The sequence below is a fragment of the Halomonas sp. KM007 genome (genome assembly GCF_050709225.1).
Taxonomy (GTDB): Bacteria; Pseudomonadota; Gammaproteobacteria; order Pseudomonadales; family Halomonadaceae; genus Vreelandella; species Vreelandella hamiltonii.
This window is the reverse complement of sequence record NZ_CP136131.1, coordinates 857,418-913,311: the sequence shown is the minus strand read 5'-3', so window position 1 is coordinate 913,311 and position 55,894 is coordinate 857,418. Positions and strand designations below refer to the sequence as shown.

At 58.7% G+C, this 55,894-nt stretch carries 54 protein-coding genes, 1 pseudogene and 1 riboswitch (1 of these 56 running past the window's edge); of the genes and pseudogenes, 30 read left to right on the top strand and 25 right to left on the bottom strand.

The window, feature by feature from the left end; all coding sequences use genetic code 11:
• Positions 1 to 40 precede the first annotated feature (40 nt).
• Entirely contained in the window at positions 41 to 1,342 is a 1,302-nt protein-coding gene (locus RVM27_RS04275) for a glycosyltransferase family protein (RefSeq protein WP_498957435.1), read from the bottom strand.
• A gap of 21 nt (positions 1,343 to 1,363) precedes the next feature.
• On the opposite strand from RVM27_RS04275, the gene RVM27_RS04270 reads away from it, so the two are divergent.
• Both RVM27_RS04270 and RVM27_RS04265 read left to right on the top strand, forming a co-directional pair.
• Positions 1,364 to 1,591: a hypothetical protein gene (locus RVM27_RS04270; protein WP_039175766.1), complete on the top strand. Its 228-nt coding sequence runs from the start codon at positions 1,364 to 1,366 to the stop codon at positions 1,589 to 1,591.
• Entirely contained in the window at positions 1,584 to 3,065 is a 1,482-nt protein-coding gene (locus tag RVM27_RS04265; RefSeq protein ID WP_498957434.1) for a sodium:solute symporter family protein, read from the top strand. The genes RVM27_RS04270 and RVM27_RS04265 overlap by 8 nt, the downstream gene beginning before the upstream one ends.
• Before the next feature lie 60 nt (positions 3,066 to 3,125).
• Here the strand turns inward: RVM27_RS04265 and RVM27_RS04260 are convergent, their stop codons facing one another.
• Positions 3,126 to 4,181, bottom strand: coding sequence for an SPFH domain-containing protein (locus RVM27_RS04260; protein WP_089675134.1), 1,056 nt, complete (start codon positions 4,179 to 4,181; stop codon positions 3,126 to 3,128).
• 2 nt (positions 4,182 to 4,183) lie between these two features.
• Positions 4,184 to 4,678: an NfeD family protein gene (locus tag RVM27_RS04255; RefSeq protein WP_039175771.1), complete on the bottom strand. Its 495-nt coding sequence runs from the start codon at positions 4,676 to 4,678 to the stop codon at positions 4,184 to 4,186.
• A 190-nt stretch (positions 4,679 to 4,868) separates the two neighbouring features.
• Between RVM27_RS04255 and RVM27_RS04250 the strand changes: the two genes are divergently transcribed.
• From RVM27_RS04250 to RVM27_RS04225, 6 genes and pseudogenes are all read left to right on the top strand, one after another.
• A complete protein-coding gene (locus RVM27_RS04250) occupies positions 4,869 to 5,927 on the top strand; it encodes a transposase (RefSeq protein WP_016916420.1) in 1,059 nt (352 codons plus the stop codon).
• Positions 5,928 to 6,047: 120 nt separating this feature from the next.
• Positions 6,048 to 6,728, top strand: a complete 681-nt coding sequence (locus tag RVM27_RS04245; protein ID WP_022521280.1) for a heteromeric transposase endonuclease subunit TnsA — start codon at positions 6,048 to 6,050, stop codon at positions 6,726 to 6,728.
• Positions 6,721 to 8,649: a TnsB C-terminal domain-containing protein gene (locus RVM27_RS04240; RefSeq protein WP_016916422.1), complete on the top strand. Its 1,929-nt coding sequence runs from the start codon at positions 6,721 to 6,723 to the stop codon at positions 8,647 to 8,649. Before RVM27_RS04245 ends, RVM27_RS04240 begins: the two co-directional genes overlap by 8 nt.
• Positions 8,646 to 9,517: pseudogene (locus tag RVM27_RS04235) on the top strand (TniB family NTP-binding protein). The gene RVM27_RS04240 and the pseudogene RVM27_RS04235 overlap by 4 nt, the downstream one beginning before the upstream one ends.
• The gene (locus tag RVM27_RS04230; protein ID WP_081139052.1) at positions 9,517 to 10,605 is read left to right on the top strand and encodes a TniQ family protein; all 1,089 of its coding nucleotides are present in this window, start codon (positions 9,517 to 9,519) and stop codon (positions 10,603 to 10,605) included. Before RVM27_RS04235 ends, RVM27_RS04230 begins: the two are co-directional and overlap by 1 nt.
• A gap of 518 nt (positions 10,606 to 11,123) precedes the next feature.
• Complete coding sequence (locus tag RVM27_RS04225; protein ID WP_016916423.1) at positions 11,124 to 12,029, top strand: hypothetical protein; 906 nt, start codon at positions 11,124 to 11,126, stop codon at positions 12,027 to 12,029.
• Positions 12,030 to 12,155: 126 nt separating this feature from the next.
• On the opposite strand, the gene RVM27_RS04220 is transcribed toward RVM27_RS04225, so the two are convergent.
• The 4 genes from RVM27_RS04220 to RVM27_RS04205 are packed head-to-tail and all read right to left on the bottom strand — an operon-like array spanning position 12,156 to position 17,476.
• Positions 12,156 to 13,199, bottom strand: a complete 1,044-nt coding sequence (locus tag RVM27_RS04220) for a L,D-transpeptidase family protein (protein WP_016916424.1) — start codon at positions 13,197 to 13,199, stop codon at positions 12,156 to 12,158.
• Positions 13,200 to 13,252: 53 nt separating this feature from the next.
• On the bottom strand, positions 13,253 to 14,785 hold the full coding sequence (lnt, locus tag RVM27_RS04215) for an apolipoprotein N-acyltransferase (RefSeq protein WP_016916425.1): 1,533 nt from the start codon (positions 14,783 to 14,785) through the stop codon (positions 13,253 to 13,255).
• Between the two features lie 4 nt (positions 14,786 to 14,789).
• Positions 14,790 to 15,293, bottom strand: a complete 504-nt coding sequence (lspA, locus tag RVM27_RS04210; RefSeq protein ID WP_081139054.1) for a signal peptidase II — start codon at positions 15,291 to 15,293, stop codon at positions 14,790 to 14,792.
• A complete protein-coding gene (locus RVM27_RS04205; RefSeq protein ID WP_498957433.1) occupies positions 15,290 to 17,476 on the bottom strand; it encodes a heavy metal translocating P-type ATPase in 2,187 nt (728 codons plus the stop codon). The genes lspA and RVM27_RS04205 overlap by 4 nt, the downstream gene beginning before the upstream one ends.
• Before the next feature lie 86 nt (positions 17,477 to 17,562).
• Here RVM27_RS04205 and RVM27_RS04200 point away from each other — a divergent pair, with 86 nt between their 5' ends.
• Positions 17,563 to 18,021, top strand: a complete 459-nt coding sequence (locus tag RVM27_RS04200; RefSeq protein ID WP_022521290.1) for a MerR family transcriptional regulator — start codon at positions 17,563 to 17,565, stop codon at positions 18,019 to 18,021.
• A 28-nt stretch (positions 18,022 to 18,049) separates the two neighbouring features.
• Here the strand turns inward: RVM27_RS04200 and RVM27_RS04195 are convergent, their stop codons facing one another.
• The 4 genes from RVM27_RS04195 to RVM27_RS04180 form a co-directional block, all read right to left on the bottom strand.
• Positions 18,050 to 18,832, bottom strand: coding sequence for a ZIP family metal transporter (locus tag RVM27_RS04195; RefSeq protein ID WP_089691195.1), 783 nt, complete (start codon positions 18,830 to 18,832; stop codon positions 18,050 to 18,052).
• 111 nt (positions 18,833 to 18,943) lie between these two features.
• A complete protein-coding gene (locus RVM27_RS04190; protein ID WP_051233885.1) occupies positions 18,944 to 19,933 on the bottom strand; it encodes a M23 family metallopeptidase in 990 nt (329 codons plus the stop codon).
• Complete coding sequence (locus tag RVM27_RS04185) at positions 19,933 to 20,610, bottom strand: DsbA family protein (protein WP_022521292.1); 678 nt, start codon at positions 20,608 to 20,610, stop codon at positions 19,933 to 19,935. Before RVM27_RS04185 ends, RVM27_RS04190 begins: the two co-directional genes overlap by 1 nt.
• Before the next feature lie 113 nt (positions 20,611 to 20,723).
• Positions 20,724 to 21,638: a cation diffusion facilitator family transporter gene (locus RVM27_RS04180; RefSeq protein ID WP_498957432.1), complete on the bottom strand. Its 915-nt coding sequence runs from the start codon at positions 21,636 to 21,638 to the stop codon at positions 20,724 to 20,726.
• A 205-nt stretch (positions 21,639 to 21,843) separates the two neighbouring features.
• Between RVM27_RS04180 and RVM27_RS04175 the strand changes: the two genes are divergently transcribed.
• Complete coding sequence (locus tag RVM27_RS04175; protein WP_039175778.1) at positions 21,844 to 22,764, top strand: bile acid:sodium symporter family protein; 921 nt, start codon at positions 21,844 to 21,846, stop codon at positions 22,762 to 22,764.
• A gap of 110 nt (positions 22,765 to 22,874) precedes the next feature.
• On the opposite strand, the gene RVM27_RS04170 is transcribed toward RVM27_RS04175, so the two are convergent.
• From RVM27_RS04170 to RVM27_RS04160, 3 genes are read right to left on the bottom strand one after another with little or no spacing between them, the layout of a single operon-like run.
• A complete protein-coding gene (locus RVM27_RS04170; RefSeq protein ID WP_498957431.1) occupies positions 22,875 to 23,564 on the bottom strand; it encodes a hypothetical protein in 690 nt (229 codons plus the stop codon).
• 54 nt (positions 23,565 to 23,618) lie between these two features.
• The gene (tnpC, locus tag RVM27_RS04165; RefSeq protein WP_154487592.1) at positions 23,619 to 25,067 is read right to left on the bottom strand and encodes an IS66 family transposase; all 1,449 of its coding nucleotides are present in this window, start codon (positions 25,065 to 25,067) and stop codon (positions 23,619 to 23,621) included.
• 48 nt (positions 25,068 to 25,115) lie between these two features.
• Positions 25,116 to 26,198 (bottom strand): hypothetical protein, encoded by a 1,083-nt coding sequence (locus tag RVM27_RS04160; protein ID WP_498957430.1) that lies wholly within the window; start codon positions 26,196 to 26,198, stop codon positions 25,116 to 25,118.
• A 446-nt stretch (positions 26,199 to 26,644) separates the two neighbouring features.
• Here RVM27_RS04160 and copM point away from each other — a divergent pair, with 446 nt between their 5' ends.
• Together copM and RVM27_RS04150 are read left to right on the top strand one after the other, a co-directional pair.
• Complete coding sequence (gene copM, locus RVM27_RS04155) at positions 26,645 to 27,067, top strand: CopM family metallochaperone (protein ID WP_084123732.1); 423 nt, start codon at positions 26,645 to 26,647, stop codon at positions 27,065 to 27,067.
• A gap of 88 nt (positions 27,068 to 27,155) precedes the next feature.
• Complete coding sequence (locus RVM27_RS04150) at positions 27,156 to 27,890, top strand: trimeric intracellular cation channel family protein (protein ID WP_498957429.1); 735 nt, start codon at positions 27,156 to 27,158, stop codon at positions 27,888 to 27,890.
• A 14-nt stretch (positions 27,891 to 27,904) separates the two neighbouring features.
• Here the strand turns inward: RVM27_RS04150 and RVM27_RS04145 are convergent, their stop codons facing one another.
• Positions 27,905 to 30,862 (bottom strand): translocation/assembly module TamB domain-containing protein, encoded by a 2,958-nt coding sequence (locus RVM27_RS04145; RefSeq protein WP_498957428.1) that lies wholly within the window; start codon positions 30,860 to 30,862, stop codon positions 27,905 to 27,907.
• Between the two features lie 107 nt (positions 30,863 to 30,969).
• On the opposite strand from RVM27_RS04145, the gene RVM27_RS04140 reads away from it, so the two are divergent.
• The gene (locus tag RVM27_RS04140; protein ID WP_039175785.1) at positions 30,970 to 31,677 is read left to right on the top strand and encodes a DUF3581 family protein; all 708 of its coding nucleotides are present in this window, start codon (positions 30,970 to 30,972) and stop codon (positions 31,675 to 31,677) included.
• 51 nt (positions 31,678 to 31,728) lie between these two features.
• On the opposite strand, the gene RVM27_RS04135 is transcribed toward RVM27_RS04140, so the two are convergent.
• Together RVM27_RS04135 and RVM27_RS04130 are read right to left on the bottom strand one after the other, a co-directional pair.
• The gene (locus tag RVM27_RS04135; protein ID WP_498957427.1) at positions 31,729 to 33,453 is read right to left on the bottom strand and encodes a potassium/proton antiporter; all 1,725 of its coding nucleotides are present in this window, start codon (positions 33,451 to 33,453) and stop codon (positions 31,729 to 31,731) included.
• 88 nt (positions 33,454 to 33,541) lie between these two features.
• Positions 33,542 to 33,964, bottom strand: a complete 423-nt coding sequence (locus RVM27_RS04130; RefSeq protein WP_498957426.1) for a hypothetical protein — start codon at positions 33,962 to 33,964, stop codon at positions 33,542 to 33,544.
• A gap of 167 nt (positions 33,965 to 34,131) precedes the next feature.
• Here RVM27_RS04130 and RVM27_RS04125 point away from each other — a divergent pair, with 167 nt between their 5' ends.
• From RVM27_RS04125 to RVM27_RS04110, 4 genes are all read left to right on the top strand, one after another.
• A complete protein-coding gene (locus tag RVM27_RS04125) occupies positions 34,132 to 35,118 on the top strand; it encodes a TRAP transporter substrate-binding protein (protein ID WP_016916443.1) in 987 nt (328 codons plus the stop codon).
• A gap of 20 nt (positions 35,119 to 35,138) precedes the next feature.
• On the top strand, positions 35,139 to 35,681 hold the full coding sequence (locus RVM27_RS04120) for a TRAP transporter small permease (protein ID WP_016916444.1): 543 nt from the start codon (positions 35,139 to 35,141) through the stop codon (positions 35,679 to 35,681).
• The gene (locus tag RVM27_RS04115; protein WP_498957425.1) at positions 35,678 to 36,943 is read left to right on the top strand and encodes a TRAP transporter large permease; all 1,266 of its coding nucleotides are present in this window, start codon (positions 35,678 to 35,680) and stop codon (positions 36,941 to 36,943) included. Before RVM27_RS04120 ends, RVM27_RS04115 begins: the two co-directional genes overlap by 4 nt.
• A gap of 328 nt (positions 36,944 to 37,271) precedes the next feature.
• A complete protein-coding gene (locus tag RVM27_RS04110; RefSeq protein WP_287804411.1) occupies positions 37,272 to 38,768 on the top strand; it encodes a CoA-acylating methylmalonate-semialdehyde dehydrogenase in 1,497 nt (498 codons plus the stop codon).
• A 66-nt stretch (positions 38,769 to 38,834) separates the two neighbouring features.
• Here the strand turns inward: RVM27_RS04110 and RVM27_RS04105 are convergent, their stop codons facing one another.
• On the bottom strand, positions 38,835 to 39,524 hold the full coding sequence (locus tag RVM27_RS04105) for a hypothetical protein (RefSeq protein WP_498957424.1): 690 nt from the start codon (positions 39,522 to 39,524) through the stop codon (positions 38,835 to 38,837).
• A 176-nt stretch (positions 39,525 to 39,700) separates the two neighbouring features.
• Here RVM27_RS04105 and RVM27_RS04100 point away from each other — a divergent pair, with 176 nt between their 5' ends.
• From RVM27_RS04100 to RVM27_RS04080, 5 genes are all read left to right on the top strand, one after another.
• Positions 39,701 to 40,288 (top strand): carboxymuconolactone decarboxylase family protein, encoded by a 588-nt coding sequence (locus RVM27_RS04100; protein ID WP_498940547.1) that lies wholly within the window; start codon positions 39,701 to 39,703, stop codon positions 40,286 to 40,288.
• A gap of 72 nt (positions 40,289 to 40,360) precedes the next feature.
• Positions 40,361 to 40,464: riboswitch (TPP riboswitch) on the top strand.
• Positions 40,454 to 41,827, top strand: a complete 1,374-nt coding sequence (locus RVM27_RS04095; RefSeq protein WP_498957423.1) for an SLC5/6 family protein — start codon at positions 40,454 to 40,456, stop codon at positions 41,825 to 41,827. Its footprint overlaps the riboswitch before it by 11 nt.
• Before the next feature lie 84 nt (positions 41,828 to 41,911).
• Complete coding sequence (locus RVM27_RS04090; protein WP_498957422.1) at positions 41,912 to 43,012, top strand: GAF domain-containing protein; 1,101 nt, start codon at positions 41,912 to 41,914, stop codon at positions 43,010 to 43,012.
• Positions 42,946 to 43,257 carry a GGDEF domain-containing protein gene (locus RVM27_RS04085; RefSeq protein WP_498957421.1) on the top strand — a complete coding sequence of 104 codons (312 nt, stop codon included), beginning with the start codon at positions 42,946 to 42,948 and terminating at the stop codon, positions 43,255 to 43,257. Before RVM27_RS04090 ends, RVM27_RS04085 begins: the two co-directional genes overlap by 67 nt.
• A gap of 14 nt (positions 43,258 to 43,271) precedes the next feature.
• Entirely contained in the window at positions 43,272 to 43,481 is a 210-nt protein-coding gene (locus tag RVM27_RS04080) for a hypothetical protein (protein ID WP_498940553.1), read from the top strand.
• Between the two features lie 33 nt (positions 43,482 to 43,514).
• Here the strand turns inward: RVM27_RS04080 and RVM27_RS04075 are convergent, their stop codons facing one another.
• Genes RVM27_RS04075 through arfB form a run of 3 tightly spaced genes read right to left on the bottom strand, consistent with a single transcriptional unit; the run spans position 43,515 to position 44,344 of the window.
• Positions 43,515 to 43,697: a hypothetical protein gene (locus tag RVM27_RS04075; RefSeq protein WP_498957420.1), complete on the bottom strand. Its 183-nt coding sequence runs from the start codon at positions 43,695 to 43,697 to the stop codon at positions 43,515 to 43,517.
• The gene (locus RVM27_RS04070; protein ID WP_287804424.1) at positions 43,681 to 43,881 is read right to left on the bottom strand and encodes a DUF1289 domain-containing protein; all 201 of its coding nucleotides are present in this window, start codon (positions 43,879 to 43,881) and stop codon (positions 43,681 to 43,683) included. The genes RVM27_RS04075 and RVM27_RS04070 overlap by 17 nt, the downstream gene beginning before the upstream one ends.
• Positions 43,882 to 43,927: 46 nt before the next feature.
• Positions 43,928 to 44,344, bottom strand: coding sequence for an aminoacyl-tRNA hydrolase (gene arfB / locus RVM27_RS04065; RefSeq protein ID WP_498957418.1), 417 nt, complete (start codon positions 44,342 to 44,344; stop codon positions 43,928 to 43,930).
• A 186-nt stretch (positions 44,345 to 44,530) separates the two neighbouring features.
• On the opposite strand from arfB, the gene RVM27_RS04060 reads away from it, so the two are divergent.
• From RVM27_RS04060 to RVM27_RS04050, 3 genes are all read left to right on the top strand, one after another.
• Positions 44,531 to 45,142 carry a flavin reductase family protein gene (locus RVM27_RS04060; RefSeq protein WP_498957417.1) on the top strand — a complete coding sequence of 204 codons (612 nt, stop codon included), beginning with the start codon at positions 44,531 to 44,533 and terminating at the stop codon, positions 45,140 to 45,142.
• Between the two features lie 82 nt (positions 45,143 to 45,224).
• Positions 45,225 to 46,391 (top strand): ABC transporter substrate-binding protein, encoded by a 1,167-nt coding sequence (locus tag RVM27_RS04055; protein ID WP_498957416.1) that lies wholly within the window; start codon positions 45,225 to 45,227, stop codon positions 46,389 to 46,391.
• 56 nt (positions 46,392 to 46,447) lie between these two features.
• Positions 46,448 to 48,577 carry a methyl-accepting chemotaxis protein gene (locus RVM27_RS04050; protein ID WP_498957415.1) on the top strand — a complete coding sequence of 710 codons (2,130 nt, stop codon included), beginning with the start codon at positions 46,448 to 46,450 and terminating at the stop codon, positions 48,575 to 48,577.
• Positions 48,578 to 48,766: 189 nt separating this feature from the next.
• Here RVM27_RS04050 and RVM27_RS04045 read toward each other — a convergent pair whose 3' ends face one another.
• A complete protein-coding gene (locus RVM27_RS04045; RefSeq protein WP_498957414.1) occupies positions 48,767 to 48,910 on the bottom strand; it encodes a hypothetical protein in 144 nt (47 codons plus the stop codon).
• 106 nt (positions 48,911 to 49,016) lie between these two features.
• Here RVM27_RS04045 and RVM27_RS04040 point away from each other — a divergent pair, with 106 nt between their 5' ends.
• On the top strand, positions 49,017 to 49,397 hold the full coding sequence (locus tag RVM27_RS04040; RefSeq protein ID WP_498957413.1) for a hypothetical protein: 381 nt from the start codon (positions 49,017 to 49,019) through the stop codon (positions 49,395 to 49,397).
• Between the two features lies 1 nt (position 49,398).
• On the opposite strand, the gene RVM27_RS04035 is transcribed toward RVM27_RS04040, so the two are convergent.
• Positions 49,399 to 49,611, bottom strand: coding sequence for a DUF3820 family protein (locus RVM27_RS04035; RefSeq protein ID WP_287804433.1), 213 nt, complete (start codon positions 49,609 to 49,611; stop codon positions 49,399 to 49,401).
• 146 nt (positions 49,612 to 49,757) lie between these two features.
• Here RVM27_RS04035 and mqo point away from each other — a divergent pair, with 146 nt between their 5' ends.
• A complete protein-coding gene (mqo, locus tag RVM27_RS04030; protein ID WP_498957412.1) occupies positions 49,758 to 51,446 on the top strand; it encodes a malate:quinone oxidoreductase in 1,689 nt (562 codons plus the stop codon).
• A gap of 68 nt (positions 51,447 to 51,514) precedes the next feature.
• Here the strand turns inward: mqo and RVM27_RS04025 are convergent, their stop codons facing one another.
• On the bottom strand, positions 51,515 to 52,381 hold the full coding sequence (locus RVM27_RS04025) for a LysR family transcriptional regulator (protein WP_498957411.1): 867 nt from the start codon (positions 52,379 to 52,381) through the stop codon (positions 51,515 to 51,517).
• A 136-nt stretch (positions 52,382 to 52,517) separates the two neighbouring features.
• On the opposite strand from RVM27_RS04025, the gene RVM27_RS04020 reads away from it, so the two are divergent.
• Complete coding sequence (locus RVM27_RS04020; RefSeq protein ID WP_081135203.1) at positions 52,518 to 52,943, top strand: VOC family protein; 426 nt, start codon at positions 52,518 to 52,520, stop codon at positions 52,941 to 52,943.
• 29 nt (positions 52,944 to 52,972) lie between these two features.
• On the opposite strand, the gene RVM27_RS04015 is transcribed toward RVM27_RS04020, so the two are convergent.
• Positions 52,973 to 53,866 (bottom strand): AraC family transcriptional regulator, encoded by an 894-nt coding sequence (locus RVM27_RS04015; RefSeq protein WP_016916473.1) that lies wholly within the window; start codon positions 53,864 to 53,866, stop codon positions 52,973 to 52,975.
• A gap of 197 nt (positions 53,867 to 54,063) precedes the next feature.
• Between RVM27_RS04015 and RVM27_RS04010 the strand changes: the two genes are divergently transcribed.
• Together RVM27_RS04010 and RVM27_RS04005 are read left to right on the top strand one after the other, a co-directional pair.
• Positions 54,064 to 55,125 (top strand): NAD(P)-dependent alcohol dehydrogenase, encoded by a 1,062-nt coding sequence (locus RVM27_RS04010; protein ID WP_498957410.1) that lies wholly within the window; start codon positions 54,064 to 54,066, stop codon positions 55,123 to 55,125.
• A gap of 167 nt (positions 55,126 to 55,292) precedes the next feature.
• Positions 55,293 to 55,894, top strand: the 5' portion of a protein-coding gene (locus RVM27_RS04005) for a methyl-accepting chemotaxis protein (protein WP_498957409.1). The gene runs 1,060 nt beyond the window's last position; only the first 602 of its 1,662 coding nucleotides appear in the window; it begins with the start codon at positions 55,293 to 55,295; its stop codon lies off the right edge, out of view.

Here is a 55,894-nt window from a genome sequence, read left to right as displayed (position 1 = left end):
GCAAGTCATCGGCCCTCTCGCGCCTCGCCGACGAGGCGCATCAAGCCGCCGTGGTGGCCAGCACGCTGGGGCACAGCTGTTCATAGAGGGCTGCCAGTGTTTCTGCTTTGCTCTCTTCGCTCCAGCGCTGGGCATAGGCCTGGCCGCGTTGGCCTAGGTAGCGGCGCAGGATGTCATTGGTGAGCAGGCAATTGACGTGCTCTGCGAAGCGAGCAGGGTGTGCTTCCGCGATCAGGCAGCCTTCGCCTTGTTGCAATACGTCCAGCGTGCCCATGGCCGCAGTAGAAACCACAGGCGTTCCCAAGGCCATGGCTTCCAGCAGTACCAACCCTTGTGTTTCGGTGGGGGAGGCAAACACGAAGGCGTCGGCGGCTCGATATGCATCCTGCAAGGCGCCATCGCGGGACAGGTAGCCCACGAAAAACACCGCCTCTGCCAATCCTGCTTGCGTTGCTTGGCGTTTCAACGATGCCAAGGCAGGCCCTTCTCCTACGATTACCAGGCAGGTATCCGGGTGCCGTTGGCGTACCTTGGGTAGCATGTCGATCAGAAAGCCGATGTTCTTTTCATAGGCGGCACGGCCCACGAACAGCAGCAAGTGTCCTTGGGTGGGGAGGCCGTGGCGCTCCCGAAAGTGCCCACCTGCCGTACTGGTGACGAAGCGGTCAAGTGACAAACCGGTAGCAATCGTCGCGATAGGTGACTGAACGCCGTAGGTTTTCAGCGTGTTGGCCATGGCCGACGATGGTGCGATCACGGCAGCGAGCTGGTGGCATTGGTGCACCGAAAAGCGTCGAGCGGCAAACCGCAGGCTGCGGCGCGGCAGTCCTGGCACGTAATGATGAAGATACTCTTCGAAAAGCGTGTGGTAGGTGCCCACCACCGGAACGTTCAGCCGTTTACCCAAGGCAATGCCTGCATAATGCGCCACGAAAGGCGTATGCACATGAATCAGGTCGAACTTCAGGCAGGCCAGGGAACTGGCCATCGCCATGATGCGCTGGTACCGCATCATGCGGTCTTCAGGATCGCCGATGACCCCGCGTGAGTCGATGCGCCAGGTGCGCGGCTCCTGAGCTGTGTGAGCAGGGTAGTCGGGGCAGATCAGGTGCACTTCGTGGCCCTGGCGCTCCAGGGCGTTGCGGAAGCTCTCGATCGAAGTGGAAACGCCGTTAACGCGCGGGAAGTACACGTCGGAAAGCATTAGAATCTTCATGTTAGGCGACTTGGCGGCTGGCAGGGTAAGGTCAATCTGCCATAGTGCCGTGACGCCGCCGTGACAATGGCCCTGCGCCTGGGGTGGCGTTCGACGCCGAGAGGCTGCCTGGTTGGGCAGCGGCATGTTCACTCAAATGGAATCGTGATGCGACGTTTATGGGTATTGCCTACCTCCCGTGCGGGCTGGTGGTTGTTGGTAGCGTTTGTGGGGCTGGTCGGTGCTGGAATCTGGCCGGTCATTGGCTGGGTCAACCGAGCGACGCTGGTCATGGGGTTGCCGCTGCTGGTGGTGTGGAGCTACGTGATCATATTGGCCTGCGTGGTCGTCATGCTGGTGGGCAATCGCATCGTGGAGCGTGACGACCATGAGTAGCCTCTGGCCGCTGACCATCACGCTGCTGTATGTGGCCGCTGCCATGCTGCTTGGCCTGCGCGCCCGAGCGGGCCGTTCCATGAATAGCCTGGAGGAGTGGGGGGTGGCAGGGCGCAGCATGGGGCCTGTCACGCTGTACCTGCTGATAGCGGCCGGCAGCGTCAGTGCCTACACCTTCATGGGCGCGCCCGGCTGGGCCTACTCCAAAGGCGTGGCAGTGTTCTACGTGGCCGTTTACCTGGCCTATCTGGCGCTGGTGGCCTGGTATTTCGGGCCCAAGGTATGGCAGTTCGGCAAGCAGTTTGGCCATGTCACCCAGGCCAGTGCCATTGCCGACCGCTACCAGAGTGTGGCGCTGGGCGCGCTGGCGGCCAGCGTCATGGCGGTAGGCTCGATTGCCTATGCGGTGCTGCAAACGGTGGGGTCGGCATACATTCTCTTCGTGATGAGCGGCGGGGCCATTCCGGTGTGGCTGGGGGTGGTGCTGGTGCTGGCGTGTATCGCCGTGTATCTGTGCGCCAGCGGTCAGCGCGCGATTGGGCGCACCAACGCGTTTCAAGGGGCGCTGATGCTGGTCGTGGCCTGGGCCGTCGGGCTTTGGGCGATGCAGAGTGCGACGGGCAGCGTGAGTTTTGCGGCTGTGTTCGAGCGTATTCAGACTGACCACGGGGAGTTTCTGACGCTGCCTGGAGCGGCGGGCGACATGAGCTTCAGTTTCTGGACCACTTCGATCATCGTTTCGATGTTGTCATTCATGCCGCCCGTATGGACCCAGTGGATGAGTGCTTCCTCGGCACGCACGATACGCCGTAGTGCGACCTGGCTGCCGACCTACTACATCGTGATTTTGCCCATGGTCACCGTGGGTTTCATCGGTATCTTTTCATTGCCGGAGCTGGCACGGGCAGACTCCGTCGTGCTGGAGTATGCCATGCAGCACTTGCCGGTGGTGCTGGTCGGACTGTTGGGGGCAGGCACGCTGGCAGCCGCCATGTCGTCGAGTGAGCCGTTCATACATTCGGTCTCCCTCTCCATGAGCAAGGATGTCCTGCAGCCTTTGCTGGGGTTGTCCGATGGTACGACGGCCAAAGTGGCACGCTGGTTGATCCTGCCCATCATGGCGCTGGTGATTGCGCCGCTGGCGATTGCCGAGCCGGGAAGCCTGGTGATGATTCTGCTGGTGGGGCTGGGGTTTGCTTCTCAAGTGCTGCCTGCGTTCATCGGCATGTTCTTTTGGCCCAGAGCGTCGAAGCTGGGTGTCATGGCGGGCATCGTGGCGGGCTTCATGGTAACGGTGGCATTCACCGCCGTGTGGCCACACCCGTTGGGGATTCATGCCGGATTCTGGGGGCTGATGGTCAATCTGCCGCTCTTTTTTGCCGTGTCGCTGGTCACTCCAGCGGGGGACAGTGAGGTGGTCGAGCGGTTCTTTCGCATTTCGGCGCCACGAGGGCTGACCCGGCTGGGGCGTTAGAGGAGAAGAGAGAAGAGAGAACAGACGAGGCCAGCGCTGACGCTGGCCTCGCGGGTATGGCTACGATTGGCCGCCAGCAGCGCCCCCCACGATGCCACTGCGGAAGCCGCCCTGACGAGAATTGGCGTGATCCAGATGGTTGGCCACGGTGTCTTCCGGGGAGCCTGCCATTTCACGGAACATCCCCATGGAACCCAGCAGCGCCGAGGATTCGTAGGGCACGAAGACGCGCTCGCCGTCCTTGGCCATGGTGGGCAGCACCTTGATGTAGCTCTGGCCAAGCAGATAGCCCACTACCGTACGCTTGTGCTCGTCGCTGTCGCCAATGGCGCTGAGCACCAGCTTGATCGACTCCTGCTCACCCTGGGCGCGCAGAATGGCCGACTCTTTATCGCCCTGGGCGTTGAGGATGGCTGACTCACGCTGGCCCTGGGCCATGGCAATGGCGGCTGATTTTTCGCCCTCGGCTTCGGTGACCGTTGCACGACGTTTACGCTCGGCAGCCATTTGCAGACGCATGGCCGACTCCACCTCTTCCGGCATGGCGATGTCCTGAACTTCGACCCGGGAGATCTTGACCCCCCACTTGGAAGCAGGCTCTTCCATGGCAGCCTGAATCTCGTTGTTCACCTCGGCCCGGGATTCGAACAGCTTATCCAGCTCCATCTTGCCGACCACCGAACGCAGCGTGGTCTTGGCCAGTACCTCCACGGCCTGGCTCATGTTCTCGACTTCATAGACTGCTCGCTTGGGGTCGATGATCTGATAGTAGAGCGCGCCGTTGATCCGCACCGTGACGTTGTCGGTGGTCACGACCGGCTGGCCCGGAAAGTCCATGACGGTTTCCCGACGGTCGATACGAATTTCATCGCTGGTGATGGGGTGATACTCCTCGCCCATCTTCTTGTAGCGAATCATGGTGATGGCGCGGGGCTGCTCGATAAAGGGAATGATGATGTTGATGCCGCTCTCCAGCACCCGGTGAAACGAGCCTAGTCGCTCGATCACCATGACTTCCGATTGGCGAACGATCACCAAGCCCTTGGAAATGATCAGAATACCGATGACCACGATGATCAGGCTGATCAACAGGCCTGGGCTGATGGGTAGATCCATGGTTAAAGCTCCTTGTGTTGCGAATGGTCGTCCTGGGGAACCGGGTTGCTGGCAGGGGCCAGCATGACCAGGGCGGTGGTGCCCTCGAAACGTTTGAACACCACCGGAGTGCCGGAGGGCAGCTCGGTGGCTCCGCTCTCCAGCACGCGTAGTCGATAGAAGTCGCCATTGACCTTGATGCCGGTGGCATTATCGAAGTCGCGGGTCAGGGTGACATAGTGTTGGTTCTTTTCCACACCGGTACCGGTGGTGCCGTAGGCGACCCCCTTGGGCGAAAAGCGCGGGCGAATCACCATCACGCCCACGGGCACCAGAATACCCGCGAAGATGCCCATGCTGAGCAGTTGCCAGGGCAGTGTCAGCCCCAGCGCGGTGACGGCGGCGGTCAAGGCGGCGGCGATGCCCAGCGCCAGGAGGACCATGGCGCCAGAGGTCAGCTCGCCGAGACTGAGCAGCAGCGCGATGACTAGCCAGGTGTAGGCCGGATTCCAATCCATGAGCACTCCTTATCAAGTGGACTCCCCCAAGGGTAACGTACCTTAGGCCTAGCGTCTCCCCACTTTTCCACAGGTGGTGCTGTAACTGCCTGAATAGCGTTGAAAATTTCAGTGCTATCAACGAGATCGGGGCTTTCCCGCCGGTATCATGTTGTTACCCCTAACACCATGAACCAAAAGGAAAGCCCCGATGCTTCAAGATGCCAAAGACCGCGCCAAATGGAAAGCTCGCCTGATCGACTGGTGTGACGACCTGTCGGATCACCTCGCTCGACCCGTCGTGAAGCTGGCGGCAGAAACGCTCTTTGGCATCCTGGCCAGCGGTAGTTTGCGCCAGGCCGAGATCGCCCGCGCCTTGAAGGAACCCTGTCGGCTACACCACACGCAGAAGCGGTTGTCGCGCATGCTGTCCCGGCACAGCGAGCTTGCCTGGGCCGCGGAGCAACTGCAGCTCCAGCGGATCACGCCCTATATCACCGATGACATGGTGCTGGCCATCGATCCGGGCGACCTGAACCGGGATGGCGCCCCGACCAGTGAATACCGAACCCGCGTTCGCGACGGTGATACCGGCGAGATCGTCGGCGGTTATCCGCTGATCAGCGTGGTGGCACGCGACCTGAAGCGGGGCACCACCTGGCCACTGCTCACGCGGCTGCTATCGCCGGCTCGCGGCGGCTACCGCAGTGAAAACACCGATATCCTGAGCGTGATGGATACCGTGCAGCGCCATGTGGAGGGCCGGCCACTGTGGGTCATCGATCGTGGCGGCGATCGAGGGCGGCTGTGGGATGCCTGGCTGCGCGCCGAGCGTCATGTGCTGGTCCGGGCCGCCAATCAGCGCTTCTGGCAGTGGCGAGATACCGCCAAGACGTCGCAGCAGATTGCCCGAGATCTGCCACTGAAGCACCGCGGCCACTTGCGCCGTGGGCAGCATATCCCGGTGCGGTTCGGCATCACCAAGGTCACACTGCGGGAGCATCCGGAGACGCCGCTGTGGATGATCGTTGTCGATCATGAGAAGTCGGAGCGCCTGGTGCTGGTGACGACGCGCCCGGTGCGTGGTCGCCGCCAAGGCGAGCGGATGATTCAGGCTTACCTGGATCGCTGGGCCTGCGAGGAGGGGTACCGGTTCACCAAGCAGGGGTTCGACCTAGAGGGTGTCCAGGCACGCCGTTTCACGACGCTGCAGAACCTGGTGGCGCTGGCCAGCCTGGCCTGGGCACTGCTTGTCATTTTCAGCAATTAGTGCGACCCTCAGGGCGTAATATCGGGCTATTATGGTAGTCTGTACAGGATTGAGTGCGACAGAATTAATAGCAATTGATGCGACAGGTCTTGTTTTATTCAACATTTGGTGCGACTGCCCATGCCACTGCCTACATCCGTTCGTAAAATCGGCCCTACCCGACGAAGTGTGTCTGGCTACTATGCCTTTCGCGGGGAGGAGTCTATTGCGTTCGAGTCGACGCTCGAACGTGATTTCCTCATCAAGGCTGACTTTGATGTGAGCGTCCTTGGTGTGATATCCCAGCCGTGCGAGATCCCGTTTCATCATCCCGTGACCGGTAGGCGCTACACCTACACACCTGACTATTTGGTTTATTACCGTCTCGGTAACCGTCATTACAGGGATTACCCAAAACCTCTCCTGGTGGAGGTCAAACCACGGGAAAAGTGGCAAGCACATTGGCGTGAATGGTCGCCTAAATGGAAGGCGGCGATACGGCATGCCAACAATGAGGGCTGGGCGTTTCGCATTCATGATGAAAGCCGCATTCGTGATAAGACCTTGGACAACATTACCTTCCTAGCGCGCTACAAGCGGATGGTGTTTCCCTCTGTCGAAAGCCAGGCAGTCCTCAACACGGTGAGGGAAATGGGGGTGGCGACCTTGGATTACCTGCTTTCTCGGCACTTTATGGGCGATATTTACCGGGCAGAGGGGATTGCGCATTTATGGCATCTACTGGCGACTCGGCAGTTAGATTGCGATATGGCCCAATCCTTCAGTCCTCTATCGGAGGTATGGGTACCCGATTATGAATAACCATCGTGGCAGCGCAACTGAACCCAATAACGGCGTCGCCCAAACACGCCAACACTTGCAGATTATGGTGGGTGAGCAGGTTCAGAAAGATGGCACCGTTTACCGAATTTCCCAGGTGCTCGATTTTGAGACAGTCATTGGCATTGCCGTTGAGTCCGGGCGTAGTTGCCCGCTTCGCATCAAAGAACTAGCGCCTCTCAATAGCGGGTCCGTATCCCCTGAGCAGGATATGTCCGAGATTGGGGATGCCGATTGGCGGGAGGCCGAGCATCGCTTTTCCATCATTAAGCCCTTGGTGGATCGCCATACGGTGGGGCGGGATGCAGCGGAGGAGCGTGCGAAACAAACGGGGGTTGATACGGCTACGATCTACCGTTGGTTGAAGCGGTATAAAGCGACGGGCTCGGTGCTCGCATTGATTCCTCAAAAGCCAGGGTGGAAGAAGGGAAAGTCGCGTATTCCCGCGCATGCCGAGGCAGTGATTCAGGAAGTCATCAAAGAGGTGTATTTGACGCTGCAGCGTCCGTCCGCACAAAAAGCGGTACAGGAAGTCATGCGGCGCTGCCATGAACGGCGCATCGACCCGCCGAGCCCTGGTACCGTTCGTGCTCGTCTGCGTGATATCCCAGAGCGTGACCGGTTGCGTGGCCATGGTTTTAGAGACAAAGCCATTAACAAGTTCCAGCCGGCTGCCGGAAAATTTCCCAATGCGGACTATCCGTTAGCCGTTATGCAGATTGACCACACGCCTGCCGATATTATTTTGGTCGATGACGTGTATCGCAAGCCGATTGGTCGCCCATGGATTACGTTGGCCATGGACGTGTTTACTCGCATGGTCACGGGGTATTACTTGTCGTTTGACCCGCCCTCTGAAACATCTGTCGGCATGTGTGTGGCGCACTCCATGCTTCCTAAAGATGAGTGGTTGCTACTGCATAATGTGGAGGCTGAGTGGCCGGTATGGGGCACACCCGCCACGATTCATGTCGATAACGGCCCAGATTTTCGCTCTGAGACGTTTCGGCGCTCATGCCTAGCCTATGGGGTCAACCTTGAGTTTCGGCCTGTTAAGCAGCCTCGTTATGGTGGCCACATTGAGCGGGTACTGGGCTCTCTTCTAAAGGAAATCCATAACCTGCCTGGGACGACCTTCTCCTCCATTAAAGAGAAAGAGGGATACGATCCAGAGAAGCACGCGGCCATGACGAAAAGCGAGTTTGAAGAGTGGCTGGTGACGTTGATTTGCAAGGTTTACCACCAGCGCCTTCATTCTGGGATTGGTATGTCGCCGATGAAAAAGTGGGAAATTGGTGTGTTTGGCAATGCGGATGTGCAGGGAGTGGGATTAGCGCCGAGGCCTGCTGACAGGCTCTCTGTATTGCTCGATTTTTTGCCCAGCTTTCAGCGTACGATCCAGACCTTTGGTGTGACCATCGATGGCATAAACTATTACGATGAAGCGCTAAGACCTTGGATCAATGCCAAAGATCCAGACATGCCAGACAAGAAACGCACCTTTGTTTTCCGGCGCGACCCTCGCGACATTAGTGTCATTTGGTTCAAAGACCCGGAGCTCGGGCACTATTTTCGCGTGCCCTTTGCCAATCTTGCCCTCCCCTCGATGAGTGTTTGGGAGTATGCCCAAGCTAAAGCGCGCCTTCGGCAGGAAGGAAGAAACTCGGTCAATGAGACTGAAATTCTACGCGCTATTAGTGAGCTGCGAACCCATGTGGAGGAGTCGCAAGCACGTACTAAGCGAAGTCGCCGTCAGGCACAACGACGTAAAGAGCATGAGAAGAAGGTGACGCCTGCAGATCCCCTTTTACATGCGCCCTCAACTGCGGCCCCTAAAGAGACACCCGCTCAAGGGGACGGTCTTTTAACGGGTGATATCGATGTGAACTGGGACATAGCATGAGCACACACCTTCATCCTGATCTTCGTCACGTCTTGGGGCTGTCCGCTAAAGAGCGAATGGAGTTTATGGATCAACCGCGCTGGTTGGGCTATCCATTGGCCAATCGTGTCATTGAGGTCATGCGTGGGTTGATGGAGAAGCCCAGTCGTCCTCGTATGCCTAACCTCTTGCTCGTGGGTGACTCCAACAACGGAAAGACAAGTTTCGTAAGCAGTACGGTGAAGGCTACGTGAATGAAGACGTAGAGCCCGTGAAGCCTGTTGTTGTCACTCAGGCTCCCCCGAGTGCCGATGAGAAAAGTCTGTATATCGCAGTGCTAGAGAGTTTCTGGGCTCCCTACCGGCCTACAGATCCTGTTCCCAAGCTGCGCTACCAGGTGATTCATCAACTGCGTGCTTGCCATACGCGCTTACTGATCATCGATGAGTTTCACTCTCTGTTAACCGGTGGTGCTGTTAAGCAGCGCGAAACGATGAATGCCATTAAGCTTTTATGCAATGAGCTAATGATTCCCATCGTTGGTGTGGGGACGCAAGATGCTGTGCGTGTGCTGCATTCAGACCCACAGCATGCGAGTCGCTTTGATGTGGTCGCGTTACCAAAGTGGGAGCTCAATCAGGAGTTTCAGAAGCTGCTCGCTGGCTTTGAGAAGATATTACCTCTCAAACATCCTTCCCAACTGCATGAGCCCCAATTGGCGACCCAGCTCCACGCGATTTCTGGCGGTAATTTGGGTGACCTGCACCGGCTGCTGATTGAGTGTGCAAATGCCGCTATTTTGTCTGGAGCTGAGTGCATCGATGAGAAAATTATTCAGAGTAAATCATGGGTGCGGCCCACCCGTGGCATTAGGGAAGTGATGCTGTAATGACCTGGGCGCTGAGTGTGCCCCTGCTGCCTGAGGAGTCCCTTTCATCATGGCTCGTTCGGGCGGCGTTGCGACAGGGGTGTGATCCTTTGTCGCTCACCGGGGCTATTTGGCCAACATGGCGTATATGGACGAGGGACATTGATAGGGAAATACCCCTCGCAAGAATGCGCCCATTAGTGAATGCCTCGGGGATATCTTCCGCTAAGTTTCAGAAAGCGGGGATGCGGGACGATTGTGAGAAAGTGGTCGGTTACTCGTTACCGGAAACCCGGACTTGGCCCTGGTTGTTGGCACTCGGCAGCCGAAATCGAACCCGCCATGGAGGACAACAGGTATGCACGTTGTGCTTGGCAGAGGACTCAACCCCCTACTTGCGCCGGCACTGGCGATTCGCTTGGCACACTGGGTGCCGCTTTCATGGGGTGCAGCTGGTAGATGAGTGCCCAGCATGCAAGGCCCCTATAGAGCCCCATCGCCTGACAGCGGAAGATCAACATTTAGCTCAATGCAGCCGGTGTCATAACGATTTTAGAAAGGCGGTATGCACGTCGCCTTTACCTGAAGCGTTCAGTGTTCAAGTGATGGCTGATCGTGTGTTAGAACAGGATAAGGTGACGTTTAGGCAGGCCTCTATCGCACCCGCCGATTGGTTTTCTATGGTGGCCTTTTTTATTGGCGTTATACGGCGTGCAAGTCGGCGGCCTGTGTCACCCCTGGCCGATGCGCTTCTTTCATTGGGCATTTCGGTTACGGATTGCCGAATGCCTGTGTCTGGCCTGGCGTTTGAGCTGCTGGCTGTCAGCGAGCGTAGTGCCTTATTGGTAGCGTTGGAACGCTTGCTCAGTATGGGCCTTGAAGAAACGTTCAGCGTTCTGGTCGCGTGCAATGTCAAAACGAGCGCGCTTCATGATCCCCGAAGGTCGCCCCCCGTTGTGTTGTTGCCGCTGCTATCACGGTTATCTCACCACCCTCATGGGCCGCATCGCCGCCGTGTTCCCCCGGCTTGTCGCCCCATGTCGGAACGCGCTGTTAGAGCCTCATGGGCGCGTTTAAAACGCAGAATGAAAGCGGAGCCAACCTCTTGAATCAACACCAAACGGTCGACTGCGATGAGTGTGGCCGAGAAGTCTCCAAATTGTGGCGACGCCATAAAGGGCACGGCTACTGTTCAACTTGCTATGCTCGTGTGTTTAAGCGGCGGATGTGCCCACGATGTGGTGAGTTAGCCCGTCTGCCTAAGAATGACCCAGACGCCGTCTGTCGTCAGTGCAACGTTGACAAACCGTGTGCACGATGTGGAAAAGCCAGTTCAGACTACAACATCGGCAAGGTCACTCCCTACGGCCCTGTCTGTATCGCCTGCGCTCCCTATTTCAAAGAACCAGAGCCCTGCGAGGCGTGTGGGAAAGCATCTCAACGTCTTACCCGAGTGGCGCGTATGGGGCATGATCATCGCTTATGTCCACGCTGTTCGACAGCAGACCACGGTACCTGTTCTGCATGTCGTCGACATCGTTTATTGGTGGTGGCACCCAACGGGGATGCGTTGTGCAAAGCCTGTAATGAGCAAGGGGAAATTGCCTGCCCATCGTGTGGTAATCCCATGCCAGCGGGTCGAGGTGATGCCTGTGAGCCCTGCTATTGGACGCGAACATGCCGTAAACGCATCACCATTGGCCAAGCCGGTATCACTACCAAAGCGTTAAGTGAGGCCTTTGGGGAATTTGGTGAATGGCTGATTCGTATCACTGGGCCGCATAAGGCTGCCCTCAAGATCAATCATTTCTTCTCGTTCTTCCTTGAGCTCGACCAGGCATGGTCACGGATACCGAGCTATTCGGAGCTACTTCATCACTTCGGGGCGGAGGGCTTGCGGCGTGTGAGGCTTCCCATGCGATGGTTGCATGAAGAGCAAGGGGTAGAGCCGGATCACCAAGCAAAGCGGATCGACTCAGAGAAAAGACGTATTCAAGCGTGTCTCAGTTCTATGCCGTTCGCTTCGCTATCAGACCAAGTGCTGCAAGCCTATTGGCTGCAATTGGAAACCCGTATAGAGGCGGGCAAAACGTCCCACACCTCCGCACGACTTGCACTAAGAGCGGCAGCCGCATTGCTACTCGCTACTGACCGGGAGGGGCAGCGACTGCCTCAACAGGGCGATGTGGACAACTATTTGCATGCGGTGCCCGGACAAGCAGCCTCGGTCACGGGGTTTACTAATTTCTTAAATCGCCAACATGCCACCACGTTGGCTCCTCGGGTGGATGTAAAACGGGCAAGAAAGCGGCGAAAAGAAACACTAGCCCGCACCCTGATGACGATGGCCCGGTGTGCTGATCAAGGAGAGGCCTGGAGGGAGGCATGGATCGTTGCTGCCATGGAGTATTTCCATGACACAAAATTAACGCAGAAAATGCTTCGACAACAGACCGTAGAGCGGACGACAGACGGGATACAGGTGGTAGTGGGTGGCGTTACCTACTGGCTGCCTCTGGATATTGAGTGCTAAGACACTGATAGCGCGCAGTCACTTGGAGGGCCCCGCGACTCTGTAGGCGAATGTCGCCCCGCCGTTTGGACGGGGCTATGGCTCTCTACCTATATGCCAGGGCTCAACGGGGTGCCAAAAGGCGTGTCATGACCGTTGAGATGACGTCAAAACCAGGTCTTCATAAATGCCCTTGATAGCCTTCTCTTCTGGGCTGTGGCGCTGTGGCTCCTGTTCCTGCTTTGGATGTAGTGGGGTTATAAGCCCGTTAGAGAGTGACAGGACATCGCTGAGCTGCTCGTAATCGAGGTTTACGTTATCGACATTGTATTGGTTAAGGCGTGTCATGGTCTCTGTGAGTGCGGTCATACTGTGCTCTTCTTCTCCAAGCGGCGGAAAGGCTTGAATCAGCGGCTGACCGCCTTCCCAACCTATCTTGATCGGCTGATTGATGATGTTGACTTGGGTGCCGGGTGGAATGCGGTCAAATATAGATTCGATGTCTTTGGGTAACATGCGGATACAACCTCGGCTTGCGCGCATGCCAATGCCATCGGGCTGGTTGGTGCCGTGAATCAAATAGCCATCGAAGCCTAGGATGATGGCATGGTCTCCTAGCGGGTTATCGGGGCCGGGCGGTACAACGCTTGGTGCGGTTTCGCCGCGTGCTTCCGCTTCACGTTTTACCGACTCAGGCGGGTACCATGCGGGGTTTTTAATGTTCATGGTGGTCTCGGTCACACCAAGGGGTGTATCAAACCCTTCGCGACCGATGCCGATAGGATAGGTCTCAACGCGCGGTGTCTCACCGGTTTTGACATCTGGGTAGTAGTAAAGCCGCAGCTCGGCGATATTGATGACGACCCCAGTACGCTCGACATTCGGCAGGATGAAGCGTCCTGGAATGGTTACTTCAGTACCCACTCCGGGCACCCAAATACTGACCTCTGGGTTAGCACGTACAATCTCCTGGTAGCCAAGGTTGTGACGTCTGGCAATATCAATCAGAGTATCCTCGTAATTCTTCACGATGAAGGTGTCAGCCTCTCCGATAATATTGCCTTCCTCAGGTAGCGGGTAATGCCCCTTGGGCCATTCCGTCTCCTGGGCAGTGGAAGGTTGTGCCGCCATGGCGACAGGGAGCCATGCCAGAAACGAAACCATCACACTCACGATGAAGCCGATCTGCATTGGCCATGGGAGGAATCTCTTAAGTATTGCTGCGTTCTTTGCCAAGAGCATCGCTAGGTTCCTTTTTCATCTAATGCGTCGTTTTTTGATCGAGATAAGTTCAGTTGTAACCCGAGCAGTGTCAGCACCGCAGCGAGTATCCAAGCGGGGCCACTACCGGTGCGTGTGAAAGGAGTTAGGCCCTGCATCGGGGTCACCTCGCCCGTTAAACTGGCCTGTTCAAACTGTGGGGCACGGGCTGTGACGTGACCTTGTGAATCGATGATGGCCGTCACGCCATTACTGGTAGCTCGAAGTAGGTGACGACCATTTTCTAAGGCACGTAGACGCGCCATTTGAAGATGTTGGTGTGGGCCAATGGAGCGCCCAAACCACGTATCGTTGGAAACCGTTAATAGCAGCTCGGCATTACGCGCCTGTTGGGCGACATGGTCGGCAAAAATGATTTCGTAACAAATGGCATTGCCAATGGTGGCTCCAGCCACGTGTAACGGAGCCTGTTCGCCTGACCCTGGGGTCAGGCGAGGTACTGGCAAGTCGAAAAAAGCAAGGGTGCCAGCGAGGAGACTTTGGAATGGCAAATACTCGCCAAAGGGCACCAAGTGCGCCTTCTGGTATTCGCCCTGCACATCATTTAGCCCTATGACGCTGTTATAAGAGCGCCCTTCACTGTCGCGTTGCAAAATGCCGGTCAACAAGGCGGTGTCAGGCCCCAGGTCGGACGCTACTTGCTCAAGTATTTGCTGTGCTTCCTGCTCAAGCATGGGAAGGGCTGCCTCAGGCCAAACGATGAGATCGATATCCCTTGCTTGCTCCCGTGTCATCGTCGTGTAGATACTGATCGCTTCGCGCTGCCCTTGGGCAGTCCACTTAATGCGCTGGTCAAGATTCCCTTGCAGCAATGCCACCCGGATGGGCTTGCCAGCCGGGGTTGTCCATTGGGCGGGCAATAGGAATGGAACGATCCACAAGGCGGCCATTGGGACAAGGAAACTCCAGCGGCGACGCAGTACCTCTACCCCTAACGTACCTGTCAGCGCGGTCATGAGTGACAGCAAGTACACACCACCAACGGGCGCCCATGGGGCTAGTGGAGAATCAATCTGAGAGGTGCCCAGCAATAACCAGGGAAAGCCGGTGAGCATCCAAGTGCGTAGCCATTCGCTCACCACCCACATACCGGCAAAGCTAAGAAAGGCGAACCGTGGCCCCGTGATGCGTCGATAGAGCCCAAAGGGGACTGCAAAGAAGAGCGCCAGGACGCTGACAAAAAGAGTGGTGAGGAGCATCGCCACCAAGGCCCCGGTGCCACTGAAATCGTGAATAGCAACGAAGACCCACGACGTGCCTGAACCGAACAGGCCTACCCCATAGCACCACCCACGCAGGGTGGCCATGGCGGGCGTTAGCGACGCTATTCTCCAATAGACCAGTGCCACGCTCACTGGGCCAAGCCACCATAGGGAAAAGGGGGCGGCACTCAAGGTGGTCAGCACCCCAGCGGCGAGCGCTACAACGCAATCGACTATTGGTGAGGAGCGCCCAGCAAAAAGCGTATATTCTTTATCTTTATCGACCACATCCATAGCGTTACTCAGAGCGCTTAAAAGCAGGACTTTCACGCCATAACGCCACCGCGAACATCAATACACCGGCAAATAGCGCGATATCGGCCATGTTAAAGGCGGGCCAATGCCATTCGCCCCAGTAAATGTCCAGATAGTCGACGACGTACCCTCGCGCTAAGCGATCAATAGTATTACCGAGCGCGCCGCCAAGAATCAGGCTGTACGCACAGGCCTCCAAGCGCGACAGGGGTTTGCATAGCTGCACAACCAATACGACGACCACCACCAACGCTAAACCAAGAAAGAGGTAGCGCTGCCAACCCCCTGCTTCTGCGAGAAAGCTGAAAGCGGCTCCTGTGTTCCCGGTATAAACCCAGTTAAAAAACGGCGTTAGCGGAATGACTTGGCCAAACGACATCTGGGCATGCACAATTTCCTTGACCAGTTGATCGGCTAGAGCCATCACGCAAGCTAATGTGAACCATGGCCAGCGACGTGAAGGGCTATCGTTTGGCGCTGTTCTCATGACGTTGTTTTTCCTTGTGACAGGCCTGTCATTGCGGTACTGGGCGAAAAGCGGTAACCCAGCAGTCGCATGGCGTTCAACGTCACCAGGACGGTAGCACCGGTATCGGCCATCACCGCAATCCACATGCCGGTAATACCCAGCGCCGTTGTAACTAGGAAAATGGCTTTTAAGCCAAGGGCGAGAACAACGTTGGTTTTCACATTGCGCAGCGTGGCACGAGAGAGGTCTATCAGCTCAGCGATGCCGGTAACGCGGTTCTTGAGCAAGGCTGCATCGGCGGTTTCCAACGCCACATCCGTGCCACCCCCCATCGCGATACCCACATCTGCTGCCGCGAGTGCCGGTGCATCGTTGATGCCATCACCTACTTTACCGATGGGGCCACGGCCTGCCGCTTGCCAGTCTCGAACATACGCTGCCTTGTCTTCAGGCATTAGTTCGCCGTACGCTTCAATGCCTAAGCGACCCCCCGTGGCAGCGACGGTGCGGGCATTATCACCGCTGAGCATGACCGCCTGTACGCCTAAACGGGATAGCGCCGCTAGGCCTTCAATGGCATCTTCGCGTGGCTCATCGCGAACCGCGATCAAGCCCAGTAAACGCTCGCCTTCGACGAGGAGAGCGAGGCTCTTACCGGCTTCTTCTAACGCGACAATTCGAGCACTGAGACTTTCCTCAAGGATGACTTTCTCGTGAAGGTGACGAGGCGTCATTAAGCTCAGCTCGCGACCCTCCACCTGGCCGGAAACACCGCGCCCCGCCAGAGCGCGGCTGCCAGTGACGGTGGGGAGGTTGATGCCCGACTGTCTGGCATGCTCAACGATAGCCGTGGCGATAGGGTGACTGGAATCCCGCTCTATTGCGGCGGCGAGCCGCAATACGCTGTTATCGTCTTCCTCAGCAATCCAAGACTCCACATCTGTGACTCTTGGGGTACCCGCAGTGAGGGTGCCCGTTTTATCTAATGCCACCAAGCGAAGCTTACCTAACTGTTCAAGAACGGCTCCCCCTTTGATCAGTAGTCCGCGCCGAGCGCCCGCCGAGAGACCTGCGGCGATGGCGGCTGGGGTAGAAATGACCAACGCGCAGGGGCATGCGATTAACAGCAATGCTAACGCACGGTAAATCGACTCCGACCATGCCATGGTCGATACCAGCGGTGGCACTATCGCCATCAGTAGGGCGAGTAAGACGACGGCGGGCATATAGTAATACGCAAAACGATCAATAAAGCGTGCTATCGGTGCCTTGGCGGCCTGTGCTTCTTCAACCAGACGAATAACGCGTGCGATCGTATTGTCATCAGCGCCTCGTGTTACCTCCACCTCCAGGGCGGCATCAAGATTCACTGTGCCAGCAAAAATGTCATCACCAGGCGCTCGCGAACGGGGTATGGACTCGCCGTTTACCGGCGACTCGTCAATGTCGGAGGTGCCCACCAGGATGCGTCCATCGCAGGGTACGCGATCACCGGGCCGCACCAGCACACGCTGCCCGGGTTTAAGTGACTCCGCCGAGACGTCACGCAGATGGCCGTTGTCCATCAGCCTCGCCGTTGAGGGTGTTAAATTTGCCAAGGCTGAGATACTGCGGCGCGCTCGTGAAGCAGCTACCCCTTCGAGTAGCTCACCTACGGCGAACAAGAACACGACCATCGCAGCTTCAGCGGCAGCATTGATGGCCAATGCGCCAAGCGCAGCGATGCACATCAGCATCTCTATGGTAAAGGGATTGCGCATTTTGAGGGCGCCCCAGGCACTCTGCGCAATGGGTATTAAGCCGACTAGCGTGGCCAAAATGAAAGGCATATTACCCAGCGCAGGCCATGCTAAACGAAGCGCGAAGGCCACTATCAGCAGATTTCCTGTGATAATGACCAAGCGCCCTTTAGCGGTTTGCCACCAAGAGGATGAAGCACCAGATGCGCGTGTTTGGCCATCATGGGAAGCCACTTGATAGCCTAGTTCGTTCAGGATGCCCTCAATGGTCTTTCGCGAGGGGGCCCCGTGATCGTGGTGGTGAATCTTCACTGATCCCGTGACCGAGCTTGCCGTGACTTCCTCAATGCCTTCCAGTCGCTCTAGCGCCGATACAACCTTGCGCTCACAACCGCCGCAGTCCATGCCTTCAACACGCAGCGTCAAGGTGGTAGGCGCTGTTGTCGGCGTTGATGTTTTCATGGTGCCTCTCCTGCCAATGGGCTATGGTTTTTAAGTGTAAACCTTGTAGCAACTACAGCTTCAAGCCCTGCCTAAGGAGTTTTACCATGTCGATGATCGGCCAAAGTATCAGCATTGGTGAGTTAGCACGACGAGCCGATTGCAAACCTGAAACGGTTCGCTATTACGAGCGTATTGGGCTGTTGCGCGATGCGACACGAACCGGTGGGGGGCAGCGCCGCTATGGAGACGACGCTGTGCGGCGCTTGACCTTTATTCGTCATGCCCGAGACTTTGGCTTTTCGGTGGAGTCAGTGCGAGAGCTTTTGGCCATGTCAGATCAACCTGATATGCCTTGCCAAGAAGTCGATGCCATCGCCACGCATCACCTAAAGAAAGTGGAGTCCCGCCTTCAACGACTGTCCATACTGCGTGAGGAGCTTCAACGGATGGTCACGCAGTGTGCCGGTGGTAAAGTGGAAAGCTGCCGAATCATTGAGGTCATCAGTGATCATCAGCTCTGTATCACTGAAAAATCGCACGGAGGGGCTCACGACTTAGGTTAGCACTAACGCTACGCCCCACGCCCAATGGTTAGCCCAGCGAAACATCCAAAAACAGCATGAGTACCAATCCGATAGAGAGGCCCAGCGTGGCCTTTTTTTGGTGCCCGCTTCGATGAGTTTCGGGAATAATCTCATGACTGATCACATACAACATCGCCCCCGCTGCAAAGGCCAACCCCCAGGGCAGTAGCGCTTGTGACATGCTGATGACTCCAGCGCCTAATAAGCCACCCAACGGCTCAACAAGCCCCGTAAGGGCGGCAATCGTCCATGACCGCCAACGTGAATAGCCCACGCCTAGCAGTGATACTGCTACGGCCAGTCCTTCTGGGGCATTCTGAAGTCCAATGCCAATCGCTAGTGGAATGCCTCCTTCGCTTCCCCCTGCGCCGAAGGCCACGCCAACGGCCAGCCCTTCTGGCAGGTTGTGTATCGTAATGGCAATAATAAACAACCAGATACGACGTAGTGAGGCAGCCTCTGGCCCTTCTCGCCCCTGTTCGAAGTGCTCATGAGGTAAGAGTTCGTTCAGTAGTGCGACCATTCCAATCCCTAGCAAGATGGCCGCACAGGCAATGGCAGCAGGTACCACGCTACCTCCGTAACGCAGCTCCGAGGCTTCTAAGGAGGGTATGATCAGTGAGAAGAAAGAGGCCGCTAGCATGACGCCAGCGGCGAACCCCAACGCTAAATCGCGAACACCACGATTCGGTGTTTTGGTAAACAAGACAGGAAGCGCCCCTACAGCCGTCATCAAGCCCGCCGCAAGGCTTGCCAATACCCCCATGGTGACGGGAGAAACCTCTTCCATACCGATTACCTGTGTTGTGATAGATGAGTGATTACACGGCTTGGGTTCCATAACGAGACAAGCGCACGTTCACGTTACTAACCCCCATGCAACGTTGTTAAGCACGAGTGGTTACGGCTCGTTAAACGAGATCAAGTCATAAAGTGACGCCGTACCGATAGCTTGTTCTAAGCGATCTCTTGCCTCGTAAAGTGACGCTTGATATTCACTTTGAGTCGGCTGTTCGCCTAGCATGATGCGTTGACCTTGACCAAGGGGGTCAACAGGCTGGTTATTGACTCTCACTTCGTAATGTAGGTTGGGCCCCGTGGCGACCCCAGAGGCACCTACCTCTCCGAGCGACTCTCCCGCATTGACTAAATCCCCAACCACTAGCTGTGGGGAAAATCGGCTAAGGTGTGTGTAGCGACTGATTGCCCCTGTGTCGTGCTCCACCTCGATCACCTGCCCATATCCCCCTTGGCGACCCATAAAGGATACGCGCCCAGGTGCGGTGGCAATGACCGGCGTTCCTGTCGGCGCAGCCAAGTCAATTCCATTATGAGGACGCATCCCTCCATACACAGGATGTCGCCGATTCCCAAAGCGAGACGTTAAGCGGGCACTAAGCACGGGCAACCGCAACGTGCCTAGCAGGGTGTCGCTTTTGAAAAGAGCTACGTCCCCCTTTTGGGTGACCGGCCATATGACCTCCAAGGGCTCTGCCTGATCAGGCAGAGCGGCATAACTGAGGCGTGGTGGCCCAACACGGGCGCCGTCCTGGCGTCGATCTTCCTCCCACACTAATTGAATACGTTCACTGCCAGAAAACTCCAGCGGCGCTGCGATAAACTCGCTGAGCAGTGTTTCCAGTTTAGTGGCGAAACGCGTTGGGACACCTTCTGCTGCCAAGGCCTCGTAGAGGGTGGTATCAATGACGACATCACGCCCAAAGGTTAGGGTATCAACGCTATCGAGCGGTAATGTGCCTTCTTGCTCGCTAGCCGCCTGTAACTTGACAGGGCTAAGTTCAGACGGAGGCAATGACAGATGCGTTTGCCAATTGGCTTCGGCTAGCAAGGGGTAAAAGCCCACCAAGCCTAGTAACCACCAGCGCTGCATCACTGGCCATCCTCTTCCCCAGAGATCTCCGCTACTTCACTCTCGACGGCATCAATCAGCTCTTGCATACCAAAGGGGTCTAAAGGCTCGCCATTGACAAAAAAGGTAGGTGTTTGGCGAATCTGATTGGCTCTGACATCCGCCATGTCTTGGTCAATCACCGCCTGCACCTCAGCAGAAGTCAGTTGCTCTTCGGCAGCCGCTAAATCAAGGCCTCCTTGGCTCGCGATATCGAGGATAGCGGATTCATCAAAACTGCCATGTGAAGCCCATTGATCCTGGCGAGCCAGCAGCCTCTCCAGTACCGGTTCAAAGACGCCCTGACGACGAGCAACTTCTAATACCCGAATGGCCTTGTCCGATACGTCGCCGTGGAAAGGAGTGTAGCGCACGATGAGCCGCACTTTTTCTGGGTAGGTTTCCAGAATACTTTTTGTCAGGGGATAGAAAGCACGGCAGGCTTCGCAAGCCGGATCGAAGAATTCCACAATCGTCACCGGCGCGTCTTCTCGTCCCAAGATGGGGGAGTGTGAACGCACCAAGGAGTCCTCGGCCTGGACACCGCTCTCTTTTGCTGCCTGAGCTTGCATGTCTAAGAGGGCAGGCTTCGATACGGCGACGATCGCAGCGGTCAGCATTAACGTACCGGCCAATATAAAAGACGCTTTTTTGAACATGTTTCTCTCTCTGTCTCAACGATGGGGTGGAAAAGTAGGGTTGAAAAATAAGCCAATCGCTATGGGAGTAAGCTGCTCGCTATCTACCTGAGCTGGGAGCCGGCCTCGGTCTGTCACTCATGCCCATATAGATTGGCATTTTGATGCGCGTGGTCACTATGCTCAAACTCTAGGCTGGAATGAGCAATACTGAAGCGCATTTTAAGCTGCTCCTTGATCTCTGCTTTGACGGATTCAAGCTGCTGCCAGCCGGTTTCTGTCAGAACCACGTGGCAGTCAAGGGCTGCCATGTTTTCCTGCATCTGCCATAGATGCACATGGTGAATATCATGGACTCCCTCGATATCTCGTACGGTCTCAACGACTGCCTGCCCGTCAATGTCCGGGGGAGGTCCCAGCATTAGCGTACGGATAGGGCCGCCAATTTCAGAGAAGGCTAGGTAAAGAATATATAGCGCAATCCCTATCGTGATCGCGGGGTCTACCCAGCGCATGTCGTACAGTAAAATAAGCGAACCACCGATAATCACGGCGATGGAGGCAAACGCATCCGATAAGTTATGCAGAAAAAGGGCGCGGATATTGACACTCTCTTTTTGCATTGACCACGTGAGCATGGCGGTAAGGGCATCGACGACGAGCGCGACGCCACCAATAATCACGATCGTCCATCCCTCTATCTCAGGGGGATCGACCATCCGCATAGCGCCTTCGTAAATCAGGTAGACACCGACAATAATGAGGGTGGTGTAATTGATGAGTGCTGCCACTATCTCGATGCGGCCATAGCCAAAGGTCATATGCACATCGGCAGGCCGTCTGGCGATTTTACGAGCAGCAAAGGCAATGACTAATGCTGCCATGTCAGAAAAGTTATGTAACGCATCAGCGATCAGCGATAGGCTCCCCGCCATAATGCCACCGACGATTTGAGCGATGGTTAAGAGCCCATTGGCCCAAATGGAGATGCTGACGCGCCGGTCGCCAGAGGCAGGATCAATGTGGGGATGATCATGATGATGTCCCATCTGTTACCTTCTCTCGAATTATCTGTTCTTGGTACTATAAAACCTCTAGCAACTAAAGCTTCAACCCTTGAGCATTATCTATTTGCATCGCTGGATTGGGAAGCACGTCCCTAGCTACCAAGCGAGCCATGGCGCGCTGGGCCGAAGGTGATCATGTTTTAGGTGCGGGGCTCAATCCACTTCAACCGGTAACGTCTAATCCACCATGGGTAGATTCATTTATTTTGTCGAGGCGCACCTTGTCTGGTTTGTAATCGTCGTCGCGGGGGGAGGCTTACTCTTTCCGGCCACCGGAATAATGCTTAAGTTCGCGATTGGGCCATTACTGGCATTACTGATGTTGATTATCAGCCTCACATTCGATGCGCATGCAGTGCGCATCGTGTTCCGAAAGCCGTCACGGCAGTTGTTGGCATTGGGGCTGGTCTATGGGCCTATGTCGATTGCCGGGTGGCTAACGGGCCGTCTATTTTTTGGAAGCGGCCCGCTGGCTGCTGGCCAAACCTTGCTCGGCACGCTGCCGACAGATGTGTCCTCTCCTCTTTTGGTACTGATGGCAAAAGGCAATGTGGCGCTTGCCGCTGTTTTCAACGCAGTCAACACCGCGTTATGTCCGTTTATTGTTCCCTTCCTGTTTTTATGGCTCACCGGCCTTCAGTTAGACGTGCCGCTTGGATCAATTATTCTTGAATTAACACTAATCGTGCTTCTTCCTACCGTGATTGGGGTCAGCTTGCGTACAAAGTTCTCGGCTTTCTTTGCACGGCATGATTCAGCGTATGCAGGGATAGGGTCGATTCTGTATCTGCTGATCCTACTCGCCGTGGTCGGGCCGAATGCCACCACGATCATTGGCTATGGCTGGTATGCGTTTGTGATTGCGGGCGCGGCCCTGTGCCTCAATTTGATTGGGTACCTGGTAGGTATGTCCTCACGGTTACTCACCTCTGATCGCAAAGAGGTGATTACCTATCTTTTCACGGTCAGTAAAAAGGAATTCAGCATCGCTGCAGCGTTTGTCGCTGTTTCCGGCTTGCCATCAGAGATCGCGATTCCAGCCGCTTTTTTTGCCGTGATTCAAATGATCACTTCGCCCATCGCAGCGAAGATCCTCGCCCGCCACTGAAGGGATGGCCGTATCGGCTCTTCGTCAGAAGAGCAACCTGCACACGGGGTGTACAGGTTGCTCTTAGCGACAAAACAGACACCGCTACTCATAAAGGTGGCAAATAGTACCTATGCTAAGTCACTGCGACCAATACTGACCTTGCTAAAAGCATTTAACACAGAGGCTTCGCAGGGTATCTGTTCCTTTTTGGATTTAGGGTGCTTGAACGTATCGGCGAATCCTGGGCAGTGACCAACTAGTTTTTGGACAACACCTTCTACGTGCCGCACGTTAGACAGCACTTGGCGTAACCACTGCTCGAAGCTGCCTTGGTGGCTCAGCGTGAAGACTAAACCTTTATAGGAAGGAGGCTTGGATGCCTCCTCGCTACCGCCAGCTCTGGGTTTTGGAGGGCGTCGTTGGATCTCCATGAGATAGAGCGTTTGATCTAACACATGCACCCGAACGACGAGCACCCCGCGAGGTACCTTGGTCTGAGTATCAATGTAAACCCAATTAGCGACTGACGTTTCCACCTCCTCGTCTATTTCGAAAGGTTCGAGGCTGATCAACCGAGGGTCGGGGGAAGTGCTAAAGCCGTCTTCAAAGGTAAACCAGCTAACGCCACGAATCGTTTCGGGATAGGCCGATTGCAAATAGAGAAGCGCATTCCACATATCACGTAGAAAGCCCTGTGATTCCAGTGTAATAGGAGCATGAATAGAGGCCTGTCCGACCCCTTTTCCTGATCCATGCGGCTCCCCAGTGGAGAAAATAGTTTCGTCACCCGGAACGGGGACGCCTCGTGTATCGGGCACATTTTTTCGAGTATATCGTTTATCCAAGACGGCGCGAGGCTTACCTAAAAGTAACTATTCAGCACCGGTTGGCTGAGTCGGGGCTTCTTGCTGCATGAAGGCTGGCACCTCCCCCGCAAACAGTTGCTCCAGTGCGGTATGCGCCGCTACCCCTTGCTTGACGGCGGTCGAGAGAAAGCTACGCATGCGGCAGAAGATCTCAGCACCCTCCCAGGAGCGGAAACAGCCCGAGATTTTCTGCTGGACCTTGGTCATTCGCAGATCGCGCTCCCCCTGGTTGTTGGTGAAGGGAGCGGCAGGGTCGTCGAGGAAGCGCAACACGTCGTCCTCGTACGCCTGGAGGCGTTCCAGGAGGTTGCGCGGCTTGGTGCGCTTGGCCCGGCCTCGCGTTCCAGGTGGCGGTTTCACCGGCGGGGGGCACTCGGCGTCCCCTTTCGCCAGGCAATCTCGATAGCGCTGCCGCCAGGCTCGGGTCTCATCGGCCGAGAGGCAGCCGTCGGCCACCTCCACGGCGCGATGCATCTCCAACAACAGGTCATGCAAGGCCTTGGCCCATGCCTGGCCATCGTTCTCCCAGGCCGCTGTCAGCTCCCGAAGGTGGTGCGCATTACAGAGCGCGTGCCGGCAATCCGGATAGCGGTAGTAGGGCTTCCAGTGATCATGCACCAGCACGCCACGCACGAAGGGCAATACGCCGATGGCGTCCATCGCTTCCTGGCCGCGCTTGGGGTGCGGGGCCAACCAGGTCAGGGCCTCGTTGGAGGCGCTGTGTAGCCAGTAGCGTTTGCCACCGACCTGCATTCCGGTTTCATCGGCATGGACGGTGGCTGCTTCACGTAGCGCCGGGATCACCCACTCGGCGAACGCCTCGGCCCGCTGGTAGGCCTCCTGGTTGAAGGCGAACAGGGTGCCGGTGCTCAGCGACAGGCCGCACTGCGAGGTGAGCAACTCGCGGATACGCGCATAGGGCAACAGCTGATACTGGGAGAGATAGACGACATGCGCCTTGAGGCGAGGGCCATACTGGATGGGGCGAGTCACGCCCTCGGGGAATGGCGCCACGTAGCGTTGCCCCTGATCATCTTCGAGGACCTCAGCCTGATATTCGGTGACCACGGCCTGGATTACGATGTCCTGCACTTGGCGCGTTTCGACGCCGACCGGGCGGTAAGAACGCCCCTTGGGGAGTTGCCGACGATCGACACGGAGCTTGACCACCTCGTCGGGGTCCGTCACCGGCGCCAACGTCTTACCCTCATGCCCTGGCTGTCCGCCGGGGCGCCGCTCGCCTTTGGCGCGCGAGCGGCGCTGGCGATTGGGATCCTGGGACGGTGGCTTGCTGCTGTTGCGGCTACTGGTGGCCAGGCGATCGGCCATGAGCTTGACCAGCAACATCAGCACATCGATGGCCGCACGCAGCGACGGAGAGACCGTCTGGTCTTCCTTGAGCTGCTGTCGGACCCGCTCCAGAGCCTCGTCGACGTTGATATCGCTGATGGTCATGTCACCGCATAGATATGCCGAAGGATTAGGCACACTATGCCAGAAAAATCAGCTGGTTGGCGATATCCCATCCGCAGCCACCTGAATAGTTACACCTAAAATAACGAATTCGTCCTCAGGAAGGTCTAGCCAAGAAGAGCCATGGTCGGGCTCTTCATCATCCGTCAGGTCAATGACATCGGGGATGTCTTGAAGCTGATGATAGGGAAATTGAGTGGGAGCATCATCGCCATCGGTGGCTGGTACTGTCGTTGACTTCTCTCTTTCGCGGTGGATCGTGGCACCATCGGGCTGCGTACAGCCTAATATCTGCAAGCCTAGGAATGTGTTGCCACCATCAATTGGAACGCCAGAAACAGAGATTTCCCCGCTGCCTTGAAACCATGGGGTGGCTTTTAAAAGCATCTCATCTGGCGTGGAGCTGGTTTCAAATTGTGAATATATATATTTTGCAGCGCGCTTGGCATACGGATCGTACAACATATGCGCGAGCAAAATGGCATCGTGTTTATGAACATGATAGGTAAATTTGACAGGCCACGTACCTGGGGATGCAGGCGCATCAAGCTGTCGATAAAGACGTTTTTTGACTTCTTCCCAAGGGTAAGTGGCGAGCACTCGCTTGATTTCAGAAGATCGGCCGTAAACGCGAATAAAAAATTCTGTGCAAGGGATGAGCAAGTGTTTGCCATCTGGAAGGTCAAATTCAATCAGGTATGTTTTGTGCTGATTTTTCTGGGGTAAGTAGTTCGAGTCATGAAAAGCGGTATAGAGGCTTCGTCCTGATTGTCGTAAATCATCTAAGGTGACAATTCGCCAGCCGCCTGGAGAAAAAGAAACGGAGAATTTTCTTTCCTCGTAGGCAATACGCGAGCTACTCACGCCCTTTTCCCATACTGACCCTATTCTCAATAGCCCAAGATGCGTTAAGACAGTCTCACGTCTCATCACGCCTCCTAAGTTATTTTCATGGTCGATGGTTCTTAAGAAGATATGGATTTTAGGGACGCTTCGTAAGCGATTGTTCTTAAATATAGGCCCGTACCACCAAACGACCAAGCGCTCTGCCTCGTTTTTTAGGGTGCCATCATGGAAGCTAAAGGTTCTGGATTGTTTAAGAGAAACGGTCACAAAGGCGCACTCTATGTAAACTCAACATAGAGATTGTCGCAGCAATTATTGTTTAGTCGCAACAATTGTTGGAAATGACACTGCTTGCGGCCTATCAGGACCGAGCGCCGGAGTTGGTGCGGCACGCGCAACGTCAGAAGCGACACCGCCGGCTGATATTCCCGTTCTATAGCCTGCAGCGGGGCTGGCAACGGCTGTTTGCTCAAGGCCGAAGTGTTTTCTATCCCCTCTGGAGAAGAGCGCCAGACGCCGAGGCACGAATACCAGACTTGTTCACCTCCTCAGGAGGACTATGCCGATGACACGCCGGAAAATGGGGAGACCCTAGACCTTAGGCCTCTTGACCTCTGTGCTGCCCCAAGGTTTTAGACTTTTAATCTATCGTGACGATAGCGTCCTGCCTGACAGAGGCAGGCAAAGCCAATCAGCCATTGAGGAGCACACTGATGTCCAACGCTTGCCAAGGTGTCACCCAGAGCCTTTTACCCGCCATGCCCAGGCCGTACTGGGTAGGCGTCATGATGCTCGCGGGGGCGCTGATCACGCCGCTCAGCCATGCGCAATCAGATAGCCACGCCCACGAGTCCCATGGGCAGGCCGCATCACCTTCAGAGAATCCGGCCGTTGCCGCTTTTCAGGCGGCCAATGACCGTATGCATGAAGATATGAACATGGCCTTCAGCGGAGATCCCGACGTGGACTTTGCCAAGGGCATGATTCCGCACCATGAAGGCGCCATTGCGATGGCCGAGATCGTGCTCGAATATGGCGATGACCCAGAGATTCGCCAGCTCGCCGAGGAGATTATCGCGGCTCAAGAGAGTGAAATTGCGTTTCTGCGCGAGTGGCTCGAGCGTCAGGAACATTAACGTCACCTTGCCCGCATAATCCGCTACGCACCGGCCGCAACAGTGATATTCTGTCCGCCTCTTCAGGGTCGCATCAAAGGAGCGCCGCGTGTCGGGGGTAATTTACGGGTTGGATTTGGCGGGGATGATCGTGTTTGCCCTGTCGGGAGTCATTTTGGCCTGCCGTTCGCGGATGGACCCGTTTGGCATGCTGGTGCTGGCAGCGGTGACCGGGGTCGGCGGCGGCACCTTGAGGGATCTGGTGCTGGGTGTCCGGCCGGTGTTCTGGGTCACCGACCCCACGTATCTGTGGGTCATCCTCGCCACGGTGGGCGTGTCGTTGGTGGGATTTCACTATATCCATCGTCTGTCTCGGGGGTTTTTACCCATCGCGGATGCCTTCGGCCTGGCGCTGTTTACCGTGATCGGTACCCACAAGGCGCTGCTGCTGGGCACGTCGGGGGTGGTGGCGGTACTCATGGGCATGATGACCGGCGTGGCGGGAGGCATGATTCGTGACGTGTTGGCCCAGCGGGTGCCCATGGTGCTGCGCGAAGAGATCTATGCCACCGCCGCCATGGCGGGCGGGATCGTCTATGTGGTGCTCCAATCCTTGCAGGCATCGCTGACGCTTGCCATTGCGGCTGCCTTGAGTGTCACCCTGGGGCTGCGCTTGGCGGCGATTCACTGGCACCTGGCGCTGCCGGTGTTTGCCTGGGTGACCGTGCCGCCCAAACACGACGAAGCCGACGACACGACAGAGCCACACACCACCTCGCTCTCGACGCCCCAGAAGGCCAAGGAGCGGGTGCGCATGATTCGCCGCGAGCGTCGTCGTCGCTAAGCGCCTGCCGGTACTTATGGGCGTTGGGTGGCGCGCCACTGATCGAACCAGCGCCGAGGCTGAATGACGCGCAGGGTTGGCTCGCTCTCCACCAGCTCGACGCCGATACCCAGCGCCCCCAGGCGGGCATACAGCGCGCCATTGGCCTGCTGATTGGCCAGGGTGATGTCCGACAGTAGCAACAGGGGGCCACCTGTCAGCGCCAGGTTGGCCAGCCGAATCTGTTCGCCGTCGATGTTCAGTTCAGCGCTGCCCTCGATGGGTTGCACGTCGAGCAGCCGACCCAGCCAGTCGCGCTCTCGGGCGCGGGCTAAAAAAAGCCGCGCCAACAAGCCGGAGTCGCGCATCCCCAAGCGCAGCTGGCTGGTCAGCTGCAGCGGGTCTCCCCACACCAACCGTGCCTTCTGCAGGTCGAGCTGCACCCACCAGCCCGCGTCCTGAGTCCCTTCCTCGCTTTGGCGGAACATGTTTTCCAGCCGCACATAGGAGTCGCTGGCGGTGAAACGACGAGCATCGAGATCGCCGTCGGTGAGCCTTAGCTGCATGGCGATATCCCCGCGTAGCCGCTGGTCCAGCAGGGCCAGCTCGGTCTCGAAGGCGCGCAGGGTAATCTCCCCTTGTGCCTGGAGCCCTTCCAGCAGCCATTCGCTGCTCAGGCTGGCGTGGCCGGAGAGCAGCTCCACCCCGGCATCGTCAGGAAGAAAACGGTTGTAGCGGGTCATGTCCGGCACTTCGGTGATGGGCAGCACGATGCGGGTCACGAAGTGCTCTGGGGCGGCGGCTTCCAGCACCTCACTGAAGCGGTCTGTCTGCGTGGTCAGCGCCAGGTGGCGGCCTTGAAGATGGGGGCGATCGTCGTCCTGATGGCTCAGGGCAAACTGGGGAATGCCGAGTGAAAGCCGCGCCTGTTCGGGGCTGTCCAGCTGCGCGGTCAGCTCTCCACGCCCTGTGGCGAGATAGTCCAGAAAGGTCACGGCCAGCTCATTGGCGTTGACCCTCAGGCGTGTGGGGGCCTGGAGCTGGTCGTCCTGAAACGCCCCCTGCAAGAATAGCTGGCCTTCGCCCGAGAGGCTGATGCCATGAGCATCTGGTAAAAAAGCGTTGAGAAAACTGAGCCGTTGAACGCTGCCGTCGACGCTGAACTGCCCGCTGGGCACGCCTGCCCGGCGCTGAAACTTCCCGTCGCGAAGCGCGATGATGCTCTCCAGCGGCTCCTCCAGGGCGTGCTCGTCGGCCACCTGCCAGCGCAGCCGTGAGCCGCTGATATCCAGCGCCGTGCCGTCCAGCGCGGCCTGGCGTATCGTCAGCTGCAACTGCGCGTTGCTGACCAGGGTGCCGCGCTGATCGCCCCGCTGCCAGCCGGTGGTCAGCTGATTGCCCGCCAGGTGCAGCTCACCCTGCACGGCCTGTGTGTCGAACTCCAGTTGTCCCCGGCTGGTGGCGCTGCCGCGCTGTAGTGTCAACGGGGCGGGAGAGGGCAGCAGGCCTGCCAGGTAGGGTTGCAGTACGCCCAGATCGGGGAGCGTGGCTTCTGTCCAGCTCAGCCGTGCCGTGGCCTGCTGCCTGGCCTGTTCGGGATCGAGGGGGCTGGTGGCGTCCAGGGTCAGCTGCGCGTTGGCCATCAGTTGGCGCGTCTGGTGATGCAGCTCGGCATCACGCAGTGCCAGCGTGGCGTGCAGCTGCTCATCTTCGTTTAATTGCGCATTCAGGGTGCCTTGGCCCTGGGTGGTAAAGTCCAACAGCGCTGCACCCAGTACTGGGGCCTCGATGGCCAGCTCGGCCTGGTAGGGGCGTGCGTCGCGCAGGGCAAGCCGGGCATCGATACTCCCCTCGCCAGTGAGCCTGATGCCCTGGCCTTCCAGCGTGGTGGCCAGGTAGCGGTCCAGCATATCCAGCCTAGTGACCTGGCCAGAGAGGGCCAGCGTGGCATGGGTAGGGAGCGCCAACTGGTCCAGGCGCTGGTTGGGAAGCTCGGTGGTCAGGGTCAGTTGGGTATTGGTGGCATAGGGGCGGGTGTCGGAAGGGGTGGCTTCTGCCAGTGTCACCTGTGCCAGATGAGTGGAATAGCGCAGCTGCTGCTCTTCCACCGCAAGGCGTACCTGGCCTTCGCCAGTGGCGGTGTGGCGTGGGGGCGAGGCATCTGCGAGCAGCCAGCGGCGTGCTTCATCGCGGCGCGCCAGGCGCTGCTCATCCAGCGCAAGCTCCAGGATGGGCGCGGTCAGTACCAGCTCGCTGTCGGGCTGCAGTTCGCCTGCCACCAGCGCAAGCTCACCCTGTAGCTCACCGCGGCCCGCCAGGCTGAGCCACGGCAACGCTTCCAGGTAGGGCATGAACACGTCCCAGGCATCGGCCTGGGCGGTCAGCGACAGCCGCGCATCCAGGGCGCTCAAGAGCGCTTCTTCGAGGGCCTCCCCCCGTAATGCCTGGGTAGCGGTCTCGGCCAGCGACGCCGTACTGCGCAGGTCGATCTGCTGGATCAAGGTGGTCTGATCACTGAGCCGCACCAGGCTGCCCTGGGTAATGTCCAGCGACACATGCGGCAAGGCCAGCCGATCCTGACTAAGCTGGGTATCCATGACCTGCAGCTGGCCTTCGGCCTCCAGCGCCAGATCGCCAACCGTCAGGCGGCGAATGCCGTCGGCATTCAGGGCGTGAAGGTAGAGTTCGCCACGCAGCAGGGCCAGTAGCGAGAGCGACAAGGTGGCCCGTTCGGCTTCTACCGAGAGGGGCAGGGCGGCATCGTCCCGGGCCAGATAGAGGTTTTCGACCTCCCAGCGGCCGGGGTGCAGGCTCTGGGCACTCGACCAGCGCACCTCTACGCCGTCGATGGTGGAGATCTGGCGCGGCAACCACTGGCTATTGAGCAGCCAGTAGCTGCCCGCCAGCCACACTAGAGCAACCAGGATCACGGCCACCAAGGCGTAGATCGAGGGGGAACGGCGGCGCGGCGTGGGGGGCGTCTCGTTGGTCATACAAGCATCCTGGCAGATGACTCCTGTTGGCGCGTGTTTTATGGCATTATGCGCGACGTGGGGCAGTTATGGGTTTTCGATTTCAACGCTAGGCAGGCAGCAAAGCCATGTTCAAGGATTTTTACGCGCAGCGCGGAGAGTACGTGGTGATCTCCGCCGAGCAGGCCAGCCGCTTCGCCAAGGGCGTGGCCGGTGACTACAACCCGATTCACAACCCGGACGCACGGCGTTTCTGTGTGCCCGGCGATTTGTTGTTCACGCTGGTACTAGTGAAGTTCGGGCTGTCGCGACAAATGGAATTTCGCTTCACCAATATGGTAGGCGCTGATACACCGCTCAAGTTTAGCGAAGCCGACAACGGCGATATCCATGTCTGCGACGAGAGCGGAAAGTGCTATTTGCAGGTGGTACGCCGAGGGGAAGTCACCCGTGACGAAGCGGCCGTGGAAGCCTTCGCGCGTTGCTACGTGGCCTTCTCGGGCAAGAATTTCCCGCACTATCTGAAGCCCTTGATGGAGCAGCACGGGGTGATGTTCAACCCCAAGCGCCCGCTGGTGATCTACGACAGCATGGGCTTCTGTCTGGACCGGCTGGATGCGCTGTCACCGGATCTCGCCTTGACCCAGTCGTCTCTCGAAGTCCAGGGCAAGCGTGCCGATGCGCTGCTGGAGTTCTCCATCCAGTCCTCTGGCCAACCCGTGGGCGTGGGCTCCAAGAAGCTGGTGGTCAGCGGCCTGTGCAACTACGACGACAGCGAGATGGCGGCCATCGTGGCTGAGTTCTATCGTCTCAAGGCCGCTTACGAAGCCGCCTGAAGCGCGATGTCAAAGCCCCCATGGCGGTGTGACGCCATGGGGGCGCTGCTCTCAAGTTTCCGGTGGCTGCGTGGCCAGCTGTAGCGCCACGGTGGTAACGCGCTCCCCCAGAATCCCTTCGACGCTCAGCGTCATGCCGTCCAGATGCAGCGTGTCGCCGGCTGCCAGCGGCATGTCGAGTTGGCTGCGCAACAGCGTGTCCAGTGTCGTCTCTTCAGGCTCGTTCAAGATGAAACCGTAGGAGTGGCGCAGGTCGCCCAGCGTCGTGCTGCCCTTCAGTCGTAAAGGCTGGTCGGAGAAGTCGCTGCTGACCTTGTCCGGCGCGTCGGAAAAGACGCAGTCCACGAAAGGGCGCGTTTCCGGGCGCAGCACCACGAACAAGTGGTCGCCGGGGTGAAGCTCGGTGGAGCCGCGCGGCGGAATGACCTCCTTGCCACGGGTGATCATCGCCACCACGGTGGTGTCAGGCAGGGCCATCTGGGAAAGCCGCCGCCCTGCGGCGCGTGGCTGCTCGCTCAAGGTGTACTCGACGATATCGGCATCCACCTCTTCCAGAGCGGTGATCTCCAGGCTGGCGGCGGGTACAGCCGGTGGCTTCTCGGTCAGCCGCAGTTTGCGCGCGACAATCGGCAGGGTGGTGCCCTGAATCGAAGCCGAAATCAGCACCACGAAGAACACCACGTTGAAGATCAGCTCGGCCCCTTCCAGCCCAAACATCAGCGGGAAAATCGCCAGGATGATCGGCACCGAGCCGCGCAAGCCCACCCAGGACACCAGGGTGATCTCACGGGCGTTGAAGCCAAACAGTCTCAGAATCGGCGCCACGGCCAGTGGGCGAGCCACCAGAATCAGCACGGCGGCAATCACCAACCCTTCGAACCACACCTCCAGCAGGGAGAGCGGGTTGATCAGCAAACCCAGTACCACGAACATGACGATCTGGCTGAGCCAGGCGAGCCCGTCGTGGAACAGAAACGTACTGCGCTGGAAGGCAATGCGTCGGTTGCCGATGAAGACCCCGGTCAGGAAGATGGCCAGAAAACCGCTGCCACCCAGGTTGGCAGAGACGCCAAACGACAGGAAACCACAGGCAGCAACCAGCACCGGGTAGAGCCCTGACGCTGCCAGGTGGATACGGTTGATCAGTTTCACCGATAGCCAGCCGACGCCCAGGCCCACCAGCGCGCCGACGCCCATTTGCACCACGAACAGCTGCAGCAGCCCGATGCCAGGCTGCATGCCGTTGACCAGCACCTCGAGCAGGCCCACGGTCAGAAAGATCGCCATCGGGTCGTTGGAGGCGCTTTCGATTTCCAGCGTCGACTTCAAGCGCTTGTTGATGTGAATGCCCGCATTACGCAGCAGGGAAAAGACCGCTGCGGCATCCGTGGAACCCACGATGGCACCCAGCAGCATCCCTTCCAGTAACGGCAGGTCAAGAATGTAGGCCGCTGCCGCGCCGGTCAGCATGGCCGTGACCAGTACGCCCACGGTGGCCAGCAGCGACGCAGGCTTCCAGACGGCCTTGATCGACGACGTGGGGGTTTGCAAACCGCCATCGAACAGGATGATGGCCAGTGCCAGCGTGCCTAGCGTATGGGCACCTAGCGGGTTGTCGAAGGCAATGCCGCCAATGCCGCTTTCTCCCGCCAGCATGCCAATGACCAGAAACAGCACCAGCACCGGCAGGCCGATACGGGCAGAGAGCTTGCTTGATAAAATACCCACCAGCAGCAGGATGGCCGCCAGCAGAATGAGCTTGTCCACAGGAAACATGCGTTGTCCTTACAAGGGTCCCAACATGATCGGCAGGCGATGAGTGCAGCGCCTGCAGAGCTGAATATTGCAAAAAGGGAGTGGCTGCCTAGGCAGCTTGCAGGACAGGTGGGGCTCGGCCAGGGGGTAAGCTGTAACGTTGTGCTTGGCAAGCGGGCGACAGGCCTGCGCTTGCCGTGTTGGAAAGTGGCAGGCAGACGGCCGCCAGAGGAAGTGCCTGAATGGCAAGTGGGTCATCGCCTTGGCCCAGTGCGGCGAGCAGCGTCGCGTCATCGGACGCAAGCGCATGCAACTGGTGGCGAATACGCGGCAGCTCGGGCAGATACGCATAGTTGCGCTGCTCACCGTGGCCGACCCACTGGTGCTCGGTCGAGGCGACACCGCCGGTGACGTGGGGAGGCGCCAGGCCTGATGCGCCCAGACACAGCACGAACAGGCAGCACAGTCCCACCAGCCGAGTCAGGCGGCTGGTGGAAAACGGTGGCGTGCGGTGTACGGAGTGGGTCGGCATGGCATCGTCCTGATAAGAACGCCTATCATCCTGTCTTTTGCGCCGGAGCGTCAAGCGGGATACCAAAAGCACGGGTGTTATCAACGAAGTAGCTGGGGTATTCTCAAGGCGCTAACGAAAATAACGCAAGACGCTGGTCTTGCCGCTGGGATCCCGAGAGGCTTTGCATGAAACGACTCAAAACGCTGACACTGGCCTGTGCGGCGGCTGCTTTGGCCGTCACTTCCCTGAGCGCCCAGGCGCGGGACTTTCGCTTGGGGCTGATCACGCCCGCCCAGCACCTCTGGTCGACGGAAGCCGAAGCCTTTGCGCAAACCGTGCACGAACGCTCGAACGGCGAGCACAGCGTAAGCGTTTTTCCTGCCCAGCAGCTAGGCAATGAAGCGCAAATGGTGCAGCAGCTGCAGACCGGTGCCCTGGACATGGCATTTTTGACCATCGCCGAAATCTCCAACCGGATACCGGATTTTGGTGCGCTTTATGCGCCCTATCTGGTGGATGACGTCAACCATGCCGCGCGCCTGCTGCGCTCCGAGGCGGCCGCCGAGCTGCTCGAGCTGATGCCGGAAGGCGTGGGCCTGGTAGGGCTGGGGTATGGCATGGTCGGTATGCGTCAGGTGCTCAGCCGCAGCCCCATCGAGAGCGCCGCTGATTTTCGCGGCCAGCGCCTGCGCATCACGCCCTTCGAGCCAATCCGTGATTTCTACACGGCCACTGGCGCAGCGCCTGCGCCCATGCCGCTGCTGGAAGTCTACGATGCCCTGGCCAACGGTCAGGTCGATGCCATCGACATGGATTTCGATTCCATCCTGATCCTGAAATTTCATGAGCAGGCGCAAAACCTGCTGATCTCCAACCATATGATGTTCCCCATGGTCGGCGTGGTATCGGGGCGTGTGTGGCGTGAGCTGTCGGAACAGGATCGCGAGCTGTTCGAAACCGCCATGGCCGAGCATCTCGACAATGTGCTGAGCGGCTTCGAAGCCATGGACGCCGCCCAGGAAGAGGAAATTCGCGCCCTGGATATCAACATCGTGGAAGCGGATGCCGAGTTCTTTGCCGATGCCATCGCTCAGTGGGAGGGCATCTGGGCGCCCAAGGCTCCGATGCTGGAAACCCTGCGGGCGGAAGCTGACCGCTTGCGCGACGAGTAGCGCTGAACCAGAGGCTTTCGATGATCATGCTGCAACGCCTCTCCCTCAGGCTTGCCCGTTACGAAGAGATGACCGCCGCTGCCCTGGCAGCGGCGGTCACGTGTCTCATCCTCGCCAACATTGCCTTTCGGGCGCTGGGCAATCCGCTTTACTGGGTCAGTGAACTGGCTATCTACGCCATGATCTGGATGACGTTTTTGATTGCCGGGGCGGTCTTGAAGCGCCGCCAGGGCATTGCCGTGACGCTGCTCAGTGATCTGTTGCCCGCCACGGGGCAGCGTGCCATTACCTTGGCGGTGGACGCCATGGTGCTGCTGTTTGCGCTGCTGTTGGCGTGGCTCTGCTGGCGCTGGTATCAACCCTGGGCGTTGGCCCAGGCCGGGTTCGATGTGCGCGCCTTCCAGGGCCAGACCTTCAATTTCATCTACGCCGAAAACACCTCCACGCTGGGCATCAAGAAATTCTGGGCGTGGCTGATCGTGCCCTGGTTTGCGCTGTCGCTCAGCTTGCACGGCGTGGCCAACCTGCTGCAATCCGTTCAGGGGCTGAGGGAACGCACATGACCGTTGTGGTATTTCTGATTCTGCTGCTGGGGGCGGTGCCGATTGCGCTGGTGCTGGCGCTCACGGCCATGTGGTATATCCAGGCATCGGGCAATGCGGTGCTGTTCGATTCGTACCCTCAGCAGCTGTTCAGCGCCATCGAGAGTTACGGACTGCTGGCCATTCCGCTGTTCATGCTGGCGGGCGAGCTGATGAACGAAGGCGGCCTGACCAAACGGCTGATCGCCCTGGCGCGGCTGCTGGTGGGCGGGTTTCGCGGTGGGCTGGCGTATATCAACCTGGTGGCCAACATGATGATGGCGGCGATCATTGGTTCTGCAGCGTCGCAAATCGCCATCATGTCGCGGGCCATGGTGCCCGCCATGGAGCAGGAGGGGTATGACAAGCCCTACAGCGCCGCGATTACCGCCGCCGGTGGTTTGCTATCGCCGATCATTCCGCCCTCGATGCTGTTCGTACTGTTTGGCGTCATGGCGCAGGTGCCGATCGCCGAAATGTTCATTGCCGGACTGCTGCCCGGGCTGCTGTTAGGGGCCAGCTTTTTCGTGGTCATTGCGCTGGTGGGGCTGGTCCAGCAGTACCCCAAGGGGGAGTGGCCCAGCCGCCAGCAGGCGCTTCACGACGCGCTCTGGGGGCTGCCCGCGCTGCTGATTCCGGTGATCATCATTGGCGGCATTCTGCTGGGCATTGCGACGCCCACGGAGTCGGCTGCCCTGGCATCGCTGGCGGCCCTGCTGATGGGGCGCTGGGTGTATGGCGATCTGCGCCTGGCGCAGCTCCCGCAGGTGTTGGCACGTACGGCCATGAATGCAGGGCTGGTGATCATGCTGATTGCCGCCGCCGGGGTGTTTGGCTGGGTGGTGGTGTATGAGCGCTTGCCGCAGATGGCCGCCGCGTGGATTGCTGCGCTGACCAGTGACTCTTTCGTGTTCCTGCTGCTGGTGATTGCGGCGCTGCTGCTGGTGGGCATGATCATCGATGGCATTGCTGCACTGATCCTGGTGGTCCCCATTCTGATGCCCATTGCGCAGAGTCAGTTTGCGATCAGCCCATATCAGTTTGGCGTGGTGGTGTGCCTGACGCTGGTGATGGGGCTACTGACCCCGCCAGTGGGAGCGGGGCTGTTCATCGCCTCCTCCATGACCGGCGCGCCGCCGCTGAAAATTTTCCGCGCCTTGCTGCCTTTCCTGCTGGCCACGCTGTTCACACTGGTGCTGCTGGCCTGGCTGCCGTGGCTGACCAATGGCCTGATTCAGCGCTGACTTGCTGGCGTGCCGCCGACTACCAGCACCGGGTGCTGTTCACCGGCCAGCGTACCGTTGGTGGGGGCCAGGGCTAGCCAGCCCCAATCGGGTGTCCACACGGCCAGCCAGGCGTGGGAGGCATCGGCGCCAATCAGGCGGGGCTGGCCGGGGGGTGAAGGGGCTTTGTCAGCATAGCGAGGCTGCTTCCCGTAGGGAAAGGCTATTTCCCCATGGCCGTGAATTTAGCTTTATCGAGTGGCTAATTGACGTTTACGTCAACTTGCTGATATACCCTAGTGGCTCCTTATTCAAACCCATAACAAACACAACCACGAGGAACGTCGGTATGTCCGTTCGCCAGATTCCCATGTATATCGATGGTCAGCCGGTCGAGTCGCAAAGCCAGGAGTGGCGCGACGTCGTCAATCCGGCGACCCAGCAGGTCGTGGCCCGCGTGCCTTTCTGTACCCCTGACGAGGTAGAGCGTGCCATTGCCAGTGCCAAAACCGCGTTCAAGGAGTGGCGCAAGGTACCACTGGGCAAACGCATGCGCATCATGCTGAAGCTTCAGGCCTTGATTCGCGAGCACACCGCAGAGCTTGCCGCGCTGATCACCGAAGAGCATGGCAAGACGCTGCCTGACGCAGAAGGCGAAGTAGGCCGCGGCCTGGAAGTGGTCGAGCACGCCTGTTCGATTACGTCTCTGCAACTGGGTGAATTAGCCGAAAACGCGGCCAATGAGGTCGATGTGTATACCATGCATCAGCCGCTGGGCGTGGGCGCCGGGATCACTGCGTTCAACTTCCCCATCATGCTGCCTTGCTTTATGTTTCCGCTGGCCATTGCCACGGGCAATACGTTCGTTCTGAAGCCTTCCGAGCAGGACCCCAGCTCGACCATGCGGCTGGTGGAGCTGGCCCATGAGGCGGGTATTCCGGCGGGCGTGCTCAACGTGGTGCATGGCGGGCCCGAGGTCGCCAACCAGATTGCCGACCACCAGGACATCAAGGCGCTGTCGTTCATTGGCTCTACCCATGTGGGGTCGCTGCTGTATGGCCGTGCGGCGGCTGCCGGTAAGCGCATGCAGTCCATGATGGGGGCCAAGAACCACTGCGTGGTGATGCCGGATGCCAACCGTAGTCAGGCCATCGACAGCCTTTTGGGGTCGGCTTTCGGGGCGGCGGGGCAGCGCTGCATGGCCAATTCGGTGGTGGTACTGGTAGGCAGGGCACAGCAGTGGCTGAGCGATATCGAGGCGGGTGCCCGCAGCATGAAGGTGGGCCCTGGTACCCAGCGGGATGCCGACCTGGGGCCGCTGGTGTCTCCTCAGGCCAAGGAGCGTGTCGAGCGCTTGATCACCGCCGGTGAAAAAGAGGGGGCAACGTTGCTGGTGGATGGCCGGGGCTACACGGTAGAAGGGTACCCGGAGGGCAACTTCGTGGGGCCGACCCTGTTTGCCAACGTCACGCCGGAGATGACCATCTACCGGGAAGAAATATTCGGTCCGGTGCTATGCGTAGTGGGGGTCGAGACCCTGGACGACGCCATCGACTTCATCAACGCCAACCCGAACGGCAATGGCACGTCGATTTTTACCAACTCGGGCTGGGTGGCACGCCGATTCGAAACCGATATCGACGTTGGTCAGATCGGTATCAACGTGCCGATTCCGGTGCCGGTAGCTTATTTCAGCTTCACCGGCTCTCGGGCTTCCAAACTGGGGGATTTGGGCCCCAACGGCAAGCAGGCCATCGCGTTCTGGACACAAACCAAGACGGTGACCGCGCGCTGGTTCGAGCCCGAGAACGTCTCCAGCGGGATCAATAGCACGATCGCTCTGTAGAAATCCGCTTGAAGAGTGGGTGACACGTCAGAAGTCTTCTTCCCGATGGAAGAAGATTTCTGCTATTCAAACGGGCTCGAACAGTGGCAGGCTGTCGCGCAGGAGCTGCTCGATAGGCTCAAGTTGGCTTTCATGCAGCACCAGAAGGTAGGGAGCATCCGGCTCATCGTTCAGCGGGGCCAGCAGGGCAAATTCGCCCTCTTCGAGATGGAACTCATGGATTTCGCGCAGCCCGTGGGGCGTTTCGCACTGAGAGCAGCGGTAAGTATCGTCTTCGCCATAGACCAGGCGATGATACATCTTGAACAGCGTGTAAAGCGCCAGCCCCCCTTCGAACGCTGGCCAGCGAGCAGGCGTTTCGCGGATATCCTCGTTCAGGGTCAGGCCTTCGGCTTCGGCACCTGCAATGGCGTCGGCCAGCGGCGCTGCCAGGATGGTACTGCCATCGGCAGGTAGCGGCGCGTTCTGTCGATTGGCCGCTGCAAAACGCGCAGCAGCGGCATGGAAATCTGCCAAACTGTTCAGGTGGAAATCAGCATGTTGCAGGTCTTCTGGCTCGAAGCCGCCGTTCTCCCAACCGTGAATCACCCGTAACGTGATTTGACCATGAGCGATAGGGCGAGCCAGCAAAGTATGAAGCATGATGCGGATATGCAACTGACGCTCATCCGTATCGTTTTCGAACGCACGGTAGGGGTCCGCGAACAATGCATGCAAACGCCCTGGCGTGTGCTCTCTTGCTTCAGAATAAGACATGGTGGTTTCCCTGTTCCAGACGCCGCTTGGCTCAACGCTGACGGCTCTTGTGAAATATGCTCAGCAAGAGTATGGCGAGCCTCAAGGTGTAATGAAAGCCTAAAGAGTTAGCATTTTGTTAACCATAAAGACGTATTGAAGATGACGGTCATCAACATAACAAGAAAGAGGTAAACATGTCTGCGTCATTAAGCCGATTTAATATCCCCGAGAGCCTGGACGACCTGCCTGACGACATTCGCAAGGCCATGTTGGCGGTGCAGGAAAAAGCCGGGTTCGTGCCCAATGTGTTTCTCATGCTGGCGCATCGCCCAGCGGAATTTCGCGCTTTCTTTGCCTACCACGATGCATTGATGGAGCGGGAATCCGACACCTTGACCAAGGCAGAAAAGGAAATGATCGTGGTCGCCACCAGCGCTCGCAATCGCTGCCTATACTGCGTCGTGGCGCATGGCGCGCTGGTACGCATCTACAGCAAAGACCCTCTGCTGGCCGACAACGTGGCCATCAACCACCACACAGCGGGGCTGAGCGAGCGCCACCTGCGCATGCTCGATTTTGCGCTGCACAGCGCCATCGAGCTGGGGGAGTTGACGCCGCAGTGGCAAACCCGGTTGGCGGAAGTGGACTTTACCCTGGAAGACTGCTGGGACATCGGTGCCATCGCCGCCTTTTTTGGCATGTCGAATCGTTTGGTCACCCTGGCGGGAACCCCTCCTAATCCAGAGTTCTATCTCATGGGGCGCGTGCCGAAACCAGCCTAGGCCATGGTTCAGGACGCATTGTAACGCTTTACCAGGGTTCCCCTTTCAGTGAAGATACCGCCTTCATTCATTCACTGTCGCCAGGGGAGCCCATTACGGGCTGAGAATGCGCGTCACGCAGACCCTGGAACCTGATCCGGTTAATACCGGCGGAGGAAGCGCGACATGCCGTACCTGACGTCTGCTGTGCTGGGCGCAGCGCTGTGCTGCTTTGCTTTTTTAGGCCTTCGGGCACGTTTTGGGGGAGGCTCGCTGGATGACTATGTCACGGCGCGCAACTCACAGACGGCAACCACCCTGGGGCTCTCTTTTCTGGCGTCGGGGATGGGGGCCTGGATTCTCTTCGCGCCTCCTGAAATCGGCGCGTTCGTGGGGCCGGTGGCTCTGTTGGGCTATGCCTTGGGGTCGGCGCTGCCCTTTCTGGTGCTGGGGCTCTACGGGCCCAGAATACGTCGGGCGCTGCCAGGCGGGCGCAGTATCGCCGAGTTCGCCGAGGTGTGTTACGGGAAAGGGGTCCGCCACTGTGTCACGCTGGCCTCCGTGGCGTACATGGGGTGTTTCCTGGCGGCTGAACTGACGGCCATCGGTGCCATTACCGCGCTACTGTCAGATGTTCCACCTGCCTGGGTCATCATTGGCGTAGCGCTGACGACCCTCGTCTATACTGTTCTGGGTGGCCTGCGAGCCAGTTTGGCCACCGACCGCTGGCAGGCTTGGCTACTGTTGATCCTGCTATGTGCCGTGGCGGGCGTAACGTTATGGCGCTTGCCTGCCATGCCCAATGACGTGGCGTTGCCGGCCTTGCCCATGGGAGCTTCGCTGAGCGTGGCATTGACACTGATCATTGCCGTGACCGCAGCCAACCTGTTCCATCAGGGCTATTGGCAGCGGCTGTGGGCGGCTCAGGATAGCGCCAGTCTTGGCCGTGGGGCATGGCTGGGAGGCGGCATGACGGTGGCCGTGGTCATGGTCATCGGTGGAGTCGGCATGATGGCAGCGCTGAGCGGTGTGAACCTCGGCGAGCCGCCGATGCCCTTTTTTGCCCTGTTGGCAGAGGCTCCTGTCTGGATCACGCTACCGGCCCTGGTGCTGGCCGTGACGCTGGTGACCTCCAGCGTGGATACGTTGCAAAACGGCATTGCGTCGCTGTGGGCAACGGGAGAGCAGCCACATGCCTTGAACAAGGCACGCTGGATCACGGTACTGCTGATGGTACCGGTGATTCTCATCGCCTTGCAGGGGCTTTCGGTACTGAGACTGTTCCTGATTGCCGATTTGCTGTGTGCGGCCATCGTGGTGCCAGTGCTGCTGGGCCTGTGGCAGCGCATGACGCCACTGGCGGCCATCAGTGGTGGTGTAGCGGGCCTGGTGGGGGCGGTATTGCCGGGCTGGCTGGGTCAAGGCTCCTTGATGGCGGGCATCATGGCTGCCACGTTTCCTGGCAGTATTCCCACCCTCGGGCCCTTCCTGGGAGCGCTGCTGCTCTCTAGTCTGGTCAGCGTCATCGTGGCCTGGAGCACTCCTGTGGGTAAGCGGTGACAAAAAAAATCAAGGCGTTAGGCAGGCTCACAAGTTTCACGTTATGATGTTCAGGGGGTGTTAACGACATTAGGTGTAACGACCATGAGCCACCTGTTGCCATCGAATGAAGCGCTGCGTATTGCCGCCTTGCAAGAGCTGGCGTTGTTGGACACCCCCAATGAGCCGGTATTCGATCGAGTCACTCGGTTGGTGACGGTCCTGCTGGGGGTCCCTCAATCTACCGTCACGCTGGTGGATACCGACCGCCAGTGGTTCAAGTCTCAGGTTGGGCTGGAACTTTCGGAAACGCCGCGCGACGTGGCGTTCTGTGCCTATACCGTGCTGGCGGAAGCGCCGCTGGTCGTCAACGATGCGCTTCAGGATCCGCGCTTCGCCAGCAACCCTTATGTCATCAAACCCGACGGCATACGCTTTTATGCCGGAATCCCTCTGAAAACCACCCAAGGTCTGGTATTGGGCTCCCTGTGTGCCATGGATTCGCGCCCTCGCGAACTGAGCCCCCAGGAGTTCACTGCGTTGCAAGACCTGGCCGATGTGGTGTCCGGTGAAATTCATTTGCGCGAGCGCTTGATACAGGAAGAGAAGCGTAATGCCAGTTTCAAACGTGACCTCACCGCGCTGCACAACAGCCTGGAACAGCAGATAGAGCGGCGTACCCGCGAGCTCAATCTGGTCATCGAGTCGGCCTACGACGCCTACCTGAGCATCGACGACCGTGGCCGTATTCTGGACTGGAACCACGCAGCGCATACCATGTTCGGCTGGTCGCGCAAGGAGGCGTTGACTCGTCCCATTACCGACCTGATGTTTCCTGCTGGCGTGCCTCGGGAAGACGATGCTTCACCCATCGAGTGGGAAGCACGGCGTCGAGACGGAGGACGTTTGCCGGTAGAAATACGCCACAAACGCTACGAGCTCAATGGGCGTTGGCGGCGCTGCCTGTTCATTCACGACATCACCGAGCGGCAGCAGCTGGCACGCCTGCGTGACCAGGAGGCCAGGCAGGATGCCTTGACCGAGTTGCCCAACCGCCGAGCCCTCGACGAACGCTTGCCTGAGGCCATGGCGCGGGCGATGAGCTATTGCGAGACATCGCCAATCGCCTCAAAACCGCCGTGCGTGAAACGGACTTCGTGGCCCGTTGGGCAGGGGACGAGTTCGTCCTGGTGCTGGAGAATATAGAGAACGATGCCATCGCACCGCTGGCGCAGAAGTTGATCCAGCTCATTGAAGTCCCCCTATCCATAGGCGATACCGTGCTCAAGGTCAGCACCAGTATCGGTATTGCAGAGTATGTCCCCGGGGCAGAAGAAACCCCGCAAGAGTTGTTGAAGCGAGCCGATGTGGCGATGTACGAAGCCAAGCGAGCCGGCAAGGCGCAAACGCGCTTGGCAAGCCCTGTGCTGCCTTCACCCGACGCCAGTTAATTCAAGGAAAGCACATGATTCGATGTCTGATGACCACACCAGAGGGAGAAGTGCGCGAAGGCGACCTCTCGCTGATCGATGTCTGGAAACGCCAGGAGGGCGCGCATATCTGGGTCGATATGCAGGGCGAAAGTGAAGCCAGCGAGCGCGAGGTGCTCGAGGGATTTTCCTGCCATCCCATGGCGATTCAGGATGCCCACAAGGTGCGTCATCCTCTGTGGTGATCTGGTGGATGGCTACATCTCGATTTCATCGCATCAGCTGAATATCACCATGGTGTGGTTGCATAGCGCAAACAGCGTGGGGAAAAAAGCCGAGGCAGAGAGGCCAAACAGCAATGCCCCTGTACAGGCACCCACCAGGAAGGTGCCTATCAGGTGGTGGAAAATATCTTGAGTGATCGGCACGCCCAGCCTGCGCCGGTCAAGGAGTAACGTCATCGCCGAGGTCCAGGTAACCGGCCTGTTCGATACGCGTCCAGACGGGCGCTTTCTCTGCGTCGGTCATGCTGCCCCAGCAGGCAATCTCATCCAGAGTGCGCCCGCAGCCGCTGCACAGCGCCGTCTCGGGGTTGATCTGGCAAATATGGCGGCAGGGTGACACAGGACGAGGCTGGTTGGGCATGGGGGCATGGTATCCGGTTCGAAATGGGGGAGGTTCACAGTGGGCGTCAACCCAGCGGCACTTTACCACGCAGTGACTTGATCTTGCCTTTGCGGGTCTTGTGGTCCACCCGCCGCCGCTGGGAGCCTTTGGTAGGCTTGGTAGGGCGGCGTGTCTTCGGCGTACGGGCCACGCTTTGAATCAACGCCTGCAAGCGGCTCAAGGCGTCTTCCTTGTTCAGCTCCAGCGTGCGAAAGCTCTGTGCCTTGATGATGACCACGCCCTCTTTGCTGATCCGCTGGTCGGACAGCGCCATCAGCCGCTCCTTGTAGGTAGGGGGCAGCGTCGAGCGCGCAATGTCGAAGCGCAGATGCACGGCAGAGGCGACTTTATTGACGTTCTGGCCGCCCGCCCCTTGGGCGCGAATCTGGCTGATATCGATTTCCCAATCGGCCAGCGTGACGCTATTGGAAATAGTGAGCATTCAATTCTCTGGTACCCTAATGAGTCTATAAGGCTAGCACACTTGACAGCCGCACGGCTCCACGGCCTGGTAACAGGCGGTCCCTACGACAATGAATACCTCTTACGCAAAGAGAGGTCATTTTTCTGATGAGTGAGCGGCTTCATGGGAAGCAGCGCTGGTCCCATGGCCTGATAAGGAGTCTGCATGGATACCCTGCTGGAAACCTCACCACTGAGTGCCGGAACACTGTATCGTCTGCTGTCGGGCAGTATTTGCCCCAGACCCATTGCCTGGGTGGCCACCCAGGATGGCCAGGGCAATGCCAACCTGGCGCCGTTTTCGTTTTTCAACGTGGCCAGTATCGACCCTCCCGTTTTGGCCTTTTCACCGCTGCTGGATGGCAGCGCCCAGCCCAAGGACACGCTGCGCAATCTGGAAGATGTCGGCGAGTGCGTGGTGCATGTGGGCACCGAAGGCTTGATCGAGGCGCTCAATACTACCAGCGCCAGCCTGCCGTCCCAGGAAGACGAGTTTGCCCTGGCAGGGTTGGAAAAGGCTGCCATGCCTGGTGTGAGCGTGCCGCGTATTGCAGCGGCGCCCATCGCTTTTGGCTGCCAGCGAGTACAGGTGATCCGCTTCGGAGATCAGCCGCTGGCAGGCAGCCTGATCCTGGTGAAAGTGGTATCGATCCACGCCGATGAGTCCGTCTGGGATGGCCGCCACGTGCATCTGGACACGCTCAAGCCGGTGGGGCGCCTGGCAGGTAGCGACTATGTCAGAGTCAGCGACCGCTTTGCCCTGGACCGACCTGGCTAGAGGCCGAAAAACGCCCTCTTGGGTGACTAAAGTCGTAGCGGTTTGTGCCGATATTTGTCCAATGCACCCTGAGGATAAAGCAATGCACAAAATGAGAACGTGGCTTCTGGTAGCGGGCTTACTCACTTCCCCGCTTTCTCTGGCGGAGCTCAAGGTGGGTATCGTGGCACCGTTGAGCGGTGCAGCGGCTCCCTTGGGCACGGGTATGCAGCAGGGTATCGAGGCTTATTTTGCCAAAGTAAATGCCGAAGGTGGCGTCAACGGGCAGTCGCTGGTACTGCAAGCCTTCGACGATCAATACTCGCCGTTGCCCGCCGCCGCGCATACGCGGCAGCTGGTCAGTGACAGCTCCTTGCTGGCGGCCATCGGTAACGTCGGCACGCCCACTGCCGCCGTGACCATCCCCATTCATAACCAGCACAACACGCTGCTGTACGGCGCCTTTACTGGCGCTGGCATTTTGCGCCGTTCGCCCCCCGACCGCTATGTGATCAACTACCGGGCAAGCTATGTGCAGGAAACCGCGGCCATGGTGGCGGGGCTATTGGAAGCAGGAATCCAGCCCGAAGAGATTGCCTTTTTCACGCAGAACGACAGCTTTGGTGATGCAGGTTACAATGGCGCGCTGCGCGCCTTGCACGAAGAGGGCTTTACCGACACCTCACAGCTGGCCCACGGCCGTTTTACACGCGGTACCCGCAATGTTCACCAAGGGCTGGCAACCATTCTTCAGGCCCCTGTCGTGCCTCGTGCGGTGATCATTGTCGGCACCTTTGGCCCCGCTGCCGATTTTATCCGCGAAGCGCGTCAGGACCTGCCGGATAGCGTGTTTCTGAACGTCTCTTTCGTGGGTAGCCAAGCCCTGCTGGAGGCGCTGGGGCCACTGGCCGAAGGGGTGATCGTGACTCAGGTCGTGCCACCACTGGATGCTGACCTGCCAGCGGTAGAAGAGTACCGCCAGGCGTTGGCAGCGCATGTGCCCGGCAGCGAGCCGGATTTCATCTCCCTGGAGGGGTATCTGGCTGCCAAGCTGTTCGTGGAAGGGGTGAAAACCGCCGGAGAAAATCCGAACCGGCAAGCCATCGTGGAAGGCTTGCTGGGATTGGGCACCATCGATATTGGCGTAGGTGAGCCGCTGACCCTGGGGGAAGGAGACCATCAGGCCAGCGATGCCGTGTGGGCCACGGTCATTCGCAACGGACAGTTCGAGCTGGTCGATTGGATGAGCGTCGCAGCATCATTTGAATAGTATAACCACTGACACAGCGAATACCCCTGATGAAAAAGACGATAAGCATACGAGCCATGCTCATTAGCCTATTCGCTGCCGCCGTTCTGGGCGCGATGGTATTGGCGGGCACCGGCTGGATGACGAATCAGCGGCTGATCAACGTTCAACACCTCATCACCAGCGATGTACTTCCTTTGCAGGATGCCAGCCGCAGCATGGTATTGACCATGGGCGCGTTTGGTCAGCGTCATGCCGACCTGCTGGCGGCCGACAGCGAGGCGGCCCTTGACGGCGTGACCTCGCGCAGCGCGTTGAACGAACGCTTTGCACGTGCGCGAGACGGATTGGAGCGCAGCAGCCAATCGGCGTTGTCGAATCAGCTCAGTGCACTGGACACTCACTACCAGAGCTTGCTAGCGGGTGATGAAACACTGGAAGAAGTACGCAGTGAAGCCTTGAATCTCTCGGCACAAATGGTCTCCCAGCTGCAACAAATGCAGACCGCCATCACCACGGTCATGCACAGTGCCGAAGACATCGCCGGTCGCACGGCGCTGGCGCAGGTGCGTGAAGAGCGCCGTCAGCGTGAGCTAATGGAAGCCTGGCGTGAGGAGGGTACGACCTCGCTACCGACCCAACTGCTGGACACCATGTTCGCTCCTCGGGTGGACATTGGACGGCTGAGCGGCAATGCCCGCATGGCCGTGGCGACGCTCTCCGACCTTGGGCGCCAGATGATGCAGGTGGAGAGCGTGGATGCGCTGGTCAACCTGCGTACCAATGAGATTGCCCAGCAGGTAACCCTGGCACGCCAGTCGCTGGCCGCCATCGCGGAGGCGCCGAGTACTACCGTCGAACAGCGTGCGCTAATCGGTGAGCTGGACTCGGTGATTGCCGACCTGAACGCGCTGATGGTGGAAGATTCCAACTCCGTTTACGCATTGCGTCAACAGCAGCTTGCCCAACGGGAGCAGGTACAGGCGGCTCTCACGAACGTTGCGCAAGCGTCCAACGAGATGCGCAACGTGCTGAACGATATCGAAACCTACACCGTCGAGCGTGCCGCCAGTGCCAGCAGTGAAGCGGAAACGCTGGCCAACGCCGGGCGCACGCTGCTGGTACTGGTCACGCTGGGCGTCATCGGCGTGCTGGCCATTTTTGGTTGGCGCACGATGGTGCGGGTACTGGGTCCGTTGATCGCCATGCGCCGCCAAATGGAAAGCATCAGCGGTGCTGCGGGTGAAAATGCCGACCTCTCCATGCGTCTGGCCCTGGCCCACAATGATGAAGCCGGGCAAACCGCCCAGGCCTTCAATCAGATGATGGACACCTTCGAAGCTATGGTGGCACAGATCCGCGAAAGCGCCGAAGCCATTGCTTCCAGCAGCCGCCAGATCGCCGCAGGTAACGAGAACCTGTCACAGCGTACTGACCAGCAGGCGGCTTCGTTGGCAGAAACCGCGTCCAGCCTCGAACAGATTACCGCCACGGTCAAACAGACGGCGGACTACGCCGACCAGGCCAAAGATGCCAGCACCAACGTTGATGGGCGGGCTCGCTCAGCCGGGGATGTGGCCCAGCGTACCACTGCAGCCATGAGCGACATCCGCCAGGCCAGCGAGAAAATTACTTCGATCATCAAGGCCATCGACGATATCGCCTTCCAGACCAACCTGCTGGCCCTCAATGCGTCGGTCGAGGCAGCCCGCGCGGGAGAACAAGGGCGTGGGTTTGCGGTGGTCGCCCAGGAAGTGCGCAAGCTAGCGGGGCGTAGTGCCGAAGAGGCTGCCCAGATTCGCCATCTGGTCGATGACAGCGTGCAAAAAGTCAGTGAAGGTGAGCAGTTGGTGACGGCCTCCAGCCAGCACCTGCAAGAGATCATCGACAGCCTCAGCGAGGTCACCCGTTATGTGACCGAGATCGCCGATGCCACCAAAGAGCAGTCGGCCGGCATCGATCAAATCAATCAGGCGATTTCGCAACTGGATCAGGTGACCCATCAGAACGCACGGCTGGTGCAGGAAGCCTCCGCGGCAAGCCACACGCTGGATGAGCGTGCGGGGGACATGCACTCCCTGGTCAGCCGCTTCCAGGTGAGCCACGATGCCGGGCGTCAGCCTGCGGCGCTGCCCTCTCAGTCATTGTCTCAGTCACCGTCCCAGTCTCGACGACATGCTCAATCACAGCCCGCTCGCTTGAAATAAGCGCTTCTCCATCCACCTCACCTTCCCTCGACAGCGAACGCCCCGGCGTTCGCTGTTTGCCTCTCAATCGGTTGAACTTTGCTGCACTTGCCTACACTGATAACTGCCGCTAGTACAGTAACGGCATCGCCCGCTACTTGCAGCGGCTGAATTCGAGGGTAGGCGGCTTGCTGCTGCCTTGCCGTGGCATCACCGGGGTAGTCGACGGCATTTGGGGCGGCCTCGCATGGCCACGGCCGCCAACAGCGCCACCAGGCTCAGCCAGACCAGCGCGCTGGGCCAGCGGCTTTTGTTGCGTGTACGGCTGAATGTTCTTGTGAATGCTCTGGTCATACCTTTCCCCTTGGAAACATGACGTCTCTGCCCAGCATAGCCAGCGATGTGGTAGCGTGGCCACTTTTCCCGCCTGACCCAAGATGCCGCCATGAGGGACGCCTCCATGCACTCACCCAGACACTCTTCATCGGAGGTGACCGCCACCCAGGCAACGGCTTTGCTCGCCTGCCGAGTGCGCGCGCTGCTCGAGCAAGCGCCTCGGCAGGCCCTGCCCATGACCTATCAGCAAGTGGCGGCTGCCCTGGGGCTCACCCCGCCGGGCACCATTGCGCAAGTGGCCAATGCGCTTGAATGGCTCATGGAAGAGGACGTGGTGGCAGGGCGGCCCCTGGTCGCGGCGCTGGTCATCAGTCGGCGTGGCGAAGATCGTCCGGCCAGCGGGTTTTTCGAAAAGGCCGTGGCGCTGGGTCGCTTTCCGCAGGACCCCGCGACCCACGCGGAGCACTACCTGGCCGAGCGCGAGGGGGCCATGAATCTTCGTTGACTCACGCCTTGCGCAGCAGGTCGAGCAGGCCACTCAGGCCGTTATGGTCGATTTCGTGCATCAAGTGCAGCAGCTGGCCAATCTCCCCGGAAGGGAAGCCTTCTCGCGCAAACCAGTTGAGATAGGGACCAGGCAGGTCGGCGATGATCCATCCTTCGTATTTGCCGAAGGGCATTTTGCGTGAGACCAGCTTTTCGAGGTCTTCGGGTTTCATTCGGTAATTCCTTTCATTCTCATTTAAGCGTTCTTTTATGTTTCCGCGCCCACGGTTTTTTGTTAGACTTTCGTCGACAATCACCCCCCTCGACGCTGGGCGCTCACTGCTCCGGCACGTCATTTCTGTATCGTCAGGGACATGACATGCAAAAACGTTTAAGTCTTTTACTCTGCTCGCCGCTGCTGGCGCTAGCAGCAATGCCCGTTTCGGCCGATGAACCGGTCGATGTCCTGCTGATCGGTGGCGGCATCATGAGCGCTACGCTGGGCACCTATCTCCAGGAGCTGGAGCCGGAGTGGAGCATACACCTCTACGAGCGATTGAATGAAGTCGCCGCTGAAAGCTCCAACGGCTGGAACAACGCCGGTACCGGACACTCGGCTTTCTGCGAAATGAACTACACCCCTGAACAGTCGGACGGCAGTGTGGCCATCGACCGTGCGGTCAACGTGACCGAGCAGTTCGAGGTGTCTCGCCAGTTCTGGGCGCACCAGGTGGACCGTGGCATGCTCGGCGAGCCCGGCTCGTTCATCAGCACCTCTCCGCATTTAAGCCTGGTATGGGGCGAAGACGACGTGGCGTTCCTGCGCGAGCGTCACGCTACCATGGTACAGAACCCGCTCTACGCCGGTATGGAGTACTCCGAGGATTGGCAGGAGCTGGCCGAGTGGATGCCGCTGGTCATGGCCGGTCGTGAGGACGACGGCACCCCGGTGGCAGCAACGCGCATGCAGATGGGCACCGAGGTGAACTACGGTGCGCAAACGCGCCAGATGATCGAATCTCTGGCCCAGAGCGACAACTTCACGCTGGGTCTGAACAGTGAAGTGCGTGGTTTCGAGCGCAATGACGACGATACCTGGCAGGTCCGTATCGCCGACTTGACCAGCGGTGATGAGTTCACCGTGGATGCACGCTTCGTCTTCATCGGTGCGGGAGGTGCGGCGCTGCCGCTGCTGCAGGAAACCGGTATTCCTGAAGTAGAGGGCTACGGCGGCTTCCCGGTGGGTGGCCAGTTCCTCTACACCACCAACCCGGATGTCGTGTCTCAGCATCTGGTGAAAGTGTATGGCAAGGCCGGTGAAGGCTCACCGCCGATGTCGGTACCCCACCTGGATATCCGCTATCTGGACGGTGAACCCGCGCTGTTCTTCGGCCCGTTTGCCACCTTCTCCAGCAAGTTCCTGAAAGAAGGTTCCTGGACCGACCTGTTCGGCTCCATGACGCTGAACAATACCTGGCCGATGATGCAGGTCGGAGTCGATAACTTTGACCTCGTGCGCTATCTGGTCAGCCAGGTGATGATGTCGGAAGAAGACCGTTTCGAAGCGCTGCAGGACTTCTACCCGGAAGCCAACCCCGAAGATTGGTCGCTGTGGACAGCGGGCCAGCGCGTGCAGATCATCCGCAACGATGAAGAGCAGGGCGGCGTGCTGCAGTTTGGTACCGAAATCATCAGCTCTGCCGATGGCAGCATGGCTGCGCTGCTGGGCGCTTCGCCGGGCGCTTCCACCGCTCCGTCGATCATGCTGAACCTGCTGGGTCGTGTGTTCCCCGAACAGGTGGCCACCGAAGAGTGGCAGTCTACCCTGACCGCCATCGTGCCGTCCTACGGCCAGAAACTGGCGGAAAACCCGGAGCTGCTGCGTGATGTGCGCGCCTATACGGCACAAACCCTGCAGCTTGACGAGCCCATGAACCTGCAGGCGGGCGATGCCGTCGAGGCAAGTGACGTCGAAGACGCCGCTGACGAGGCGGAGCAGGACGCCGAACCCGCTGACGAAGCGGAAGCTCAGGACAGCGAGCAAGAAGCAGAGGTGACACAGGCGTAAGCAGGACGCCTGAAGTTCGGCCTATACAACGCCAGCCTTCGGGCTGGCGTTGTGCGTTTCGTTCATGGCTATGCGGCGTATTCCACCAACAGGGCGATCAGAGCGCGGGCTGCCTCGTGGCCAGGTTGATCGCCTCGATATACCACCCCGATATCCCGGTGAAAGGTGTGCTCACCGAGGCTGACTGCCCTGATGCCGCTGGGCCAGTGGTCAAGGGCACGAGGCTCTGGTACCAGCGCGACGCCCACGCCGTTGGCCACCAGCCGAACGATGGCATCCAGTTCATCGACTTCACACACATCGCGCACCTGGCAGTGCTGATCGCGCAAGAAGCGCTCGACCTGCCGCCCCCCAAAGGATGTCCGGTCGTAACGCACGAACGGATGACGCTCCAGCAATGCTCGCCAATCGCTCCCTGACCAGTCCTGTGGTACCAACAGGCGAAAGGGTTCATGGGCCAGTGGCTGCCAGCGCAGGTCGCTGTGCAGCGAGAAAGGCGGCCGAATGATCACGGCCATATCGAGCTCTCCTGCGTCCACCTGGCTCATCAGCCCCAGTGACAGCCCAGGGACTACCTGGCTGCGGCAGTGAGGAAAGTGGCGGTGAAAATGTGCCAGCACGTCCGGCAGCAGCGTACGTTGATACGAGGCAATGGCGCCTAGCGTGATGAGCGTGCCGGGGGCCTGGTCGGTGCCCGCAGCCCCCAGCGTTCGGTACAGCGCCAGCAGGGCGCGGGCTTGCTGCAGGGTGGCCTGACCTTGCGAGGTGAGGACGGCATTGCGACCGCTGCGCTCGAACAGTGTGACCCCCAGTTCCGCTTCCAGGCGCTTCATCTGGGCGCTGACGGCCGCCTGCGTCAGCCCGGTCTGCTGCCCGGCAGCGGCAAAAGTGCCGTGCTGGGCCACGGCCACCAGTGTTTTTAGCTCACGAATCATTCATCGGTCACTCATCAATATTTTTTGTGAGTTTATCAAAAAACAATTGATTTTATTTTTGCATGGCCGCTTTTAGGATGGCTGAACTAACCATAAACGCAGCACATCGCGGCATACCCGATAACAGGAGCTTCTCATGAGCCTTTCCCCTTTCCACTTGGCAATCCCCGTTTACGATGTGCCGCTGGCACGCGCTTTCTACAACGATGTCTTTGGTCTGGAAGAGGGGCGCTCCAGTGACCACTGGGTGGATTTCAACTTCTTTGGCCACCAGCTGGTGATTCACGAGCATCCCAAGACGCCTGGGCAGGAAAGCGCGCATACCAACCCGGTGGATGGCCACAATGTGCCGGTACCGCATTTTGGTGTCATCCTGGAGTGGGATGAGTGGGAAACGCTGGCCGAGCGCCTGAAAGCCCGCGATACCGATTTCGTGATCGAGCCCTATATCCGCTTCAAGGGAGAAGTGGGTGAACAGGCCACCATGTTCCTGCTCGACCCCTGCGGCAATGCGCTGGAGTTCAAGGCGTTCAAGGACAAGAGCCAGATTTTTGCCAAATAAGCGCACTTGGGTCGCCGACAGGGCGCTTGTCAGGCGCCCATGGCCTGCTCCTGTCGGCGATGCTGTAGCGGTGGCTCGCCAAAGTAACGCTTATAGTCGCGGCTGAACTGAGGCACGCTGCGGTAGCCGACGGCCAGGGCGGTCTGGTTGACGTTATGGCGGTCCTGCCGCAATAGCTGCTGAGCCTTCAATAGCCGCAGCCGCTTCACGTACTGCGCTGGGGAAGCCCGGGTGATCTGCTTGAAGTGCTGATGAAAGGTCGAGACGCTCATGTTGGCCTGCTGGGCCAGCTGTTCCACCGAAAACGGATCGGCAAAATGAGCATGCAGGTGGGAAAGCACCTGCACGATTCTCGCATAGTGGCCATGGCCGCTGACCAGCGCGCGTAGCGCTTGCCCCTGCTCCCCCTTGAGCGCTTCGAACACCACATCACGTATACGCGCTGCCCCCATGATGCGGCACTCCACTTCGTCGTGCAGGGTGTGAGCAAGCCGCAGAACCGCAGCCTGCATGCCTTCGTTCATGGCCACCGAGGCCATGGGTCTGGGGGTTTTTACGAGCGGCCCTTGTTCGCCCATGGCGGTGACCAGCTCGTTGAGCAGCGCGGGGTCCAGAGAGACCGAAATACCCAGCAGCGGCGCCTCTTCGGAGCCGTGTGTTTCGCACTCGAAAGGCAGCGGCAGGGTCTGAACGAGATAGTGTCCAGGGTTGTAGTGAATCTCGCGGTCACCCAGGTAACCGATCTTTCGCCCTTGGGCAATGATCGTCAGCCCCGGTTCGTACATGAGCGGGGTGCGCGGCTGATGCCGTTTCAGGTACAGCAGGCTGACCCGTGGCAGAGCCGAGGCGTTCATTCCTTCCCGTCGAATCAAGGGAAAAAGGCACTGAGCGAGGGCGTTGCCCGCAGCGGTGTTGGTGGCCATGGGGGCTCCATAGGCGAGACTGTCATCAGTTCGTTTAGGACAATTGTGACTTTTTTGCGCGCGTTTTTGTTATTTTATTACGCCTTTATGGAGAAATAGGCAAAAAAATCGGAGCTTCGTTCATCGCTAACCGCGGCGGTACGGCCAATAATGGAGACTTCTCTCGCATGGGCGGGATGCCTTACCAAGGAGTTTCCATGAGCCAGGCAAAATCGTACGCCGCGTTTTCCGCAGACAAACCCCTCGCGCCGTTTACCTTTGAACGTCGTTCGCCCCGTGCCGACGACGTTGCCATCGAAATTCTCTACTGTGGCGTATGCCACAGTGACCTGCACTTTGCGCGTAACGACTGGGGCATGAGCCAATACCCCGTCGTGCCCGGCCACGAGATCGTCGGCCGCGTGACCGCCGTGGGCAGCGACGTCAGCCGCTTCCAGGTAGGCGATCTGGTAGGGGTGGGCTGTATGGTCGATTCCTGCCGCACCTGTTCGGCCTGCCAGGAGGGCGTAGAGCAATACTGCCTGGAAGGCTTCACCATGACCTACGGTAGCCCCGACCGTCAGGACGGCACCCTGACCCAGGGCGGCTATTCCGATGCCATCGTGGTGAGCGAGCATTTCGTGCTCAAGATGCCTGACGGTATCGATCTGGCCTCGGCAGCGCCTATCCTGTGCGCCGGTATCACTACCTACTCACCGCTGAAGCATTTCGGGGTAAGTAAAGGGCACAAGATCGGGGTGATTGGCATGGGTGGCCTGGGCCATATGGGCGTGAAGCTGGCCAAGGCGCTGGGCGCAGAAGTCACGGTATTTACCCGTTCCGACGCCAAGGTAGAGGAAGCCAAGCGAAACGGTGCTGACCACGTGGTGGTATCCAGCGACCCGGCGCAAATGGAGGCCGTGGCAGAAACCTACGACTTCATGCTGGATACCGTGCCGGTACAGCATGACCTCAACCCCTATCTGGCCGCGCTCAAGTACAACGGGACGCATATCATCGTCGGGCTGCTGGAGCCCATCGAGCCGACCATCGAAGCGTTCAATCTGGTCTTCAAACGCCGCGTGGTGGCTGGTTCACTGATCGGCGGGATTGCCGAAACGGAAGAGCTTTTGCAGCTGTGTGCCGACCAGAACATCACCTGTGATATCGAAATGCTGAATATCAACGACATCAATGAAGGTTTCGAGCGCATGGAAAAAGGTGACGTGCGTTACCGCTTCGTGATCGATATGGCCACGTTGAAGAACACACCCGCTTAAGTGGCCTTCGCTGGATACAGCCCGCTCCTGTTGGAGTGGGTTTTTTTGTTTATCGCATAGATGAAAATGGTTGATACATAAGTCGTAGAGGTGCCGTTTTTTCACGTAGATTGTTTTACTCTGCGCTTGAGCAGCGCCATAACAAATAAGCACAAGGGAACTCACTCATGAAGCATCTCTCGATAAAATGGAGCCTGACGGCTGCCCTCGCGGTGCTGGTGGTGATGATCGGCCTGATTAGCGGGCTGGGCTTTTATGCCAATACCAACAGCGGTCAGGCACTTGCCGAAATCAACAATACCAATGTCAGGCTGGTCAATCTGGCCAACCGAATGCAGGTCAATGCCTTACGGGCGCAGACCTTTCTCGACCGCGCTGCCAGCTTCAGTACCATGGGCAATCCTGAAAGAGGTCAGGAAAGCCAAGGGCAGGCAGTGGAGGCCACGCAGATCGCGCAACAGTACTTCGAGGAGTTCTCCTCTGTGGGGGTGGCCCCGGAAAGTGAGCTTTCCCGCTACCGAGATGCGGTGGCCGAGGCTTATCAAGCCTTTGTGGTGGAAGGCTTGGAGCCCTTGTTGAATGCGCCGCCTTTCCAGATCCAGCGCCGCCAGGCGGAGCTGGGCGAGCATAGCGCGCGTCTGGATACGGCGATGAGCGATTTTGTGGCCTATACCGAATCTCGTGGTCAGCAGGTGATGCAACAGGTTGAGCGAGTCGCGACCTGGGTAGGTGCCATCGCCATTGGTCTACTGCTGTTTTCACTGTTGGC

Coding starts and splice junctions, on each gene's coding strand:
- RVM27_RS04225 (WP_016916423.1), top strand. CDS start 11,124: ATGCCAGCGGGTCGAGGTGATGCCTGTGAGCCCTGCTATTGGACGCGA.
- copM (WP_084123732.1), top strand. CDS start 26,645: ATGTCCAACGCTTGCCAAGGTGTCACCCAGAGCCTTTTACCCGCCATG.
- RVM27_RS04275 (WP_498957435.1), bottom strand. CDS start 1,342: ATGCCGCTGCCCAACCAGGCAGCCTCTCGGCGTCGAACGCCACCCCAG.
- RVM27_RS04100 (WP_498940547.1), top strand. CDS start 39,701: ATGTCTGCGTCATTAAGCCGATTTAATATCCCCGAGAGCCTGGACGAC.
- lnt (WP_016916425.1), bottom strand. CDS start 14,785: ATGGATGTGGTCGATAAAGATAAAGAATATACGCTTTTTGCTGGGCGC.
- RVM27_RS04200 (WP_022521290.1), top strand. CDS start 17,563: ATGTCGATGATCGGCCAAAGTATCAGCATTGGTGAGTTAGCACGACGA.
- RVM27_RS04015 (WP_016916473.1), bottom strand. CDS start 53,866: ATGGCCACCAACACCGCTGCGGGCAACGCCCTCGCTCAGTGCCTTTTT.
- RVM27_RS04035 (WP_287804433.1), bottom strand. CDS start 49,611: ATGAAACCCGAAGACCTCGAAAAGCTGGTCTCACGCAAAATGCCCTTC.
- RVM27_RS04105 (WP_498957424.1), bottom strand. CDS start 39,524: ATGTCTTATTCTGAAGCAAGAGAGCACACGCCAGGGCGTTTGCATGCA.
- RVM27_RS04070 (WP_287804424.1), bottom strand. CDS start 43,881: ATGCCCAACCAGCCTCGTCCTGTGTCACCCTGCCGCCATATTTGCCAG.
- RVM27_RS04075 (WP_498957420.1), bottom strand. CDS start 43,697: ATGACGTTACTCCTTGACCGGCGCAGGCTGGGCGTGCCGATCACTCAA.
- RVM27_RS04125 (WP_016916443.1), top strand. CDS start 34,132: ATGAAACGACTCAAAACGCTGACACTGGCCTGTGCGGCGGCTGCTTTG.
- RVM27_RS04110 (WP_287804411.1), top strand. CDS start 37,272: ATGTCCGTTCGCCAGATTCCCATGTATATCGATGGTCAGCCGGTCGAG.
- RVM27_RS04190 (WP_051233885.1), bottom strand. CDS start 19,933: ATGCAGCGCTGGTGGTTACTAGGCTTGGTGGGCTTTTACCCCTTGCTA.
- RVM27_RS04265 (WP_498957434.1), top strand. CDS start 1,584: ATGAGTAGCCTCTGGCCGCTGACCATCACGCTGCTGTATGTGGCCGCT.
- RVM27_RS04145 (WP_498957428.1), bottom strand. CDS start 30,862: ATGACCAACGAGACGCCCCCCACGCCGCGCCGCCGTTCCCCCTCGATC.
- RVM27_RS04220 (WP_016916424.1), bottom strand. CDS start 13,199: ATGCAGATCGGCTTCATCGTGAGTGTGATGGTTTCGTTTCTGGCATGG.
- RVM27_RS04260 (WP_089675134.1), bottom strand. CDS start 4,181: ATGGATCTACCCATCAGCCCAGGCCTGTTGATCAGCCTGATCATCGTG.
- RVM27_RS04040 (WP_498957413.1), top strand. CDS start 49,017: ATGCACTCACCCAGACACTCTTCATCGGAGGTGACCGCCACCCAGGCA.
- RVM27_RS04205 (WP_498957433.1), bottom strand. CDS start 17,476: ATGAAAACATCAACGCCGACAACAGCGCCTACCACCTTGACGCTGCGT.
- RVM27_RS04060 (WP_498957417.1), top strand. CDS start 44,531: ATGGATACCCTGCTGGAAACCTCACCACTGAGTGCCGGAACACTGTAT.
- RVM27_RS04270 (WP_039175766.1), top strand. CDS start 1,364: ATGCGACGTTTATGGGTATTGCCTACCTCCCGTGCGGGCTGGTGGTTG.
- RVM27_RS04045 (WP_498957414.1), bottom strand. CDS start 48,910: ATGACCAGAGCATTCACAAGAACATTCAGCCGTACACGCAACAAAAGC.
- RVM27_RS04230 (WP_081139052.1), top strand. CDS start 9,517: ATGACCTGGGCGCTGAGTGTGCCCCTGCTGCCTGAGGAGTCCCTTTCA.
- RVM27_RS04140 (WP_039175785.1), top strand. CDS start 30,970: ATGTTCAAGGATTTTTACGCGCAGCGCGGAGAGTACGTGGTGATCTCC.
- RVM27_RS04120 (WP_016916444.1), top strand. CDS start 35,139: ATGATCATGCTGCAACGCCTCTCCCTCAGGCTTGCCCGTTACGAAGAG.
- RVM27_RS04195 (WP_089691195.1), bottom strand. CDS start 18,832: ATGGAAGAGGTTTCTCCCGTCACCATGGGGGTATTGGCAAGCCTTGCG.
- RVM27_RS04025 (WP_498957411.1), bottom strand. CDS start 52,381: ATGATTCGTGAGCTAAAAACACTGGTGGCCGTGGCCCAGCACGGCACT.
- mqo (WP_498957412.1), top strand. CDS start 49,758: ATGCAAAAACGTTTAAGTCTTTTACTCTGCTCGCCGCTGCTGGCGCTA.
- RVM27_RS04250 (WP_016916420.1), top strand. CDS start 4,869: ATGCTTCAAGATGCCAAAGACCGCGCCAAATGGAAAGCTCGCCTGATC.
- RVM27_RS04090 (WP_498957422.1), top strand. CDS start 41,912: ATGAGCCACCTGTTGCCATCGAATGAAGCGCTGCGTATTGCCGCCTTG.
- RVM27_RS04020 (WP_081135203.1), top strand. CDS start 52,518: ATGAGCCTTTCCCCTTTCCACTTGGCAATCCCCGTTTACGATGTGCCG.
- RVM27_RS04240 (WP_016916422.1), top strand. CDS start 6,721: ATGAATAACCATCGTGGCAGCGCAACTGAACCCAATAACGGCGTCGCC.
- arfB (WP_498957418.1), bottom strand. CDS start 44,344: ATGCTCACTATTTCCAATAGCGTCACGCTGGCCGATTGGGAAATCGAT.
- RVM27_RS04055 (WP_498957416.1), top strand. CDS start 45,225: ATGCACAAAATGAGAACGTGGCTTCTGGTAGCGGGCTTACTCACTTCC.
- RVM27_RS04115 (WP_498957425.1), top strand. CDS start 35,678: ATGACCGTTGTGGTATTTCTGATTCTGCTGCTGGGGGCGGTGCCGATT.
- RVM27_RS04080 (WP_498940553.1), top strand. CDS start 43,272: ATGATTCGATGTCTGATGACCACACCAGAGGGAGAAGTGCGCGAAGGC.
- RVM27_RS04010 (WP_498957410.1), top strand. CDS start 54,064: ATGAGCCAGGCAAAATCGTACGCCGCGTTTTCCGCAGACAAACCCCTC.
- tnpC (WP_154487592.1), bottom strand. CDS start 25,067: ATGACCATCAGCGATATCAACGTCGACGAGGCTCTGGAGCGGGTCCGA.
- RVM27_RS04135 (WP_498957427.1), bottom strand. CDS start 33,453: ATGTTTCCTGTGGACAAGCTCATTCTGCTGGCGGCCATCCTGCTGCTG.
- lspA (WP_081139054.1), bottom strand. CDS start 15,293: ATGAGAACAGCGCCAAACGATAGCCCTTCACGTCGCTGGCCATGGTTC.
- RVM27_RS04130 (WP_498957426.1), bottom strand. CDS start 33,964: ATGCCGACCCACTCCGTACACCGCACGCCACCGTTTTCCACCAGCCGC.
- RVM27_RS04050 (WP_498957415.1), top strand. CDS start 46,448: ATGCTCATTAGCCTATTCGCTGCCGCCGTTCTGGGCGCGATGGTATTG.
- RVM27_RS04255 (WP_039175771.1), bottom strand. CDS start 4,678: ATGGATTGGAATCCGGCCTACACCTGGCTAGTCATCGCGCTGCTGCTC.
- RVM27_RS04180 (WP_498957432.1), bottom strand. CDS start 21,638: ATGGGACATCATCATGATCATCCCCACATTGATCCTGCCTCTGGCGAC.
- RVM27_RS04095 (WP_498957423.1), top strand. CDS start 40,454: ATGCCGTACCTGACGTCTGCTGTGCTGGGCGCAGCGCTGTGCTGCTTT.
- RVM27_RS04175 (WP_039175778.1), top strand. CDS start 21,844: ATGGGTAGATTCATTTATTTTGTCGAGGCGCACCTTGTCTGGTTTGTA.
- RVM27_RS04185 (WP_022521292.1), bottom strand. CDS start 20,610: ATGTTCAAAAAAGCGTCTTTTATATTGGCCGGTACGTTAATGCTGACC.
- RVM27_RS04245 (WP_022521280.1), top strand. CDS start 6,048: ATGCCACTGCCTACATCCGTTCGTAAAATCGGCCCTACCCGACGAAGT.